The sequence below is a fragment of the Acidovorax sp. GW101-3H11 genome, assembly GCF_001633105.1.
Taxonomy (GTDB): Bacteria; Pseudomonadota; Gammaproteobacteria; order Burkholderiales; family Burkholderiaceae_C; genus Acidovorax.
In genome coordinates, this window is sequence record NZ_LUKZ01000011.1 from 1 (window position 1) to 56,146 (window position 56,146).

A 56,146-nucleotide genomic window follows, 5' to 3' on the forward strand; every position below is an offset into this window, starting at 1 on the left:
CGGGGTCAGCCCGGAGGGAAAGCCATCCAGGCCGCGCATTGCGTCGTTGCCCTTCGCTTGTGTAGCTGAGCTACACGGCACTCAGGGCGCCTAGCACTGCACGGCCTGGCTGGCTTTCGCGTGGGGGTATTGATTGATGACACGCCCTAGGCAAGCGGGCGCCAAGCACAGGCCAGCCCCGATGGCATGTAATTATTATCAAAACAGGGCCCAGCGCGCTACCAGCAAACCCCAACAGCTACCAAATATGTAGCAACCCGCACACACCCTATCGACAGGGCATGAGCGATCCGCACAATGGCCCACCGTTACAAACCCCACATTGCCCGCCCCTTCACCCATGAGCGACACCACGTTTGACACCATCATCATCGGCGGGGGCACGGCCGGTGCCCTGCTCGCCAACCGCCTGAGCGCCGACGGCCGCCACCGCGTGCTGCTGATCGAGGCGGGCCGCAAGGACGACTACCACTGGATCCACATCCCCGTGGGCTACCTGTACTGCATCGGCAACCCGCGCACCGACTGGCTCTACAACACCGAGCCCGACACAGGCCTGAACGGCCGCACCCTGCGCTACCCGCGCGGCAAGACGCTGGGCGGCTGCAGCAGCATCAACGGCATGATCTACATGCGCGGCCAGGCGCGCGACTACGACCAGTGGGCGGAGCTGACCGGCGATGCGGGCTGGCGCTGGGACAACGCCCTGCCCTACTTCCGCCGCCATGAGGACCACTGGCGCCTGGACCAGCCCGGCAGCGCGAACGAGAATTTCAAACGCCTGCACGGCAACAAGGCCACCGGCAGCACCGGCGAGTGGCGGGTGGAAAAACAACGCCTGCGCTGGGACGTGCTCGACGCCTTTGCCCACGCCGCCCAGCAGGCGGGCATCCCCGCCACCGACGACTTCAACGGCGGCAGCAACGAAGGTGTGGGCTACTTCGAGGTCAACCAGAAAAGCGGCTGGCGCTGGAACACCGCCAAGGCCTTTTTGCGGCCCACTTGCTATGGCCGCCCCAACTTCGAGATGTGGACCAGCGCGCAAGCCGCCAAGCTCGTGGTCGAAACCCAGCCCGATGGCAGCAAACGCTGCACGGGTGTGATGGTGTGGGACGGCCAGGAGATGGTGACGGCACAGGCCACGGGCGAGGTGATCCTGAGCGCGGGCGCGGTCAACTCGCCCCAGCTGCTGCAGCTGTCGGGCATCGGCCCGGCCGCGCTGCTGCGCCAGCATGGCATCGACGTGGCGGTGGACCTGCCTGGTGTGGGCGCCAACCTGCAGGACCATCTGCAGATCCGCGCCGTGTTCAAGGTGCAGGGCGTGCAGACGCTCAACACCATGGCCAACTCGCTGGTGGGCAAGGCCAAGATCGGGCTCGAATACGCGCTCAAGCGCAGCGGCCCCATGAGCATGGCGCCCTCGCAGCTGGGCGCTTTCACCCGCAGCAGCGCCGACCAGCCGTATCCGAACATCGAGTACCACGTGCAACCGCTGTCGCTCGATGCGTTTGGCGAGCCGCTGCACAGCTTTCCGGCCTTCACGGCCAGCGTGTGCAACCTCAACCCCACCAGCCGGGGCACGGTGAACATCAAGAGCGCCGACTTCAAGACCGCGCCCGCCATCGCCCCCAACTACCTCAGCACGCCCGAGGACCGCCAGGTAGCGGCCGACAGCTTGCGTGTGACGCGCCGCATCGTGGCCCAGCCTGCGCTGGCCAAATACCGGCCTGAGGAGTGGAAGCCAGGCGTGCAGTTTGAAAGCGACGAAGACCTGGCGCGCCTGGCGGGCGACATCGCCACCACCATCTTCCACCCCGTTGGCACGACCAAGATGGGGCTCGATGGTGACCCGATGGCCGTGCTGGATGCGCAGATGCGCGTGCGCGACGGGCGCGGCGGCGTGGTGGCCGGCCTGCGCGTGGTGGACGCGGGCGCCATGCCCACCATCACCAGCGGCAACACCAACTCGCCCACACTGATGATGGCGGAGAAGGCGGCCGAGTGGATCATCGCGGCGCGGCGGGCGTGACCTGACGCCCGTGCCGCCGCGCAGGCCCGCTCAGCGGATGCCCCCCACGTAGCGCGGCACTTCGGGCGGCGGTGGAGGCGGTGGTGGTGCCAGGCGCTGGCGCACCGCCTGTGTGGCCACATCCAGCAAGGGCTTGCGCGCTGCGGGCGTCGGCGCCTGGTGCACCGCCTGGTCCAGCCGGTCGGCCCACTCGGCCAGCTCGGGCGCGTTGTCCTCCTGCGCACGCAGGCGCGCAAAGCGCACGATCTCCAGCGCGTATTCGGCGTTGGCCGCCATCCACTCGGTGTCGGTCACGCGCCCCGTCTTGCGGCGCAGCAGCACGTGCAGATGGGCGGCAATGGCAAGCTTGTCGGAATCGGGCATGGTCGGCTCCTTACGGCATTTCAGTCATCCAGGGCGCGGTGGGTCAACCCCCTAAGTGCTCGCGGTGCTGGGCGATGTCGAGCCCAGTCTGCTCGCTCTGCTCGTCCACCCGCAGTCCCATTGCAAAGTTGACAAGCCACAGCAGCACGGCCGTCGCCACCAGGCTGTAGGCCATCACGGCCCCCACACCAATGGCCTGGGTGAGCAGGCTGCCCGGCACGCCACCCACCGTGCGGCTGGCCAGCACGCCCGTGAGCAGCGAGCCCACGATGCCGCCAATGCCATGCACACCGAACACATCGAGCGAGTCGTCCACCCGCAGCAGCCGCTTGAGCCCCGTGGCGCCCCAGTAGCAGGCCAGGCCTGCCACCAGGCCAATCACCACGGCCGAGCGCAGCGTGACAAACCCTGCCGCCGGGGTGATGGCCACCAGGCCTGCGACCAGGCCGGAACACAGCCCCAGCAACGATGGACGCCCGCGCACCACCCACTCGCCCAGCATCCACGCCAGCGCACCGGCCGCAGCGGCCAGGTGCGTCACCGCCATGGCCAACCCGGCGCGGCCATCGGCCGCCACGGCCGAGCCCGCATTGAAGCCAAACCAGCCCACCCACAACAGGCCCGCGCCCGCCATGGTGAGCCCCAGGTTGTAGGGTTCGAAGGGCTGGCGGCCATAGCCCGTGCGACGGCCCAGGAACCAGGCACACACCAGCCCGGCCACGCCCGCATTCACGTGCACCACCGAGCCGCCGGCAAAGTCGAGCGCCCCCATCTGGGCCAGCCAGCCGCCCGGCTCCCACACCCAGTGCGCCACCGGGGCATAGACCACCAGGGTCCACAGGCCGATGAAGACCAGCATGGCGGAAAACCGCATGCGCTCCACCAGCGCGCCCACCAGCAGTGCGGCGGTGATGATGGCAAAGGTGAGCTGGAACATCGCGTACACCGATTCGGGAATGTGGGGCGCCACATGGCTCACGGCCAGCTGGCCGCCCGCCAGGTCGAAGTCCAGCCCCGCAAAACCTGCGCGCTCCCAGCCGCCCAGCCAAGCATTGCCGGGCGTGAAGGCGAGGGAGTACCCTGCCGCAAACCACAGCAGGCTGACCAGCGCCGCAATCGCCACCACGCTGGCCATGGTGTTGAGCACGCTCTTCTTGCGCACCATGCCCGCATAGAACAGCGCAATGCCCGGCAGCGTCATGAGCAGCACCAGGGCGGTGGAGGTCATCATCCAGCCGGTGTGGGCCGCATTCACGGCGTCCTGCGCAACCAGGGATGGCCGCGTGAGCGCCACCGCCACCGCTGCCGCAGCCGGGGCCGCCCCACCGGCCACGGCCTCAGGCGGGCTCTGCGCCAGCACACTGGCACACAGCCCCAGACACAMCCCCACAACCGCCACGAACCGGTGCAAGACTCCCCGCATGAGGGCTCCCTTTCGCAATTTGTTACAGCGCATTGCACGAGCCATGCCAACCGTTCCCGCCCGATTCAGGGCCACAGCACGACCCGGCGCCCTACAAAGGGGGGGCGGGAAACCCCCAATGCACCAGTGGGGTGCGGCCGTTACAGTCACGGCACTCGAAAGCGCGCTTCGGTGTGCCAAGCGAGGGGCCCGAGGAGACACTTTCTACCAACAACCAAATTCAAAGCACCCAACGAGGTGCAACACTTTCCAGGCGCTGGCGATCCCAGCGCCTTTTTCTTGCCTGCTCGAAAAGTGATCCGAGCACCCAGCGCGCCCATTCAGTCCTGAATTGATAGCACTCCAGGTGCGAAAATAGCGCCATGGAATGGATTTTGATGACCCTGGCCTCGCTGCTCGCAGGCTTTGTGGATGCGATCGTGGGGGGCGGGGGCCTGGTGATGGTGCCCGCGCTGTTTGCAGCGTTTCCGGGGGCGCCGCCAGCCACCCTGCTGGGCACCAACAAGGCGGCCTCGGTGTGGGGCACGGCCATGGCCACCTGGCAGTACAGCCGCCGGGTGCAGATCCGCTGGCAGGCCATGTTGCCTGCTGCGGCGGCCGGTTTTGTAGGGTCGTTTGCGGGCGCCTGGGCTGTCACGGAGATCTCGGCCGATTTCCTGCGCAAGCTGCTGCCCCTGGTGCTGCTGGCTGTGCTGGTCTACACCCTGGCCAAAAAGGAGCTGGGGCGGCACCACACCCCGCGTTTTGCGGGCCGCACCGAGGTGCTGGTGGCCGGGCTGATCGGCGTGCTCATCGGTTTTTATGACGGCTTCTTCGGCCCGGGCACCGGCAGCTTTTTTGTGTTCCTGTTCGTGCGGCTGCTGGGCTACGACTTCCTCAACGCCTCGGCCTCGGCCAAGCTGCTCAACTGCGCCACCAACATCGCCGCCATCGTGCTGTTTGCGGCCAAGGGCCATGTGTGGTGGCACTTTGCCGTGACGCTGGCCGTGGCCAACGTGGTGGGCAGCCTGCTGGGCACGCACATGGCGCTCAAGCATGGCACGGGCTTTGTGCGCGGCATCTTCATCCTGGTGGTGAGCACGCTGATCCTCAAGACCGGCTATGACGCCTTCTTGCGCTGACACCGGGCCCGAAAACTGCTCCTGAAAGTTCGGGAGCCCCGTCTAAACCTGTTGTGAATAGGCACACAAGCGCCCGCTGGGGGTTGTCCGCAGTGTCAAGGAAAAAGTTCACAACTTTATAATCGTGTCCATTTGATGACGGCTGGCTTCGCCATCGGCGATGACCCCGTCCGCAATCCCCGAGCCTCCGGCCTGCTTACCCGCATGCCGGATTTTTTGTACCTGAAATACCCCGTACAGGACCCATCCCATGAAATTGTTCAAGGCTGTCGCCACCGCCCTCGCGCTTTGCGCCGCATTCGCCGCCCAGGCCCGGACGCTGGACGAGGTGAAGAAGGACGGCAAGATCCTCATCGCCACCGAAGGCCAGTTCGCCCCGTTCAATTTCTTCAACGGCACCACGCTGACCGGTTTCGAAGTGGAAGTGGCCGAACTCGTGGCCAAGAAGATGGGCCTGACCATCCAGTGGAAGACGCTGGGCTTCGACGCCCTGCTGACCGGCCTGCGCCAGGACCGCTGGGACCTGGTGATCGCCTCGCACGGCATCACCGAAGAGCGCGCCAAGGCCGTGACCTTCACCGAACCCCACTACTGCTCGGGCGGCATGATCATCGCCATGGACCCCGCCATCAAGAGCGCCAAGGACCTGGCCGGCAAGATCGTGGCGGTGCAGACCGGCACCAGCTACCTCGAAAACGTGCAGAAGGTCTCGTCCATCAAGGAAATGAAGAACTTCCCCACCGACGTGGACGCCCGCAGCGCCCTGAACTCGCGCCGCGTGGACGCCTGGGTGACCGACCGCTTTGTGGCCAAGGCCGTGGCCGAGAAGAACCCCGGCGCGGGCTTCAAGCTCGGCGACATGCTGTTCATCGAACGCATCGCCGCCGCCGTGGCCAAGGGCAACAGCTCGCTGGCCGGTGGCTGGAACAAGGCCCTCGCCGAAGTCATGGCCGATGGCAGCTACGCCGCACTGTCCAAGAAATATTTCAACGAAGACGTGCGCTGCCAGTAAGCGGCAGGCCCGGGATATTTCTTCATGCTCACTGCCTTTTGGCCACAGCGCTGGTCCCGCCAGCAGCGCAGCAACGCCACGCTCGTCTCCGCCGTCATCCTGATGGTGCTGGCGCTGGCGCTGCTGGGCCAGTTGCTCTCCTTCCTGCCCGAGCCCATTGGCTCCAACGCCCAGGCTTTTTCTGACGGCGCGCGCACCACGCTGTGGCTCACGCTGATCAGCGGCAGCGTCGGCCTGGTGCTGGGCACCGGCGCGGCCCTGGCCCGCACCGCACGCTGGGCGGTGGTGCGCTGGGCAGCCAGCTTCTACATCTGGGTCATCCGGGGCACGCCCCTCTTGGTGCAGATCCTGTTTGTGTACTTCGCACTGCCGGTGCTGGTGCCGGGGCTGAATTTGCCCGACTTTGCCGCCGCCGTGCTGGCCCTGGGCCTGAACGTGGGCGCCTACAACGCCGAGGCCATCCGCGCCGGGCTGCTGGCCGTGCCACGCGGCCAGACCGAGGCCGCCAAGGCCCTGGGGCTCGGGCGCATGCATGTCTTTTTTGACGTGGTGTTCCCCCAGGCATTCAAGATCTCGCTGCCGCCGCTGGTGAGCAACTTTGTGGCGCTGCTCAAGGACTCGTCGCTGGCCTACGCGATTGGCGTAGTGGAGCTGACCAACGTGGGCAACCGCATCCAGTCGGCCACCTTCCAGCCCATTGCCACGCTGTCCACCGTGGCCATCACCTACCTGCTGCTGACCACGCTGGTCACGCAGATCTCGAACGCGGTGGAATACCGCTTCGACGTGGAAGGCCGCAACAAATGACGACGGGCCAAGCCACTCCTTTCATCGTCGTGGACCGGGTCTGCAAGTCGTTCGGCGCCCACCAGGTGCTCAAGGACGTCTCGACCACCTTCAACACCGGCGAGGTCACCGTGATCATCGGTGCCTCGGGCTCGGGCAAGAGCACCTTGCTGCGCGCCATCAACCGGCTGGAGCCCCACGACAGCGGCACCATCACCATCGGCGGCGAGCCGGTGGGCGACGACCAGCACCTGCTGCAAAAACAGCGCAGCGAAGTCGGCATGGTGTTCCAGCAGTTCAACCTGTTCGGCCACATGAGCGTGCTGGACAACGTGACCCTGGCGCCGCGCCGCATCCGCCACACACCACGCACGCAGGCCAATGCGCAGGCCCTGGCCCTGCTCACCCGCGTGGGCATGCAGGACCATGCGCACAAGTACCCCTGGCAGCTGTCGGGTGGCCAGCAGCAGCGCGTGGCCATTGCACGCGCGCTGGCCATGCAACCCAAGGTGATGCTGTTTGACGAACCCACCTCGGCCCTCGACCCCGAAATGGTGCAGGAGGTGCTGGACGTGATGCGCGAACTGGCCCGTGGCGGCATGACCATGATCGTGGTGACCCACGAGATGGGTTTTGCGCGCGAGGTGTCCGACCGCGTGATGTTCTTCGACCAAGGCCGCATCGCGCACGACGCTCCCCCTGCCGAGTTCTTCAACAACCCCGCCAACGACCGCATCCGCGCCTTCATCGGCCGCATGGGGGCCTGAAGAAATGAAGCCCCCCCTGAGTCGCTTCGCGCCTTCCCCCTCGCTCGCTTCGCGGGAGGGGGACGCCCCCAGCGCATGCAAGCAACGCGCCGCATACGCGGCTTGGCGGCCCTTGCGCGGGGGCACTCGCCTCGGGCCGCGCCTACCTGATGCGCTCTGTGCCTCACCCCATGCCATTGGCACCTGAGATCCAGGTCCATGTGACATCCACAAAAACGCCAACAACCCCTACCGGAGTGACCATGAAACTGAACCACACGTTCCTCGCCCTGATGGCCGCCGGCCTGTGCAGCCTGCCACCCGCAGCCTTTGCCCAGACCGCCAAGGATTTCGAAGACATGCGCAATGAGCTGAAGGCCCTGCGCGCCGAGCTGAACGCGCTCAAGGCCCAGGCACCGGCCGCAGCGCCCGCCGCCTCGGCGTCGGCCTGGAACGACCGCATCGACGCCGTCGAACTCAAGCAGAAGGACGCCGTGGTGCTGGGCGACATCCCTGGCAGCTTCCGCCTCCCGGGCAGCGAAACCTCGATCCGCATCTATGGCTTTGCCGAAGCCAACATGGTCAAGGACTTCAAGGGCACAGCCCCTGGCGACACCTTCACCAACCTGATGGAGCAGCCCCTGGGCAGCTCCAAGAGCGGCAAGACCAGCCTGACCGCACAGACCTCGCGTTTTGGCTTCGAAACCTCCACGCCCACCGGCGTCGGCACCTTCAACACCAAGATCGAAGCCGACTTTTATGCCTACTGCGGCGCCGAGTGCAACCGCAACCGCCTGCGCCTGCGCCATGCCTACGGCGAATACGCAGGCTGGCTGATCGGCCAGACCTGGTCCACTTTCATGGACACGGACAACCTGCCCGAGACCGTGGACTTCAACGGCCCGCCCGGCGCCACGTTCCGCCGCCCCACGCAGATCCGCTACACCTACAACAACCCCAGCCTCGCCAAGTTCCAGTTCGCCGTGGAAGAGCCCACCGACGGCGCACGCAGCCCCAACCTGGTGGCCCGCGTGGACAAGGCCTACGACTGGGGCAACGTGAACGCCCGCCTGCTGTCGCACGAGCAGCGCGTGTCTGGCGTGTCCAAGCGCGGCACCGGCTTTGGCCTGGGCGCGGGCTACAAGATCACCGGCACCACCACGCTGATGGCGCAGTACACGCGCCTGGACGGCGATGGCGACGGCGCCTACCTGGTGGGCACCAACTACCCGGTGCTGGACGGCGGCACGGTGCGTCTGGACAAGTCGCACGGCCTGGTGCTGGGCCTGTCCAACGTGTTCAGCGAACAGCTGCGCGGCACGGTCTCGCTGGGCTTGGTGCGCTCGCGCAGCCACCTGGGCGACGCCTACGTGAACGCCTATGGCGCCGAAGGCAACCACAAGCTCTACCAGTGGCACGCCGGCATGTACTACCTGCCGATCAAGAACGTGGAACTGGGCGGCGAGCTGATCGGTGGCCGCCGCACCACGTTCGACGGCCAGCAGGGCGACATGCTGCGCCTGAACCTGCAGGCCCGTTATCTGTTCAACTAAGCCTTCGCCTCGTTGAAGCAGGCTGGCCGGGCAACCGGCCAGCCTTTTTTGTTTATTGCATTGCCTCTTTGCCTGTCGATGAAACCCGAACGTTTTGGCCTGATGGCCCTGCTGGCCGTGACCGTGGTGTGGGGCACCACCTTCCCGGCCATGAAGCTGTTGTCCACCCAGCTCGATGCGCTGCAGATCATCTGGCTGCGGTTTGTGATTGCGCTGGCGGTGCTGGCGCCGCTGTGGTGGGGCATGTGGCGCCATGAGCGCCTGTGGGGCTGCGCGCTGGGAGCGCTGCTGTTCCTGGCGTTCTGGCTGCAGATCGAGGGGCTGGCGCGCACCAGCAGCAACCGCAACGCGTTTGTGACCGGCCTCAATGTGCTGGTGGTGCCGCTGATCGCCATGGCCGCCATGGGCCGCCGCTACGGCTGGCGGCTGTGGGCAGCCTGCGGGATGGCCTTGCTGGGCATGACCCTGATGTTCCACGAGAACGAGCCCTGGAACCTGGGCGATACGCTGACGCTGGCCAGCACCGTGTTCTATGCGCTCTACATCCTGGCGCTGGAAGAATGCGCGCGCCGCACGGCCGCGCGCCCCCTGCGCGCCACGCGCATGGCGGCGGCGCAGGCCACGGTGATGGCAGTGGCCTCCACCCTGCTGCTGCTGGGCCGCGACGGGGGCATGGGCTGGCTGCAGGCCACCGCCCACCTGCCCACCGATGCCTGGGTCGCCCTGCTCTACCTGGGCCTGCTGGCCAGTGTGGTGGTGGTCACGCTGCAGGCCTGGGGCCAGCAACGCGTGGACGCCATGCGCAGCGCCATCGTGTTCGGGCTGGAGCCAGTGTTTGCCGCACTCACGGCCTGGGCACTGCTGGGCGAGCGGCTGGGCTGGGCGGGCCTGGCGGGCGCGGCGCTGATCGTGGCGGCGCTGGTGTTCAGCCAGATCCCGCCGTCGGCGCGGGCACAGCCTGCTTGAGCCAAAAATTCAAGGAAAAATGGGCTTCACCGCTCGACCAGCATACCTTTATAGCTATACAAATAATAGCAATACTGCCGCTCTGGTACGGATACAGGTCCGCATGCGACGCGGACAACGGGGCTAGACCTGCGTGACCAGCCCCACCATCTTCACCACCTCCAGGTCGCGCCCCTTGACCGAGGCCAGCTCGGCGCGCAAGCGGTCGTTGTTCCAGCGCGCATCGGGGGCGCCGCTGAGGAACCAGTCTGAGCCGTTGTCGGCCAGGAACATGCCGTAGGTCTTGAGCGCCGCCAGGATGGCCTGGGCCTCGGGGCTGAAGCTGGCGGGGATGGCGTAGGCCGCCTTCAGGCGCACGCGCATGCCCATGGGCGGCAGGTTGGGGTCGGTGTTGGACGACGCGTAGTGCGTGGCCGGTGGCACAAACGCGCGGCGTGTGCGCGCTGCCGTGAAGCGCAGCGCATGGCGGATGCCACCCGCACCCTGCGATGCCTCGTCGTACCGCACCAGCCCGGGGAAGATGGGCAACCCGGCGGCGTCGGCGCTGGTCCAGCCAGGCTTGGCGGTGGGCCGCACGGTGTTGTTGTCGAGGTGGAACATGGCGCCCACATCGGCCACCCAGCGGTCGCTGCGTGCAAAGGCGCGCCCCAGTTCGTACAGCCGCTGGTTGTCGCGGTCGATCACCAACACATGGCGGTCGCCGTTCTGCCCCGGCGCGCCTTCCACGGGCGCGTCCAGCGGGATGGGAAACGGGCCGGGGTCGCTTTCGTCCCCGTAGGCCTGGTACTCGATGGCCACCCGCGCCTGCTGGCCCGAAACCACCTGGTAGGGAATGCCGATGGGTGCGCCCTCCCACAGGCCGGAGCCGAAGTCGCGGTACAGGCCCTTGTCGGCGCCGATGCTGGCGATCAGGCGGTCGGAGGCCGGGTCCACTTCGGCGCCGCTGATGTCGGTGTTCCAGGGATTGTCGGCCGGGAAAGGAATGGCACCGTTGAGCGCCGCACCGGCCCCCAGACTGGCGCGCGCGAGGTTGCCATAGGCCACGCTGCCGGGCGGTGGTGGGGGCAGGGGCGACGGCGATGGGGCTGGCGCCGGAGACGGAGCGGGGGATGGCGCTGGAGCGGGGCTGGCCGGGGCATCGTCGCCACCACCGCCGCCTCCACACGCCGTGAGCAACAGAACAGGAAGGGCCCTGAGGGCCCGGCGGCGTTGGCGTTGCATGGTGCTTGTCTCCGGTGCGTGGCGATCGGGCGCGGCCCCGGGGCAGAGCCGGAATCTGGTTTCCTGTCATCCAGCGGGGGCGGGCGAATTCTGCCGCAGAAGCGGAGTACGGCCTGTTAGAAGATGTTCGCGTGGGGTGGGGCCAGACCTCCGCACGCGGGCCCGGCCATCAAGGCAGGGGCAGGGCCACCTCGGCTGCCTTGCGCGGCTTGCCGATGGGGGCTGCGGCCTGGCCCTTTTGCACGGCGGCGATGTCTTCCTCGCTGGGGTATTCGCCCTGCAGCCAGTAGTCGAACACGCGCCGCACGATGGGCGCGGCGTGGGCGGCGCCAAAACCGGCGTTTTCGACAATCGCGGCCACGGCGATGGTGGGGTTCTCGGCCGGGGCAAACGCGGCAAACAGCGAGTGGTCGCGCTGGTGCTCCTCCAGCGCCTTGGCGTTGTACTTCACGTTCTGGCCCAGGCTCACCGCCTGCGCCGTGCCGGTCTTGCCACCGGCGGTGTAGAGGGCCCCCGCAAACACGCGGGTGCCGGTGCCGCCCTTGTTCACGGCCACCATGGCGTTGCGCACGATCTCCACGTTCTTGGGGGCATAGCCCAGGTTCTCGCCGGGCGGCTGGACGATCTCGGTGATGGCCCCGGTGACCGAGTTCTTCACCGCCTTGGCCAGGTGCGGGCGGTAGCGGGTGCCCCCGTTGGCCATCGTGGCCTGGGCCAGCGCCAGCTGCAGCATGGTGAAGTTGTTGTAGCCCTGGCCAATGCCCAGCGACACGGTTTCGCCGGGGAACCAGCGCTTCATCTCGGGGCGCTTGTAGGCGTTGCGCTTCCACTCGGTACTGGGCAGGGTGCCGCGCACTTCGCCGTTGAGGTCGATGCCCGTGGACTGGCCAAAACCCAGCGGCTTCATGAAGTCATGGATGGCGTCCACACCCATGTCCACGGCCAGCGAATAGAAGTAGGTGTTGCTCGACTGCTGGATCGCGCGGTGCATGTCCACCCCGCCCAGCCCGCCCTCGTGGCTGCGGAAGGTGTGGCCGCCAAAGGTGTAGAACCCCGGGTCGTTGACCACCAGGCTGGGCGAGCGCTTGTTCAGCTGCAGCGCCGCCAGCGCCATGAAGGGCTTGTAGGTGGAGCCCGGCGGGTAGGTGCCGCGCAGGGCGCGGTTGAGCAGCGGCTTGTCGATGGATTCGTTGAGCGCAGCCCAGTTTTCGGCGTCGATGCCTTCGACGAACAGGTTGGGGTCGAAGGTGGGTTTGCTCACCAGCGCCAGGATCTCGCCGTTGCGCGGGTCGATGACCACCAGCGCGCCCCGGCGGCTGCCATACAGCTCTTCAATGAGCTTTTGCAGCTTGATGTCGATGGACAGCATCACGCTGTCGCCCGGCGTGGCCGCGTGGCTGGACAGCTTGCGCACGGCCCGCCCGCCCGCCGATGTCTCCATCTGCTCGAAGCCGGTCACGCCGTGCAGCGCCGCCTCGAAGCTCTGCTCCACCCCCAGCTTGCCGATGTATTCCGTGCCCCGGTAGTTGGCCTCGTCCTCCGAGTCCTGGATGCGCGCCTTCTCGGTCTGGTTGATGCGCCCGATGTAGCCGATGGCGTGCGCCCCCACATCGCCCAGCGGGTAGTTGCGGAACAGCCGCGCCTTGATGTCCACGCCCGGAAAGCGGTAGCGCTGGGCGGTGAAGCGCGCCACCTCCTGGTCAGTCAGGCGGGTGCGGATGGGCAGGGATTCAAAGTTGCGCGACTCGTCCATGAGCCGCTTGAAGCGCCGCCGGTCCCGCGCCTGGATGTCTACCACCTTGGACAGCGCGTCGATGGTTTCATCCAGCACCCCCGCGCGCGAGGGCGTGATCTCCAGCGTGTAGGCCGAGTAGTTGGTGGCCAGCACCACCCCGTTGCGGTCCAGGATCAGGCCCCGGTTGGGCACGATGGGCGCGACCGCCGTGCGGTTGCTCTCGGCCTGGGCCGCAAGGTCGTCGTGGCGCACCACCTGCAGAAAAATCAGCCGCGCCACCACCAGGCAGAACGCGGCAAACACCACCAGGCCCACCACCACGGCCCGCAGGCGGAAACGCGATGCGTCGGCTTCGCTGCTGCGCAGTTCGGTCATGGTTGCGCCCCCACAGGCACGGGCCAGAAGCTCGCGGCGTGTGCAACTGGCGCGGCCCAGGCCCGAGGACGCCGAGCCAGGGCCGCCCCGCCGCGAGGGCGTCGTCCCCCCTCCCGCAGTGCGCAGCACTGCGAGAGAAGGGGGAAGCGGCGCAGCCGCTCAGGGGGTTGCCTCATGTTCACAACGGGCGGTTCTGGTCACTGTCGGGCGGGCGGCGCTGGGGCGCCAGCAGCACCCAGCTGGCCAGGGGCCAGAGCAGCGCCTCGATCAACGGCGCCAGCAGGCTCCACAGCCCCGGAAAAATTCCGCCCGCCGCCATGCGCAGCAACAGCTCGACCGCGTGGGCCAGCGCAAACAGCGGGAACACCTGCAGCGCCTGCGACGGCACGCTGAACCACAGCAGGCGGCGGTGAATGGCAATGGCGCCAAACGACAGCACGGTATACGACAGCGCATGCTGGCCCAGCAGCGCCGACTGGCTCACGTCCATGCACAGGCCCAGCACAAAGGCCGCCCCCATGCCAATGCGCAGCGGCTGGTGCACGCCCCAAAAGACCAGCAGCACCATGAGCAGGTCGGGCGTCCAGACGATGCGGCCCAGCGGCAGCATGTTGATGGCCAGGCCCGCGACCAGGCTGAACCACATGAACACCGGGTTCACCGGCATCAGCAGGGGCTCACCACGCGGCATGATCATGGCGTGGGTCCTTTCGTCTGCATGCAGGGGAGGATGTTGGGGAAGATGCAGCGGCTCACTTGCGGCCTCCGCGCTTGTTCGATGGCACCGGGTGCGCCGGTTCGGGGCGCTGCAGTTCGTGCTCGGCCAGCGGCTTGAGCACCACCACGTGGCGCGCGCCCTGCACCTGGGCCAGGGGCGCGCAGTAGATGCGGGCAAACGCCGAGTCGGCCCGGCGCTCCACCCGCACCACCCGCGCCACGGGCAGGCCCGGGGGGTAGAGCCCGTCCACGCCGCTGGTGGTCAGCAGGTCGTCTTCGCGGATGTCGGCATTGGCGGGCATGAAGCGCAGCTCCATGCCACCGCCATGCCCCGCCACGGGGTCGCCGTATGCCACGCCCCGCACGCCGGTGCGGATATTCAGCACAGGGATCGCCTGGTCGCGGTCCACCAGCAGGGTGACCTCGCTCACCAGCGGGAACACGCGCGTGACCTGGCCCAGCACCCCGGCCTCGTCCATGACGGGCGCGCCCAGTTCCACGCCGCCCAGCTGGCCCCGGTCCAGCACCACGCGGCGGGTGTAGGGGTCGGCCGTGTCATAGATCACCTCGGCCGCCTGGGCCGGGGTCTGCAGCCGGTCGCGCAACTCCATCAGCTTGCGCAGGCGGCCGTTTTCCAGCGCCAGCTGATCGGCCTGGTTGGCGCGCTGGCCCATCTCGGTCATCTTCTTGCGGGCGGTGTCCAGGTCCTGCTGCGCGGTCTGCAGCGACTGGAAGTAGCCGGAGCCCTGGCTAGCAAACTCCACCGGCTTGAGCATGAGCCACTGCACCGGGTAGAGCACGGTGGCCACCACCTTGCGCAGCGGGTCTGTGATGTGAAAGCGCGCGTCGGCCACCATGAGGAACAGCGCCAGCGCACTGAACACGGCCAAACGCGACAGGGCCGAAGGGCCCTGTTTGAAGAAAGGGGGAGCGCTGCGCTCCAGGGTACCGAGTGGCATGGTGCGCAGCGGTCAGTCTCTGCCGCACGGAGCAAGCTCCATGGGCGGGTGCTCAGAAACAAGCATTGGAGCAGGTGCAGTCATGCAATTCAGAGCGCAAAAAAAGTGCCTGCCATGTACAGGCGCCCGCCAGTTACTCGCTCGTGAAGATGCTGCCCAGGCGGTCCATGCGCTCCAGCGCAATACCGCAGCCGCGCACCACACAGGTCAGCGGGTCTTCGGCCACCAGCACGGGCAGGCCGGTCTCTTCGGCCAGCAGGCGGTCCAGGTCGCGCAGCAGCGCGCCGCCGCCGGTCAGCATCATGCCCCGGTCGGCAATATCGGCGCCCAGCTCGGGGGGGGTTTGTTCCAGCGCGTTCTTCACGGCCGAGACGATCTGGTTGAGCGGGTCGGTCAGGGCTTCCAGCACTTCGTTGGAAGAAATGGTGAAGCTGCGTGGCACGCCTTCGGACAGGTTGCGGCCCTTGACTTCCATCTCGCGCACTTCGGAGCCGGGGAAGGCCGAGCCGATGTTCTTCTTGATGGATTCAGCGGTGGGTTCGCCGATCAACATGCCATAGTTGCGGCGGATGTAGCTGATGATGGCTTCGTCGAACTTGTCGCCACCGACGCGGACGCTGCCCTTGTAGACCATGCCGCCCAGCGAGATCACGCCGACCTCGGTGGTGCCACCGCCGATGTCCACCACCATGGAGCCCGAGGCTTCCGAGACGGGCAGACCGGCGCCGATACCGGCGGCCATGGGTTCTTCGATCAGGTACACCGCCGTAGCACCGGCAGCCTCGGCCGCGTCCTTGATGGCGCGGCGCTCGACCTGGGTGGAACCGCAGGGCACGCAGATGATGATGCGCGGGCTGGGGGTGAACAGCGTGCGCGGGTGCACCATCTTGATGAACTGCTTGATCATCTGCTCGGTGATCACGAAGTCGGCGATCACGCCGTCCTTCATGGGGCGGATGGCTTCGATGTTGCCGGGCACCTTGCCCAGCATGGCCTTGGCCTCGTGGCCTACGGCCTGGATGACTTTTTTGCCGTGCGGACCACCTTCATGGCGGATGGCGACCACGGAAGGTTCGTCGAGGACGATGCCTTTGTCGCGGGCGAAGATGAGGGTGTTGGCTGTGCCAAGGTCAATGGCAAGGTCGGTGGAGAAGTACCGACGGAAAGCTCCGAACATTCAAAAGTCCTCTCGGGCACGGCATGCGCGTCGGCCTGCCATCGCCAGGTATTTCAGGGGTGTTTATTGGCTTTTTTCACGCAATTGACTCCCATTCCGGGAGCTTTGCGGCAAAGCCGGGATAATACCCCATCCCCTGTGAATAACTCCCTCCGGCGCGGGCCGGATCACAGCTTTACGTCTGGTTTCTTTAGATTTTCCTCCCTATGGCACTGACCCCCCAGGACATCAGCCGCATTGCCAACTTGGCGCGGCTTGAGCTGACACCCTCCGAAAGTGAGCGCATGCTCACCCAGCTCAACGGCTTCTTTGACATCGTGGAACAGATGCGGGCTGTGGATACCTCGGGCGTCACGCCCCTGGCCCACCCCGTGGCGGCCATCCAGGACGTGCAGTTGCGCCTGCGCGAAGACTTGGCCAGCGAGCCCAACCAGCGCGAAGCCAATCAGCAAAGCGCCCCCGCTGTCGAACGAGGCCTGTTCCTCGTGCCCAAAGTGATCGAGTAAGTAAGAACTGACTTTCGCCGCATGACTTCCACCGCACTGCATGACCTGGGCGTGGCCCAGCTGGCCACCGAGCTGCGCGAACGCCGCGTTTCGGCTGTCGAGGCCGCCCAGCATTTTCTTGATCGCGCACAAGCCCACCAGAACCTGGGCGCCTACGTGGCCGTGAACCCCGAGATCACCCTGGCCCAGGCCCGCGCCCAGGACGCCGCCATCGCCGCAGGCACCGCTGGCCCGCTGGCGGGCGTGCCAATTGCGCACAAGGACATTTTTGTCACCAAGGGCTTCCCCAGCACCGCAGGCTCGAAGATGCTCGCGGGCTACCAGTCGCCGTTTGACGCCACCGTGGTCACCAAACTCGCCGACGCGGGCGCCGTGACCTTGGGCAAGCTCAACTGCGACGAGTTCGCCATGGGATCGGCCAACGAAAACTCTGCCGTCGCCCCCGTGGGCACCGACGCACCCGCCCCGGTGCGCAACCCCTGGGCCACCGACCGCATCCCTGGCGGCTCGTCCGGCGGCAGCGCCGTGGCCGTGGCCGCACGCCTGGCGCCTGCCGTCACCGGCACCGACACGGGCGGCTCCATCCGCCAGCCCGCCTCGTTCTGCGGCATCACGGGCATCAAGCCCACCTATGGCCGCGCCAGCCGCTACGGCATGATCGCGTTTGCCTCCAGCCTGGACCAGGCAGGGCCCATGGCCCGCTCGGCCGAAGACTGCGCGCTGCTGCTGTCCGCCATGTGCGGCCCCGACCCGGACCGCGACTCCACGTCGCTCGATGTGCCCGCCGAGAACTTCAGCGCCAAGTTGAATGATTCGATCGAAGGCTTGCGCATCGGCATCCCCGCCGAATTCTTTGGCGAAGGCCTGGCGCCCGACGTGCGCGCCGCCGTCGATGGCGCCCTCAAGGAATACGAAAAGCTCGGCGCCAAGCTCGTGCCCATCAGCCTGCCGCGCACGCAGCTGTCCATCCCGGTCTACTACATCATTGCCCCGGCCGAAGCATCGTCCAACCTCTCCCGCTTTGACGGCGTGAAGTTCGGCCACCGCGCCAAGGACTACTCCGACCTGGTGGACATGTACAAGAAGACCCGCGCCGAAGGTTTTGGCGACGAGGTCAAGCGCCGCATCATGATCGGCGCCTACGTGCTGAGCCACGGCTACTACGACGCCTACTACCTGCAGGCGCAGAAGATCCGCCGCATGATCGCCGACGACTTCCAGAATGCGTTCAAGAGCTGCGACCTGATCGCGGGCCCCGTGGCCCCCACCGTGGCCTGGAAGCTGGGCGACCATGGCAACGACCCGCTGGCCGACTACCTGGCCGACATCTTCACCCTGCCCGGCTCGCTGGCCGGCCTGCCCGGCATGAGCGTGCCCGCCGGTTTTGGCGAGGGCGGCATGCCCGTGGGCCTGCAGCTGCTGGGCAACTACTTCCAGGAAGCCCGCCTTCTGAACGCTGCGCACCGCCTGCAGCAAGCCACCGACTTCCACCTCCGCCGTCCGGAGGGCTTCTGACATGACTGCCAAACTGATCCATGGCTACGAAGTCGTCATCGGCTTCGAAACCCACACCCAGCTCGCTACCCAGAGCAAAATTTTCAGCCGCGCGCCCACCGCCTTTGGCGCCGAGCCCAACACACAAGCCTGCGCGGTGGACCTGGCCCTGCCCGGCACCCTGCCCGTGATGAACCGCGAGGCCGTGGCCTGCGCTATCAAATTAGGACTGGCACTCGGCTCCCACATTGCCGAGAAGAGCATTTTTGCGCGCAAAAATTACTTCTACCCTGACCTGCCCAAGGGCTACCAGATCAGCCAGTTCGAGATCCCGGTGGTGCAAGGCGGTGAGGTGTCGTTCTTTTTGGGCGACGAAAAGAAGACCGTGCGCCTGGTGCGCGCCCACCTCGAAGAAGACGCGGGCAAATCGCTGCACGAGGACTTCATCGGCCAGTCGGGCATCGACCTGAACCGTGCGGGCACGCCGCTCTTGGAGATCGTGACCGAGCCCGACATGAGTTCGTCCGACGAGGCCGTGGCCTACGCCAAGGAGCTGCACAAGATCGTGACCTGGATCGGCATCTGCGACGGCAACATGCAGGAAGGCAGCTTCCGCTGCGACGCCAACGTGTCGGTGCGCAAGCCCGGCCAGCCGCTGGGCACGCGCCGCGAGATCAAGAACCTGAACTCGTTCAAGTTCATGCAGCAGGCGATTGACTACGAAATCCGCTGGCAGATCGAGCAGATCGAAGACGGCCACGCGATCCAGCAGGCCACCGTGCTGTTCGACCCCGACACGGGCGAAACGCGCGCCATGCGCACCAAGGAAGACGCGGCGGACTACCGTTACTTTCCGGACCCCGATCTGCCTCCGCTACATATTTCAGAGCAATGGATCGAGGAGCAGCGCGCGCAGATGGCCGAATTGCCTCGTACCATGGCCACACGTTTTGTGGCGGACTACGGACTGCCCGAGTACGACGCGACCACGCTCACGCAGAGCAAGGCGATGGCCGCCTACTTCGAGGCCGTGGCCAAGGCCTGCGGCCAGGCCAAGCTGGCTAGCAACTGGATCATGGGCGAGGTGTCGCGCCGCCTGAACATGGCCGAGATCGGCATCGAGCAGGCGCCCGTGTCGTCGGCCCAGCTGGCCGCGCTGATCGCGCGCATTGCCGACGGCACCATCTCCAACAACGCGGCCAAGCAGGTGTTCGACGCGCTGTGGACCAGTGAAGGGCAGGACGTGGATGCCGTCATCGAGGCCAAGGGCCTCAAGCAGATGAACGACTCCGGCGCGCTCGAAAAGATCATCGACGAGGTGATTGCCGCCAACGCCGACAACGTGGCCCAGTTCCGCGCGGGCAAGGACAAGGCCTTCAACGCACTGGTCGGCCAGATCATGAAGGCCAGCAAAGGCAAGGCGAACCCCACGCAGGTGAACGAGCTGCTGCGCGCCAAGCTCGCAGGTTGATGGCTTGATGGCTTGATGGCTTGATGGCTTGATGGCTTGATGGCTTGATGGCTTGATGGCTTGATGGCCTGACAGGCTGAACACAGCAACGACCAAAACAAAGGGGCCTCGCGGCCCCTTTGTTTTTTTGCTTTTCAATGGCCCGCAGTTACCGGCTGGCAGCGGGCGTTTCTGCCGCCACACCAGCAGCGGGCAGGCGCTGGGATTCCCACAGCTTGCGCAGCTGGGCCAGCTCGGTGTCAAAGCGCTGGTGCACGCGCCGTTTTTCCTGGTCCTGCCCGGCGATGAAACGCTGCTGCTCGGCCATGCTGTCTTCGTTCTCGGCGATCTTGCGGCGCAGCGTCATGGGGGCCTTGTTGGGGTCGCGTTTGTAGAACTCCATCTCCACCTCAAACGCCTTGTGCTGCTGCTTGAGTTCGGCAATGCGTTTTTCTGCAGTGGCGGTGACCTCATCGACCATCTGGATGGCGGCGGCGCGCTCCACGTCGTGGGTGGCCTTGTCGGGATAGCGGGTGGTGAGCACGCGTTCGCGGCGGCGCTCCTCCACTTCGCGGGCGCGGGCCTCGGCCTCTCTGCGCTGCTGGGCCTCCTGGGCACTGCGCTCCTGTTCGGTGAGAGAGGGGCCGATTTGCCTGCGCACGGTGCCCGAAGGGCTCAGTTCGCGCTGCTCACGGTCCAGGCATTCGGGGATGGGGCGGTCTGCGGTCAGGCGTCGGCCATTGCGGTCCACACAGGTGTAGATGCCTCCCGCTGGCGCCTGCGCCCGCGCCAAATCGGCGGCCAGGGTGGCCAGCAGAACCCCGCCCATGATCCACGCCGATTTGCTGCTGCTCAAAGTTGTCTACCCCTCGTTGACGCCATACCGCTGGCGGTAGGCCAGCACTTTTTCATGGTGGGAGCGCATTGCATCCTCCCCGTTTTGCTCCAGATAGAGCAATAAGTCTGCCAGACGCGCGATAGCGCACACCTGCATGCCCAGCTGGTGGCGCACGTACTGCACGGCGCTGTGGTCTACGTCCTGGCCATTCTCTGTGGCTTTTTCCTGGCGGTCCAGCGCAATGGCCACCGCGTGCGGCGTGGCGCCTGCCGCCTTGATGATGGCGATGGACTCGCGGGCGGCGGTACCGGCCGACATCACATCGTCCACGATCAGCACCCGGCCCTTCAAGGGCGCGCCCACCAGGGTGCCACCTTCGCCATGGTCCTTGGCCTCCTTGCGGTTGTAGGCAAACGGCACGTTGCGGCCCAGGCGGGCCAGCTCCACGGCCACGGTGGCGGCCAGCGGGATGCCCTTGTACGCGGGGCCGAACACCATGTCGAATTCGATGCCGCTGGCCAGCAGGGCTTTTGCATAGAATTCCGCGAGGCGGCCGATCTTGCGGCCGTCGTCAAACAGACCGGCGTTGAAGAAATAGGGGCTCAGGCGCCCGGCCTTGGTCTTGAATTCACCAAACCGCAGCACGCCCGATTCAACGGCAAAACGGACAAAATCCTGCGCCAGCTGGCCCTGCTCTGAGGTTTGCGCGCCAACATCCACCATGGGGAAATCCTTGTTCAAATTAACCAGCCTCAATCTCAATGGCATCCGCTCGGCCACCAGCAAAGGCGTGGAAAGCTGGATGGCAGCCACGCGGCCGGATTGTATTTGTGTGCAGGAAGTGAAGGCCCAGGCGGCCGACATGGCCAACCGGTTCGAGCGCATGGCGGGCCTGCAGGGCCACTTCCACTTTGCCCAGAAAAAGGGCTATTCCGGTGTAGGGGTGTACACCCGGCACACGCCCTCCGACATAGTAGTTGGCTATGGATCTGAAGAGTTTGATGCAGAAGGCAGGTATGTGGAGCTGCGCTTTGACACGCCCGCGCGCAAGCTGTCCATCATCAGCGCCTACTTTCCGAGTGGCTCCTCGGGCGAAGAGCGCCAGCAGGCCAAGTTCCGCTTTCTGGCCGAGTTCCACCCGCATCTCATGCGCCTGAAAGCCGAACGCGAATTCATCCTGTGCGGTGACATCAACATTGCGCACCAGCAAATCGACCTCAAAAACTGGCGCAGCAACCAGAAAAACAGTGGTTTTTTGCCCGAAGAACGCGCCTGGATGACAAAGTTGTTGCACACAACTGATGAAGGCGGCGGCATCATCGACGTTTACCGCCAGTTACAACCGACCGCCACCGACACCGCCTACACCTGGTGGAGCAACCGCGGCCAGGCCTATGCCAACAACGTGGGATGGCGGCTGGACTACCACCTGGCCACCCCCACACTGGCGGCGCTGGCACGCACCGAATCCATCTACAAGGGCGAGAAGTTCTCCGACCACGCACCCATCACGGTGGACTACGAATTCCGTCTATGACCCGGCCCTGCTGACCCGATGACCGACGCCGCTGCCTCCGCACCCCCACCCGCCCACAGTTTTCGGCCGCCCAGTGCAGAGGCCTTGTGGAAGCAGATTTCCACCCCCCACCCCACAGTGGGGAAGGCGCGGCACCTGGGCGAGGCGCTGGTGCATGCCGGGCTGCTGGCCACGCCCGCGTTGTCCGAGGGCCTGCAGGCGCAGCAGACCGAGCGCAGCCAGGGCCAGCACCGCCCCATCGGCCAGATCCTGGTGGACCGGGGGGCCCTGACCCAGGAACAGCTGCGCAACGTGATTGCCACCTGGCTGGGTGAATACACGGTGCACCCCGGCGACATCACCCCCGAGGCCTCGGCCCTGGCCCTGATCCCCCGCGCCGTGGCCGAGCGCGAGTCCGTGCTGCCGCTGATTGCCCGCGAGGACGCGCTGGTGCTGCTCATGGCCGACCCCTGGGACCGGGTGCTGGTGGACGAGATGCGCTTTCTGACCCAGCGCCGACTGATCCCGCTGCAGGCCGCGCCGGGCACCCTGATGCCTGCCATCCACAAGGCCTACCGCACCACGCCCACAGCGCCGGGCAACGCCAGCGCAGGGGCCCGCGCCACCTCGCAAGAACTGCTGACCAACCTGAGCAGTGCCGCGCCAGACGCCGATGCCGAACAGGCCGACGTGATCAGCGAGTCGGACAACACCCTGGTGCGGCTCATCAACTCGGTGATCGACGAGGCCATCAACCACCGCGCCTCCGACATCCACATCGAGACCGAGCCCGCCCCGCGCAATGTGCGCGTGCGCCTGCGCATCGACGGCGATCTGGTGCCCTACCTGGAGCTGCCTGCGCGCTACCGCTTTGCGATGGTGGCGCGCATCAAGATCATGGCCAGCATGGACATCTCGGAGCACCGCAAGCCCCAGGACGGCAAGATCGACTTTGCCCGCTTTGGCGGCCCGCCGGTGGAGCTGCGCGTGGTCACCGTGCCCACCTCGCGCGGTCTGGAAGACGTGGTGCTGCGCCTGCTGGCAGGCGCCAAGCCCCTGCCGCTGGAAAACATTGGCCTGAGCCCCGCCAACCTGCAGGCCCTGCGGGCTGTGGTGCAAAAAAGCTACGGCCTGGTGCTGGTGTGTGGCCCCACGGGCTGCGGCAAGACGACCACGCTGCACTCGGTGGTGCGCGACATCAACACCGCAGGCCGCAAGATCTGGACGGCCGAAGACCCCATCGAGATCACCCAGGAGGGCCTGCGCCAGGTGCAGGTGAACCCGCGCATCGGCTGGACCTTTGCCGCCGCCATGCGCACCTTTTTGCGCGCCGACCCCGACGTGATCATGATCGGCGAGATGCGCGACGAGGAAACCGCGCGCATCGCCATCGAGGCCTCGCTCACCGGGCACCTGGTGCTGTCCACGCTGCACACCAACTCGGCGCCCGAGAGCATTGCGCGGCTGCTGGAGATTGGCCTGGACCCGTTCAACTTCTCCGATTCGCTGCTCGCCATCCTGGCCCAGCGCCTGGTGCGCCGCCTGTGCACCGCCTGCCGCGCGCCGCATGTGGCCGACCACGACACGCTGCTGGAGTTGGCTTCGCAGTACCTGGACAGCGGCACCAACAACTCCGCCGATGCCCGCGAGGCACAGATCGCGCGCTGGCGCCAGCAATACGGCGGGCCCCAGGGCGAGCTGCAGCTGTGGCGCCATGTGGGCTGCAAACAATGTGACAACCACGGCTACCACGGGCGGCTGGGCATCCACGAGCTGATGATGAGCGACGAAACCATCCGCCAGCACATCCGCCACCGGGCCCCGGCCTCGGACATCCGCCATTCGGCGCTGGCGGCTGGCATGCGCACCCTGCGCCAGGACGGCATCGACAAGGCACTGCAGGGCCTGACCGACATGGCCGAGGTGGTGGCCGCCACCAACCTGTAGCGCACTGCAGGCGCAGGCGTTTCACGGCGGACGGGGCCCGGTGTGCGGGTAAGCCGGGGTTGCACACCCCGGTGCCCGGTGGGAGCATGTAAGCAAGTGCAACCACCGCACCCCCACCGGGGTGCACGCGCCAAAAACACCGCAAGCAACGTCAACAATTGTCAAGACGCCCTATTTGTGGCGATTTTCCGTTTTGAACCTGTCGGATTTCGTGCTTTCCCCTGCATAGTCACCCTGTGCCCGCCCCCTGCCCCCAGGCCGGGGCTTCGATGAAAGACCCGCACCAGCCCCGGCTCCTTGCATCGGCGGAAACGGAAGACGTGAAAGTTGTGATGATGTTCAGAGCCACTGCCGTCCTGCCCCGCGCAGGCGCCGCCTTGATTTCCCTGATGGCCCTCTGGGGCCCACAGTGGGCACACGCGGGCCCGGTGTGCCCCGGCCCCGACAGCCGCCGTGTGCTGCAGCTGCACGCCCCACAGGGCAGCGCCCCCCAGGCCTGCGACCTCAAGGGCCTGGCCAGGCTGCCTGCCAAAGAGATTGTTGTCACGCTCCCTGCGGCACTCGGCCTGGCGGGTGAGCACCGCTGGCGGGGCGTCTCGCTGCGCCACCTGGTCGAGCAGCTGGGTGGAGGGGAACACAGCCAGATCCTGCTGACCGCGCTCAACGACTACGCCATCGAAATCCCCTGGAGCGACCTCGTGCGCTACGACCCCATCCTGGCGTACAGCCGCGACGGCGAGCGCATCAGCATCCGCGACAAGGGGCCGCTGATCCTGATCTACCCGTTTGGCACCCACCCCCAGCTGCAGGGCCAGGACTACATCAACCGATCCATCTGGCAGGTCCATGCAGTCACCCTCCGGTAAACCGCTGCCCCGCCGGGCGGCCAACGACATCCCCCCCGGCCAGCCCCGCCCGCACGCCACCTACTGGCTGCTGGCCATGGTGGCGGCCATGGCGCTGGCCACGGCCGCCACCCTGTGGTGGACGCTGCGCCAGACCCATGTGCTGGCGCAGCCCCACCAGCAGAACGACCTGTGGTACGTGTCCAGCGTGCACAACGAGCTGGCCCGGGTGAGCCTGCTGGCGCGCAAGGTGCGGGCCCGCGAGGCCAGCACACAAGACCTGCAGGAGCGGCTGGAAGTGCTGCTCGGCACACTCGACACCTCGGGCCGGGGGCCCCGCGTCAGCACCCAGCTGCGCGAGGCATTGCCCGAAGCCGCCCAGGACCTGGACAGCCTGCGCCCGCTGGTGGAGCGCTGGTCCACCCAGCTGGCCCCCCTCGCCACCCAGAACGGCAACGGCAAGGCTGCGGCCATCACCGCCGACATCGTGCGGCAGTCCGACACCCTGCTGGACCGCCTGCGCAAAGTGGTCGCCAACGTCCACCTCTTCAGCGCCCAGGAGGCCAACCAGGCGCGCCAACAGCTGTCCCAGCGCTTTCTGGTGCTCAGTGCCGTGCTGGGCGGGCTGCTGCTGGGCACGGCCCTGCTGATTGCCAAGCTGGTGCGCGACACCCGCCTGGCCCGCGCCGCATCGCAGCAGCTGGTGCAGGCCAACCGCCAGCTCGAAGTGCGGGTGGCCAGCCGCACCCGCAAGATCGAAGAAGGCCGCGCGCTGCTGAGCTTCATCCTGAACACCAGCCCCAGCGACGTGGTGCTGGCCGAGGTCGAAAGCGGCCGCGTGCACTTCATCAACCGCCAGCTCACCGAACGCCTGGGGCTCAAGGCCGCGCCCGAGACCCTGTTCCTGCCCGAGCTGCTGCACGACCCCGAAACCCGCGAACGCTTCACCCAGGCCCTGGACCGCTACGGCCAGGTCGATGCCATGGAAGCGATGATTGGCGAACAAGACCCCCGCTGGAGTTCGCTGTCGGCCCGCCTGATCGAGGTGGAAGGGCAGCTGGCGCACCTGCTGTGGGGCTTTGACATCAGCGCCCACAAGGCGCTGGAAGGCCAGCTGCGCGAGCTGGCCACCCGCGACGCGCTCAGCGGGCTGCTCAACCGGCGGGCGTTCCTGGAGCGCAGCACCGCCCTGTTCGACCACTGTCGCCGCCACGGCCAGCCCTGTGCCGTGCTGATGATCGACATCGACCACTTCAAGCGCATCAACGACCGGCACGGCCACCAGATGGGCGACGTGGCCATCCGCACCTGCGCCGAGGCCATTGGCCATGCCCTGCGCGACGCCGACCTGCTGGGCCGCCTGGGGGGCGAAGAATTTGCCGTACTGCTGCCCCACGCCACGGCCGACAGCGCCACGGTGGTGGCCGAACGCATCCGCAGCGCCATGGCCCAGATGAACCTCATGTCGCCCCAGGGCCAGCCGCTCTCCTTCACCATCTCGATCGGCGTGGCCGAAATGGCCGCACACCATGCGGGCATCGAACCCCTGCTGGTCGATGCCGACCAGGCGCTGTATCGCGCCAAGGCCACAGGCCGCAACAAAGTGCTTGCCTACGAAGCCGCTATCGGACAACCTTGACCCCACCGCCTGCCCTACACACCATGAGCCTGCGCCTAATGATCGTTGACGACAGCCGCATGTCGCGCCTCATCCTGCAGGGCCTGATCCTGCAGGCCCACCCCCAATGGACCATCGTGCATGCCAGCAGCGGCGAAGAAGCCCTGCAGCTGGTGCGCGAGAACCCCGTGGACCTCGTGTCCATGGACTTCAACATGGCCGGCATGAACGGCCTGGAGGCCGCCCTTGCGCTGCGCGAGATCCTGCCCGCCGTGCCGATTGCCATCCTCACGGCCAACGTGCAGACCGCCGTGCAGGGGCGCATCGAAGAAGCCGGCATGGTGTTCATCGCCAAGCCCATCACCGCCAGCGCAGCCACCCAGCTCGCGGCGCTGGCAGGAGCCTGACATGACGGTGCAGCTAGATACCGAACAAATCGACGCGCTCAGCGAGATCTTCAACATCGGCGTAGGCAAGGCCGCCGCCGCCATGGGCGCCCTCATGCACGACGAAGTGCTGCTGTCGGTGCCCCACGTGAGCATCTTCACCGTGAGCGAAGCCGCCCAGCAGCTGGGGGCCGCAGGCAGCACCATGTACGGCGTGCGCCAGCCGTTTCGCGGCACCTTCAACGGCGACGCCCTGCTGATCTTCCCTGGCCACAAGAGCCTGGAGATCGTGCGCATCGTCGCAGGCCAGAGCATGCCTGGCGAAGACCTCAGCGCCATCGAGCAGGACGCCATGACCGAGGTGGGCAACGTCATGCTCAACGCCTGCATCGCCGCGCTGTCCGACCTGCTGGGCAACGAATTCCAGCTCAGCCCCCCCAGCATCGACGTGGGCGACAGCCGCACCATCCTGGGCACCCGCATCCAGAACCACCTGGTGGTCTTCCTGCACATCCGCTTCGAGCTGCTCACCAGCCAGATTGAGGGGTTTGTGGTGTTTGTGCTCAACACCACATCGCTGGAAGGGCTGCGTGCGGCGGTAAACCGGCTGCTGGGGCGGCCGGCGGAGATGGACTGACGCCGAGGCCCGCGCGGTGCGCTGTGCGACACTCGCCACCCTTCGTTGCGCCACCCCATTGCGGCTGGCGCGCCCTGGACTCCACCTCCCGCCCCCATGCTCCGCTACCTCACCGTCCCCGTGACCGCGTTCCAACAGAACTGCTCCCTCGTCTGGTGCGATGCCACGCAGCAGGCCGCTGTGATCGACCCCGGGGGCGATCTGGATGTGCTGCTGGCTGAAATCCAGCGCCTGGGCCTCACGCTGTCGCAGATCTGGCTCACGCATGCGCACATCGACCATGCGGGGGGCACGGGCGAGCTGGCCACGCGTTTGGGGCTGCCCATCGTTGGGCCGCACCCGGGCGACCAGTTCTGGATTGATGGCCTGCCGCAGCAGAGCGCAATGTTCGGCTTTCCGCCCGCGCAGCATTTCACACCCACGCGTTGGCTGGCGGATGGCGACACGGTGCAGATTGGCGACGAGACGCTGGCCGTGCGCCACTGCCCCGGGCACACGCCCGGGCATGTGGTGTTCCATGCGCCGCAGATCGACCGGGCCTTTGTGGGCGATGTGCTGTTTGCGGGCAGCATCGGCCGCACGGATTTCCCGATGGGCAACCACCAGGATCTGATCGACAGCATCACCCAGCGCCTGTGGCCCATGGGCGACCAGACGGTGTTCATCCCCGGGCATGGACCGGAGAGCACCTTTGGCCGCGAGCGCAAGAGCAACCCCTACGTGGGCGGCACCTGAGGCGGTGCGCCCGCGCGCTGAAATTTATGCTTTTTTGGCCGTTACCGCGCACTGGATAAGCAGTAATAGCTATCAATTTTGAAGCAATAGACTCCCTACCCTGAAGCCCGGCGCGCCCACCAGGTCGCACGCCGGTCTCCATGGCAAGGGCCTCTCTCCACCTTAGAAGTCAAACGCGGCCGACAGGCGCACGGCACGCGGCGCGCCCACGTTCACCCGGCCTGCACCCCAGATGCTGTCGAAGTACGCGCGGTTGGCCAGGTTGGTGACCGTGGCGCGCAGCACCACGGGCTGTGCGCCAAAGCGCGTGGCGTAGCGTGCGCCCACGTCCAGCGTGGTCCAGGCGGGCAGCTTGACGCTGTTGTCGCCCGTGAGCCACTGGGCGCCCGTGTGGTTCACCCGGCCGTTGACCGACAGGCCCTGCACGCCGGGGATGGCCCAGTCGGCGCCCAGGTTGAGCGTGAGCTTGGGCACGCCGAACTGCGCACGGCCCTGGTTCACGCCCTTGGTGGTTTGGGTCTGCTCGGCCTCGGTGTAGGCCACGCCGCCCAGCAGGCTGAGCGCCGGGGTCAGCTGGCCGAACAGGTTCCATTCCACGCCCCGGTTGCGCTGCTCGCCATCGAGCACCTGGCGGTTGCCCGCCTCGATGAGCGCAGGCTTGCTGATCTGGAACAGGCTCACCGTTTGCGTAAGGCTGCCGCTCACCCACTTCACGCCCACCTCCATCTGCTTGCTTTTGTAGGGTTTGAAGGTTTCGCCCTCGTTGGCATAGGGTGCCTTCACGGTGGTGCCCGCGCTCAGGCCTTCCACGTAGTTGCCGTAGAGCGAGACGTTCTCGCCCCAGGGCTTGGCGACCACACCCACCAGCGGGGTCACGGCGCTTTCCTTGTACTTGTTGAGCTTCTGGTTCACCTGCTGCGCGCGCAAGCCCAGGGTGAGCTGCAGCTTGTCATCGGCAAACGCCAGGGTGTCCACCACGCTCAGCGCCGTCATCACGTCGTCGTTGAGCGTGTTGTAGGTGGATGCGGCACCACCGGCCGGCATGGTGATGGGCCGGGGGTGGTAGATGTTGCTGTTGATGGCGGCCGTGCCGTTGGCGCGGCTGCCGCCTTGGTAGTTCAACACATTGGCGGCCAGGGTGAGCTTGTGGGCCACGGCGCCGGTGCTGAACTGGCCGCGCAGGCCCAGCTCGGCCGTGGTGGTGTCGTACTCGCCCCAGGAGTTGTAGGCCGTGCCCGTGGCATTGCCGGTGGCGGCATTGGCCGGGGTCCACACGGGCCGGGTGCCGAAGATAAAGCCGTCGTAGGCATGCTCGGCCTTGCCCGCCGATGCAAACGCCGTCCAGCCCGCGCTGATCCGGGCCTGGCCGCGCACGAGGAGGCCCTGCGTCTGCGTGTTGCTGTACACGCCTTCGCCATAGAAAAAGTTGGTGGAGCCGTCGGGCGCCTTGGGCACCGTGGTCCAGCCGGTGAGGATGGGCTGCATGGGCGAGCCCTTGCGCACCTTGTTTGTCAGCGAATAGGCATCGGCCTCGATGTTCCAGCCCTCGCCCTGGTAGTCGAACGCCAGGTGGCCAATCTCGCGCGCCTTGGTCTGGTGGTCCAGCCAGGTTTCGCCGCCCGACAGCACGCCGTTGACGCGCACGCCCAGGCGCTGGTCCGCGCCAAAGCGGCGCGACACGTCGGCATGCACGCCCACGTTGGATTGGGTCGAATAGGTGGTGGTGACGCGCGTCAGCGGCTCCTTGCCCGCGCGCTTGGGCACGAGGTTGATGGCGCCGCCCACATCACCTGCAGGTGGCAGCCCCATCATCATGGCGCCGGGGCCCTTGAGCACTTCCACGCGCTCGAAGATCTCGGTGGGTGTGTTCTGCTCCGGCGCCAAGCCGTATGCGCCGTTGATGGCCAGGGAACCTGCGCCCACGCCAAAGCCCCGGATGATGAAGTTCTCGACGATATGGCCCTCGTTGGTGGTGGTGCGCACCGAGGGGTCGTTCTTGAGCACCGCGCCCACCGTCTGCGCCTGCTGGTCGGCAATGCCTTCGGCGGTGTAGCCCGTCATGTTGAAGGGCGTGTCCATCACGCCCACATTGCCCAGCACCCCCAGGCGCGTGCCCCGGGCCACCTTGCCGCCGGGCGCTGCGGCGGGCAGGCTCTCGGGCGCTTCGGCCGCCGCGTTCACGGTCACCTCCTTCAGCGCCACCGGGGCGGCCGGGCTTTGCGCCAGTGCCGCGCCTGCCCCGGCCAGCAAGGTCCACGCACAGGCCTGGGCGATCTGGCGCAGGGCAAAAGGATGGGCCGGGGAGGCACCCCGGGATGGGTGGCGAGTCTGCATAGAGGAAGTCCTGAATCAAAAACGGGAGGAAAGAAAGGGAAGAGCCGCCCCGGCAACGGATTGCAAACAAGAATGAGTGCGATTTCATGCAGAGCGCAAACCAACTCCTTGACGGAGCTGCGCAAAAGCGGTGCCCAGAATGCGCTGCGAGGCGTGCCGACGCGTTGCATCCGGCATGCAGCGATGGTTCCACGCGGCCCCTGGGCCTGTGTTTGCACGGCCAACAAAGATGTTTGCAGCACCCGCGCCGCCCGCAAAGAGCAAACGGCCAAGCCACGTTGGAGGCGCCTTCCCTGGAGAAACGCGCTGCAAAGGAATCAGGAGCCTCCAACCTCCCCACGCGCTCGCAATGGGCACGCCCCCGCCAGTGCCACCGTGGAGCTGGCTTTGCCAGGCCACGGGTGGCGTCCCCCTGGGGGGGAAGCCGCGAAGCGGCTCAGGGGGGCGTCAGATCCTCCCGCGGGCCAGCTTCGGCGGCATGCCGAACCGCTTGCGGTACGCCGTCGCAAAGTTGGCGGCGCTGTTGTAGCCCGCCACCAGCGCCGCCTGCCCCACCGTCAGCCCGTCCTGCTCCAGCGCGTGGCGCGCACGCTGCAGGCGGTGCTCGCGCACAAAGTCGAACACCGTGGTGCCGTACACGGCGCGGAAGTGGCGCTGCAGCGTGTTGGCATTGGTGCCCGCCTGGCGCGCCAGGGCGTCCAGGGACATGTCCATGGCGCCATCGGTCTGCAAAAAGGCGTGCAGCGCGCGCATGCGCTGGTGTTCATGGGGCAGCAGGCGCAGCGCGGCGGCAGCGGGGGCCGGTGCCGGGGCGGGCGCCGGTGCAGGCCCGGGGGCGTGCTGCGACAGGCTGGCCAGCGCCTCGCCCACCAGCTCCAGCGCGCGGCTTTCCAGGTACAGGTGCAGCAGCAGCGGGCTCAGGTCGGGCGCGCGGGTGATCTGCTCGGCCACGGCCGCAATGCGGGCCGAGGGCTGCCAGTGGTGCATGGCCAGGTGCTGGCGGCGAAAGGCTTCGATGGCATCTGACGCCGACGGGCCCGCCACCTGCTCCAGCCATTCGCCGCCCAGGCCCACGCTCACCCGGCGCGCATAGGCGCCCCGGCGGCCGCGCCGCTCAAACCGTTCGGGCTCGGCCACCGACACCAGCAGCGCACGCGGCAGGCCAGGCCCACGCGCAGGCTGGCTGGTGGCGCCGGACGACAAGGCCACGCGGCGCGGGCCATAGCTCACGTCCACCGAGCCCTCCAGCAGCAGCACGATGCGCAGGCCCGCCTCCATCTCGCCGCTGGCGGTGAAGTCCTGCACGTCGGCCGTGTCGTCGGCATGCAGGTGCAGCCCGGGACGCAGCACCCGCACGCGCTGCAAGTGGCGCTGCAGCGACGCCTGCATGCCTTCCGACGGCGGCGCCGAGGGCTGGACATGCAAGGGGCTGACAACGGACATGGGCAGGCGGGCTTTCCGGCAGGTGAAGGGACGGGACGGTGTGGCTCCGATAGCGGCAGAAGATGGGGCACGGGAAGGCCCTGGTCGCATCGGGCGCTGGCGCAAAGGTTTTTCTCCACCCCGCAAACACGGCGGGCACCGGGCCATGGGATGCTAGCAACTTGCGATAATAAATGCAAATGATTCTCAATAGTGATTTTTATCCGGTCCACCATCGGGCTGGCCTGCAAGCACCCTGCCATCCATGACCTTGACCCTTTCCCGCTGGCGGCCCGCCCAGGCGGCCCGCTACGTTTTGGCCACGTTCCTGTGCGCCCTGGCCGCTGCGGCCACCGCCCCCGCGCAAGCGCAAACCACCACCCACACCGTGACCGACCTGGCCGGTCGCAGCGTGACCCTGCCCGCCCAGGTGGACCGCATCCTGCTCGGCGAAGGCCGCCTGCTGCCCGCGCTGGGCGTGTTCGAGCGCCAGGATGTGGCCCGCCGCCTGGTGGGCATGATGGGCGACTACGAAACCCTGGACGCCGCTGGCTACGCCCAATGGCGCAACCGCTTCCCGCAGCTGGACAAGGTGCCGCGCGTGGGCCGCAACAACGCGGGCAGCTTCAGCGACGAGCAGGCGATTGCGCTGCGCCCGCAGCTGGCCATCCTGGGCCTGGCGGGCGGCCATGGCCCGAGCAAGAACGACCGCGAAACCCTGGCCCGCCTGGAAGCGGCCGGTGTGGCCGTGGTGTTTGTGGATTTCCGCCACGACCCGCTCAAGAACACCACCCGCAGCATGGAGCTGCTGGGCGCCGTGCTGGGCAAGCGCCAAGAGGCCCAGGCCTTCAACAGTTTTTGGCGCGCGCAGCTGGAGCGCGTCGAGTCGCGCCTGCGCAGCCTGCCTGCGGGCACCCGCCACCCGGCCGTGTTCCTGGAAAACCGCGTGGGCCTGGCCGACGAATGCTGCGCCACCATGGTGGGCCTGGTGGGCGTGCTGCTGGATGCCGCAGGCGCCGACAATGTGGCGCGCGGCCGCATCCCGGGCGAACACGGCACGCTGAACCCCGAGTTTCTGATTGCCACACAGCCCCGGCTGTACATCGGCACCGGCATCGGCAGCATGGCCACGGCCGAGAAGTCGCCGCTGCGCATCGTGCTGGGGGCCGACGCCACGCCCGAGGCGGCCCGCGCTTCGCTGCTGCGCGCCACGCAGCGCCGGGGCATCGCCCAGCTGCAGGCCGTGCAGCAGCCGGGCCGCGCGCACGCCATCTGGCACCACTACTACAACTCGCCCTTCAACGTGGTGGCCGTGCAGGTGTTCGCCAAATGGCTGCACCCCGAGCTGTTTGCCGACCTGGACCCACGCGCCACGCTGCAGACGATGTTCACCCAATTCCAGCCCATCCCGCTGACCGGCGTGTACTGGACCAGCCTCTGATGCCCGTGCCCTACCCCGCGCCAGGCAACACGCGCCGCGCGCTGCTGGCCGCCGGTGCTGGCGCCAGCCTGGGCCTGCTGGGTGGCTGCGCCAGCGGTGGCCCGGCGGCGCCCGCACAGTTGCTGCAGGCCCCCGCCGCCACACTGCCAGGCACCCACCAGCAGGACCTGCGCGACCCGGCCAGCGGCCACACCTGGCGCATCTGGGTGCAGCGCCCCGCAGGCCCCGCGCCCGCCACGGGCCACCCGGTGCTGTATGTGCTGGACGGCAACGCCGCCTTTGCGCTGGCCGCGCAGCTGGCCCGCAACGACGCCGCGCGCCCGCCCGAGCTGCGGCCCGACGCGGCCATCGTGGTGGGCATTGGGCACCCCGGCGACGCGGTGATCCACCCCGCCGAGCGCCAGCGCGACTACACCCCACCGCCGCCGGGCGGCAGCGCCACACCCCAGGCGGGCGGCGCCGACCGGCTGCTCGGCTTCATCGCCCGCGAACTGCAGCCGCGCATCACGCAGGCCTTTGCCATCGATGCGCAGCGCCAGACGATCACCGGCCACTCCTTTGGCGGCCTGTTCGTGCTGCATGCGCTGTTCACGCGCCCGGCGCAGTTCACCCGCTACGCGGCCACCAGCCCGTCGGTGTGGTGGAACCAGGGCCAGGTGCTGCAGACGGCAGCGCAGTTCATGCAGGCGCATGCCACAGCGCCCCGCGCCTTCAGCGCCCGGCTGCAGCTGCGCGTGGGCAGCCTGGAGCATGCGCAAGCGGCCGCCACGCCCGCGCGCGCCGCCGTGCAGGCCGAGCGCCGCCTGCTGGAGCGCACCGAGGCGCTGGCGCAGCAGCTCACGGCCCTGCAATGGCCCGCGCTGCATGTGCAGATGGCCGTGTTGCCCGGCCTGGACCATGGCAGCGTGATGCTGCCCGGCCTGGTCGATGCATTGGCGCTGGCGCAGCAGGCGCGCTGAGCCTTTCACCCCCCTTTTGCAATGTCTGCCGTGCCTGATTCCGCAACCGCCTTGGCCTCCGCTGCCACCTCCCCCACCCCACCGCCCGCTGGCGCGCTCGCGCAGCGCTACCGGCATTTCGTGCGCCGCCGCCTGCTGCTGCTGGCCGCACTGCTGGCCGTGCTGTGCGCCAGCGTGGTGGCCGACATTGCGCTGGGGCCCTCCACTTTCGCGTTTGCCGATGTGCTGCGCGGCCTGTTCACGCCCGGCGCGCTGCCCCAGGCGCAGCAGGTCATCCTGTGGGAGGTGCGCCTGCCTTATGCGGTGATGGCCGTGCTGGTGGGCGCCAGCCTGGGCCTGGCCGGGGCCGAGATGCAGACCGCGCTGAACAACCCGCTGGCCAGCCCGTTCACGCTGGGCGTGTCGGCCGCCGCCGCCGTGGGCGCCTCGGCCGCCGTGGTCAGCGGCTTCACGCTGCTGGCCTGGGGCGAGAACCTAGCCGTGCCGCTGTGCGCCTTTGTGGGCGCGGCCTGCGCCACGGCGCTGATCCAGCTGCTGGCCTGGCGCCAGGGCGCGACGGTGGACACGGTGGTGCTGTTCGGCATTGCGCTGCTGCTCAGCTTCGAGGCGCTGCTGTGGTTGTTGCAGTTCATCGCCGACAGCAATGCGCTGCAGCAGATCGTGTTCTGGACCATGGGCAGCCTGAGCCGCGCCACCTGGACCAAGATCGGCATCGTGGGCACGGTGCTGTCGCTGTGCCTGCTGTGGTCGGCGCGCCAGGCCTGGGCGCTCACGGCGCTGCGCGCGGGCGAGGACCAGGCGCGCAGCTTTGGCATCGCGGTGGAGCGGCTGCGCCTGGTGACGCTGCTGCGCGTGAGCCTGCTGGCGGCCACGGCGCTGTCGTTCGTGGGCACGATCGGCTTTGTGGGCCTGGTGGGGCCGCACATCGCGCGCATGCTGCTGGGCGAAGACCACCGCTACTACCTGCCGGGCAGCGCGCTGGCCGGGGCGCTGATGCTGTCGCTCGCGTCCATCCTGAGCAAGGCGCTGGTGCCGGGCGTGGTGCTGCCGATTGGCATCATCACCGCGCTGGTGGGCGTGCCGCTGTTCATGACCCTGGTGCTGCGCCAACGGAGGGTGGCATGAAGGACGGCCTGCAGATCGACCAGCTCACCGCCGGGTACCCCGGCCGCCCCGTGCTGCAGGGCGTGACACTGCCGGGCGTGCCCGCAGGCACGCTGGTGGCCGTGGTGGGCCCCAATGCCGTGGGCAAGTCCACGCTGCTCAAGGCCGTGGCCGGGTTGCGGCCTGCGCAGGGCCGCGTGTGGCTGGAGGGCACCGACCTGGCCACGCTGGCGCCGCGCGAGCGCCTGCGCCGCGTGGGCTACCTGCCGCAGGCACTACCGCAGAGCACCTCGCTCGTGGCCTACGAAACCTGGCAGAGCGCGCTGCGCGCCAGCCGCAGCGAATGGAGCACCGCCCAGCGCGAGGCGGCCATCGAGTCGGTGGTGGCCACGCTGGGCCTGCAGGCGCTGGCGCTGCGGCGACTGGACGAACTCTCAGGCGGGCAGCGCCAGATGGTGGGCCTGGCCCAGGTCATCGTGCGTGCGCCGCGCCTCTTGCTGCTGGACGAGCCCACCAGCGCGCTCGACCTGCGCTGGCAATTGCAGGTGCTGCAGGCCGTGCGCGCCCTGGTGCTCCAGCAGGGTGCGATCGGCCTGGTGGCCGTGCACGACCTGAACCTGGCCCTGCGTTTTTGCCAGCATGTGCTGGTGCTGGGCGGCGGCAGCGTGCTGGCGGCGGGCGCCCCGGCCACCGTGCTCACCCCCGCGCTGCTGCAGCGCGCCTATGGCGTACTGGCCCGCGTGGAGCGCTGCTCCGAGGGCCACCTGCTGGTGCTGGCCGACGCGGCGCTGCCGCAATAGCCCCTTCACTTTCCGCACAACAACGACACCCACCCATGATGCGACGCGAGGGCCATGTGCCCACCCCCGAGGCCAGCCGCTATCTGCAGCGCCTGTGCTACCACTTCACGCGCAAGATCCGCGTGGACTACGACGAGCACCGGGGCGAGGCCCACTTCCCCTGGGGCCTGTGTGTGCTGCGCGCCGACAGCGAAGCGCTGCACTTTGACTGCAGCGCCGAGGACGACGCCAGCCTGGCGCGGGTGCAGTTCGCCATCGACTCGCATGTGGAGCTGTTCTCGCGCAAGAGCCCCGTGGCCGTGAGCTGGCAGCCCGTCCAGACCGGGTAAGCATGCGCCGGGCCTTCGGGTCCAAAGGGCGACCTGCGGCGGCCTGGGGCGGCCCGATACCGCAAATGGCAGGCATTGACCTGCCAGATCGGAAGATGGCCCACCCGCCAGCTTTCTAGGATGTGACATTTTGTTAAGAACCCGCGTGCAGAAGGAGCGCACCGGGCCCCGTCACGCCATGGCATCCTCTGCAAGCACCCCCTCCCCCAGCGCCCGTCCGCCCCGCCCCTTTGCCGTTCCGCAGCGTGGCTCCAGCGTGGCTGGCAAGGCCTACTGGGCCATGGCGCAAAGGGTGGCCTTGACGGCAGCAGCCATCGACTGCGGGTACATCGCACTTTTCCTCTGGCTGGGATCGCTGCCGCTGGCGCTGGTCAACGTGGGCAGCATCGCGATGTACCTGGTCGCGTATGCGCTCATCCAGCGGCGGCACAACACGGCGGGCATCCTGCTGATCTGGCTGGAGGTGGTTGCCCACTCGGCGCTGGGTTCGCTGCTGGTGGGCTGGGACAGCGGTTTTCACTACTACCTGCTGCTGTTCATCCCGGCCGTCGTGATTGCCAATTCAGGCCGGTACGCCACGCCGATCGTGCTGGCGTTGCTGGCCTATTACCTGGGCCTGCGCTGGGCCTGCGACCACTGGGGCGCCCTGGCGCCGCTGGCGGGCAAGGGGCAGCAGATCGTCAACGCCATCCACGTCTGCGTGGTGTTTGGCATGTTTGCGGCGCTGGCCGCGTTCTACCGCCGCACCATCCTCATCGCTGAAAACCGGCTGCTCAAACAGGCCACGCTGGATGCCCTGACCGGGCTGAACAACCGTGCCCATTTCTACACCCTGGCAGGGCATACGCTGGCGCGCATCCAGCGCACGGGCGAGCCGGTGGCGCTGCTGCTGTGCGACATCGACCACTTCAAGCAGGTCAACGACCGCCATGGCCATGCCACGGGCGACCAGGTGCTGGTGACGGTGGCGGGGGTGCTCTCCCGCAACCTGCGCGAGAGCGATGTGATCGCCCGCTGGGGCGGCGAGGAGTTTCTGGCGCTGATGCCTGCCAGCCCCCTGGCCTCTGCGCTGGAGGTGGCAGAGCGCATCCGGGTGGCCATCGAACAGACCACCGTGTACCACCAGAACAACCCGGTGCCGCTGACCATGTCTTTCGGGGTGGTGCAGGTGGCCAGCGGTGACGACCTGCAGGCCGCCATTGCACGGGCCGACAAGGCGCTGTACCAAAGCAAACACGGCGGCCGCAACCGCGTCACGGCGGGCTGACGCCCGGTGGCGGGCAATGCGTGCCGGCCCGCGCCTGCGGAGCAGCCGATCCTGGGTCAGCCGTTCCGGCGAGCCGCTTCGTACAGCCCCTGCACCTTGGGCACGTTCTGCTCCAGCTCCTTGATGCGCGCGGGCCCCGAGGGGTGGGTGGACAAAAACGCCAGCCCGCCCTGCTTGCCGCCCGTGGCGTTGCCCATCTTCTGCCACAGGCTCACGGCGGCGGAGGGCTGGTAGCCGCCGCGCGCGGCCAGCTCCAGGCCCACCAGGTCGGCATCACTTTCGTCCGAGCGGCTGAACTGCAGCGTGAGCAGTTGCCCGCCCAGCCCGGCCGCCGCCTGGCCCAGGTCGCCCAGGCCCAGCAGCTGCGAGCCCAGGCGCAGCGCCAGGTTGGTGCCCTGCGTCTTGGCAATGCGCTCGCGCGCGTGTTCGCGCAGCGCGTGGGCCATTTCGTGGCCCATGATCATCGCGGCCTCGTCGTCGGTGAGCTTGAGCTGGTCAAGGATGCCGGTATAGAACGCGATCTTGCCGCCGGGCATGCAAAACGCGTTGATCTGCTGGCTGCCGATGAGGTTGACCTCCCAGCGCCATTGCTTGGCGCGGTCGTTCCACGGCGTGGTGAACGGGATCAGCCGCTTGGCAATGGCGTGCAAGCGCTGCAGCTGGGGGTGGTTGTCGGGGGCCAGCGCGCGTTTGGCGCGGGCTTGCTCCAGCATCTGGCGGTATTGCTGGGCGGCGGAGTTTTCGAGCGTCTCGGCGGGCACCAGCTTGCGCAGGCTGGAGGACGAGCCCACGTCCACCTGCGCCAGCACCGGCGTGGCTGCGGCAGCACCCGCTGCCAGCAAAAAAAAGGCCCGGCGCGCAGACCAGGGGGACGAGGGTGCGGCGGAAGGGGTGGGGCAAAAGAGGCACATACCAGAATCACCTGAAGGAAAAATGACTTACGCAAAACAGGCCTCAGGCACACGGATCCAGCCACGCCAAGGTGGCTGTTGCATCCCGATTTGCGTAAGTCCTGGGAATAATAGGCGGCGCTGACCGACCCTGTGGTTTGCAGCAGCGTCTGCCACCCAGATGGAGGCAGCGGGGCTGGACGACAAGGGTGTCGGCGATGATAGACAAAACCCCCGCCCGCCCATGTCAGACACCTCCACGTCCTCCTCCCCCAGCATTTCGCCCGAAAAACCCGCCCGCACCCCCTGGCTGCAGACCCTGCGCGTGTACCTGGAGCCCGCCAGCCTGCGCATGCTCACGCTCGGGTTCTCGGCCGGGCTGCCGCTGCTGCTGGTGCTGGGCACGCTCTCGTTTCGCCTGCGCGAGGCGGGCATCGACCGCAGCACCATCGGCTACCTCAGTTGGGTGGGCCTGGCCTATGGCTTCAAGTGGGTGTGGGCGCCGCTGGTGGACCGCATGCCGATCCCACTGCTCACCCCGGCGCTGGGGCGCCGCCGCAGCTGGCTGCTGCTGTCGCAGGCGCTGATCGTGGCCGGGCTGGTGGGCATGGCGCTGGCCGACCCGCGCCACACGCTCGGGCCCATCGTGTGGTGCGCGCTGGCGGTGGCGTTTGGCTCGGCCACACAGGACATTGCGCTCGACGCGTTCCGCATCGAGTCGGCCGATGCCAACCACCAGGCGGCGCTGGCGGCCTCGTACCAGACGGGCTACCGGCTGGCGATGATCTGGGCCGGGGCGGGCGTGCTGTGGATTGCGGCCCGCGCCGAGGTGGCGCCCGCCGTGGGCCAGGCCGTGCTGCAGGGCGTTGTACAGGGCGCGGCACAAGGCACCGTGGCGTACCAGAACGGTGCCTGGCAAACGGCCTATCTGGTGATGGCGGCGTCCATGGCCGTGGGCGTGGTCACCGTGCTGTTCTCGCGCGAGCCCGCGCCGGTGGCGCTGCCCCCGGCCAAGAACGCCGCCGAGTGGATCCAGGGCGCGCTGGTGGCGCCATTTGCCGATTTTCTGCGCCGCTACGGCTGGCATGCGGCACTGATCCTCGCACTCATCGCCGTCTACCGCATCAGCGATGTGGTCATGGGCATCATGGCCAACCCGTTTTACGTTGACATGGGCTTCACCAAGGACGAGGTGGCCGCCGTGACCAAGGTGTATGGCGTGGTGATGACGCTGCTGGGCGCCTTTGTGGGCGGCGTGTTGTCGATGCGCTTTGGCGTGATGCGCATCCTGATGCTGGGCGCGATCCTGAGCGCGGCCAGCAACCTGCTGTTTGCCTGGCTCGCGGGCCACGGGCACGACGTGACGGCGCTGATTGCCGTGGTCTCGGCCGACAACCTGGCCAGCGGCATCGCCTCGGCCGCGTTCATCGCCTACCTGTCGAGCCTGACCAACGTGAGCTACTCGGCCACGCAGTACGCGCTGTTCAGCTCGATGATGCTGCTGCTGCCGAAGTTTGTGGCGGGCTTCTCGGGCGACTATGTGGATGCGTTTGGCTATGCGCACTTCTTCACATCGACGGCGCTGCTGGGGCTGCCGGTGCTGGTGCTGGTGTGGCTGGCGTCCCGGGTGCAGGCAACGCGATCTGGACACAAGTCCCCTGACCCGGTGCAGCCGTGATCTCCAGGAGGGCGCCGATGGCCTGCGCTCTTGCCCGCATGTTGGACAGTCCCTGGCCCCTTGTCTGGACCGTGCTGTCCATGCCGATCCCGTTGTCAGCAATCTCCAGCACCAGGCGCGGCGACTGGTGCAGCATCTCCGGCTGGTAGCGGGCACACACCCGCACACTGGTCGCCTGGGCATGCCGCAGCACATTGGTGAAGGCTTCCAGCAGGATGCGCTGGATCTGCAGCACCATGTGCGGCGTCAGGCCGTCCAGGGTAGGCAACTCCTCCACCTGCCAGTCCACCTGAATTCCTGTGGCTGCCAGGCGCGGCTGCAGCCGGTATCGCAGCGTGGCCAACACAGTGGCCAGGTCACCATCCACCGGCTGCATGGCGTCCACGGCCATGCGCAGTTCATCCAGCGCGGCGTTCGCATGCTCACGCAGCTCGGCGCGACTGGCGCGACCCTTGCCGATGAGGCTGAGCAAGCCCACCAATTGCGAGCCCACGCCATCGTGGATGTCGCGCATGATGCGCTGGCGCTCCAGCAACGCGGCATGCTGGGCGTGCTCCTGCTGCAGCAGCGCATAGCTGACCTGCAGCTCCTGCTCTCGCTGGCGCACTTTCTCGTCCAGCGAATTGCGCAGTCCTTGGTATGCGCGCACCTGCCGCGCGTAACGGTTCAGGATGAGCCAGCCCATGAGCAATGCAAACAGCATCGTGGCCAGGGGCAGATAAGAAGAGCGGCCCACACTTTCGGTGGACACCCGAATTTCCAGGAAGTCGTAAAGACCAGCGCCAAGAGGAATGAAGCAGGCAAGACACAACGCTACGGCCTCTGTCTGCCTCGCCACCAAGGCATCACGGGCCGCCATGGCATAGGTCCAGACAGAAGGCACGAACAGCAGCGCCAGGCCCGCTGTCCAGCACCAAGGCTTGCCCAAGCCGTAGGCGCACCACACCAGCACGGCTTCGGCCACCAGCAAGGCCCAAAAGCCACGCCGGACGCCCATGCCGTCGCGGCCCAGCAAAGCCAGCGAGAACCGCACCAGCAGCAGCATATGCACCGTCAATGAGAAGGCCACGATCCCGCCCCACAGAGGCCAGCCCAGGGGGGGCACCTCCCACAGCCGGTCGCCATATCGCAGCATGCCAAAAGGTGCGCACAGCGCGAAGTAGCCATACACGGGTTCAGGGTTGAGGTACCAGAGCCCCCCGGCAATCACCCCCGTGAGTGCCAGCACAAACACCACAGCAACGGCCCCCCACTGCCGCCAGACGTAGCGCTCGCGGTACTGCGGCAGCAAACTGGCTTCGGTGCCAAAGCGTGGCGCCGCCAACCCACCCCAGCGCACCGGTTGCACCGCTATGCGCACCTCCAGCACCGTGGGTGTGGTGGCGGAAAGCAGGCTCGCCGGCACGGGCACCCACAGCGGCGCCTTGGTCGCGTCGTGGCGGCTGTCGCCCAGAACGCCGCGATGCGCAATCAAATCGCCCCCCACAAAAATTTCCACCTGATTGCCGACCCGAGAGAAGAAGAGCCCCCGCAGCACACCATCTGCCGGAACCGGCGGCAGCTCCAGCCGATAGCGCGCACGCCCCGCGCGACCCGGGTAGGCTTTGTCCCAGAGGTGCGGAAGTGTCACCAGACCGGCCCAGGCCGCCGCACCCTCAGGCTCCAGGTAGGCCTGCGCGAAGTCAAGGGTGATTGGCTCCTCCTGCGCAAAGGCCCCGCCACACAGCAACAAGGACAACGCGCCACCCCAGAAAAACCGGAGAAACACGTGCCTACAAAAGCCCCAGCTGCCGTGCTTCATAGATCGCTTCGGTCTTTGAATGGACAGCCAGCTTGCTGTAGATGTTCTTGACATGCGACTGGACCGTAGACGCTGCGATACCCAGAATCTCGGCGGTTTCCGAATAGGTGTAGCCCCGCGCGAGCTTGGCCAGGATGTCTCGCTCTCGCGCGGTCAGCGCTTCGGCGGCGGGCAGTGCGCCTTGCCGCAGCGGCGCGGGGGACAGACGGGCCAGCAGCTGCCGCGCGATGATGGGGGTCATCGGGGACCCCCCCGCATTCAGGCTCAGCACATGTTCAGCCAGATCGTCTTCCGTTCCGTCCTTCAGCAAGTAGCCGCGCGCGCCCGCCTCGAAGGCGCGCATCATGTTGGCCTCATCCCCGAACATGGTGATCACCATGATCTCGGTCCCTCGCGACAGCTTCTGGCACTCGCGGATCACCTCCAGACCCGACCCATCCGGCAAGCCCAGGTCCACCAGAAGGACATCGACGCTGTTCTGGCGCAGCCAAGCCACCATTTCGACCACCGTGGCACCCGCGTAGGCCAGACACAGCCGTTCCGCGCGTGCAAGCGCCTGCACAAGGCGCTCGCGCGTGCGCGGGTCGTCCTCGACCAAAGCGACCGAAACCACGGGTTCCTGCGGGGCAGTGCGGAGCCTTGAAGGCATCATGCGGGCCCCGGAATGTCGGCCTTGGAGCGTATGGTTCCGTTCGTTCCCGCGCTCAATGGAGCCTGGACAGCGCGCAGGCACCCGGCACACCAAACCCCCGCCCCATCTTTCAGGGCACGGTTCTCGTCTGTGGGTGTGGTGAAAGCAGTTTGCATAGCTCCGAGCGTAGAGGCAAAGCACAGGGCACACAAGGAGCGAGACATCCCCAATTCAGGGGATGCACACCCCCCGTTTTCTAGATGGCAGACCACGCGCCGTCCGCCCGGACCACAGCGTCGATGCCCTGGCAGCAGGCGCACCCAAGCCATTACCCGACGCCCGGTGTACCTGCGCCGAAAAAGCAAGCCCCAACCTACGGCTGGAGGACTTGGCCATGGTGTGTCCGCAGTTCTCCTCCACAAGTCTGTCGAGGTTTGGGGCGAACATCGAGAAAAATCAGGCCCTATCGCCTGATGGCAAAGCACATATAGCTATTATTTTTATAGCATCCCGAACCCTCAGACAAGAACCGGTTTACGGCAACTTTACGGAGGCTTCAACACGGAGAGACGCCTGCCCACGAGCATGGAGCCCTGTCTGGCACCTTAGACCCTGTTCTCACTACACTGCCCCCATGAGTTCCCAACTGCTGATGATCGAAGACGATGCCCGCCTCGCGCAGATGGTGGGCGAGTACCTGGGCCAGTCGGGCCTGCAGGTCACGCACCGTGCCGATGGCAAAAGTGGCCTGGCGCAGCTGCAGGGGCCGGACGCGGGGCCGCTGCCCGATCTGGTGATCCTGGACCTGATGCTGCCCGACATGGACGGGCTGGAGGTGTGCCGCCGCATCCGCTCGCTGCAGGGCCACGCGGCCCAGGTGCCGGTGCTCATGCTCACCGCCAAGGGCGACCCCATGGACCGCATCATTGGCCTGGAACTGGGCGCCGACGACTACCTGCCCAAGCCTTTTGAACCGCGCGAACTGCTGGCCCGCATCCGCGCCATCCTGCGCCGCCGCACCGATGGCGGCAACGCGGCAGCCGCCACCCAGGTGCTGCGCTTCGGCACGCTGGAGATCGACCGCGACGCGCGCACCGTGACCGTGGGCGGCGAGCTGGCCGACCTCACCTCGTACCAGTTCGACCTGCTGGTGGCCCTGGCCGAGCGCGCGGGCCGCGTGCTCACGCGCGACCAGATCATGGAGGCCGTGCGCGGCCGCGAGCTGGAGGCGTTTGACCGCAGCATCGACGTGCACATGGGCCGCATCCGTGCCGCCATTGAGCAGGACGCCAAGAACCCGCGCCGCATCCTCACGGTGCGGGGTGTGGGCTATGTCTTTGCAAAACAACAAGACTGACGGACCTCGGCAAAGGATGTCCCTGTCCACCCCCTTCTCCCGCCGCCTGTACCTGCGCATCTGGCTGGCCGTGGTCGCGGGCATCGCCGTGCTGACCCTGACCGTGGGCTGGGCCTGGCGCATGGCCGAGGAGCAGAAGGCACAGACCAACCAGCCTTTTGTGCCACCTTCGCGCGAGATGGCGCTGCGCGACCCCTCGGGCCAGCTGCTGCTGCGCGGCATGGCCACGCGCCAGCCTGCCGAGCCCGGCGAGGGCGTGGAATTCCGCATCGAAACCGACACCGGCCAGACCTTCACCCTGCAGATGGCGCCCCGCCAGCCACGCGGCGAGTGGGCGGGCGGGCGACCCGGTGGCGGCGGGCCCAACCAGGGCTGGGCCGCGTTCTGGACGCGCCCGCCGTTTGGTTTCTTGTGGCTGTTGGGCATCGTGAGCCTGGCGGTGGCCGTGGGGGTGTACCCCATCATCCGGCGCCTTACGCAGCGGCTCGAAGCCCTGCAGCGCAGCGTGCAGAAGTTTGGCGAAGGCGACCTGTCGGTGCGGGTGCCCGAGCAGGGGCAGGACGAGGTGGCCGACCTGGCGCGCCAGTTCAACGCGGCCGCCGAGCGGGTGGAAACACTCGTCAAATCGCACAAGTCGCTGCTGGCCAATGCCTCGCACGAGCTGCGCTCGCCGCTCACCCGCATCCGCATGGGGCTGGAGCTGATGGGCGGGCAGCAGCCCTCGCCCGCATTCCGCGCCGAGATTTTGCGCAACATCGCCGAGCTGGACCAGCTGGTGGACGAGATCCTGCTGGCCAGCCGCCTGGATGCGCGCGAGGCCGATGTGGGCACGGTGGAGCTGGTGGACCTGATTGGCCTGGCTGCCGAGGAATGCGCCCGGGTGGACGCAGACTTGGACGTGAGCGCCAGCCCCGATTCGCTGGAGGTGCGCGGCGTGGCCAAGCTGCTGCGCCGGGCCCTGCGCAACCTGCTGGAAAACGCGCGCCGCTACAGCACCGGCGAGATCACGGTGGTGGTGCACCGCCGCCAGGGCCGCGCCGAGGTGCATGTGTGCGACCACGGCCCGGGCGTGCCGCCCAGCCAGCGCGAGCGCATCTTCGAGCCCTTCTACCGCCTGCCGGGCGCCAGCGAGCGTGCGGGTGGCGTGGGACTGGGGCTGTCATTGGTGCGCTCGATCGCCGGGCGCCACCAGGGCACCGTGCACTGCCAGGACCGGCTCGATGGCGAGCACGGCGCCTGTTTTGTGCTGACCCTGCCGCTGGCGCCGGTGGCAGCCACCACCAGCACGGCGGTCCACTGACCCGGGCGCCCTGCGCGCCTTGAACGTTCAGCGGCTGCTGACCAGCGGCCAGCGCCAAGCCATGGCCGCGTACACCACTGCGCCCACCCCCAGCGCCGCCGCCGCCACGGCCAGCCCATACACAAACCCCTGGCCCTGCGTCGCCGCGTGGTGCAGCATCCAGGCCACCATGGGCGGGCCCACGATCTGGCCGATGCCATAGGCGGCGGTGAGCAGGCCCGGAAAGCTGTCGCCCGCTGCGGGCCACACCCGCCGCGCCTCTTGCAAGGCATAGAAGGTGATGGCGGTGAACGGCAGGCCCAGCAACAAGCTGCCCAGCGCAAAACCCAGCGGCCCCGGCCACACCAGGCTGAGCGCGATGGCCCCGGCCTGCACCCAGTAAGCCACCATCAGCAGCCAGCGCCGGTCCCACGCGGCCGGTGTGCGCGTGGACAGCAGCGCCCCCAGCGCCACGCCCGCGCCAAACAGCGGCCAGAACAGGTCGGGCCAGGGCGAGCCCGCAGGCAGCGCGGCACGCGCGATCACGGGCAGGAAGGTGGCCGTGACGATGTAGCCCAGCCCCGCCAGTCCATAAGCCAGTGTGAGCCCCGTGCGCGCCAGCGGCCCCTGACCCGGCAGGGCAAGGCCCGGTGTGTGCGCCGCCGCCGCCGGGGCAGGCAAGGCCAGGCCTTGCAGCACGGGCCAGATGGTGGCGCACAGGCCCACGCTCAGCACACCAAACACCGCCCACCCGGCGGCGGCGGGCCAGCCCAGGGCCACCATGGCACTGGCCGACAAGCCCGTGAGCACAATGCCCAACCCGGGCCCGCAAAAGATCAGCCCGCCCAGTGCGGCATGGCCCAGCGCCACCAGCCGCACCATGCACCACACCGAGACATTGAGGAACACCAGCGCACTGGCCACGCCCGCCGCAAAGCGCAGCGCGGGCCAGGCACCCGGCAACGGCAGTGCCATGCCCAGCGTGAGCAGCACCGTGGCCGCCAGCCCCCAGCGCGCCAGGCGCACCGCATGCCACCGCTGCCGTGCACGCGGCGCCACCCAGGGCAGGGCCATGCAGGCCAGCGCGCCGATCAGGTAGCCCAGGTAGTTGGCCGTGGCCAGCCAGCTGCCGCCTGCGAGCGTCACCACACCGTCGTGCAGCATCATGGGCAACAGTGGCGTGAACGCGAACCGCCCGATGCCCATGGCCACGGCCAGCGCGGCCATGCCCGCCAGTGCCACGGCCAAGGGGCGCTGCGACAGGGGCAAAGCGGTGGGAGGTTCCAGGCGGTCGGGTTCGGGCATATGATTCTTTTTTGAGATATATTTTCCATAAATCATCTCACAAAGAGAATATCCATGGACCTTGCCGCACTGGAGATTTTCCGCGCCGTGGCGCAGGAAGGCAGCGTGACCCGCGCCGCCGAGCGGCTGGGCCGCGTGCAGTCCAACGTGACCACGCGCGTGCAGCAGCTCGAAGAACAACTCGGCGCCACACTGTTCCTGCGCGAGGGCAAGCGCATGGTGCCCACGCCTGCCGGCGAATCGCTGCGCGGTTATGCCGACCGCCTGCTGGCGCTGGCCGAGGAGGCCCGCCAGTCGGTGCACCCCCACGAGCCCGGCGGCCGCCTGCGCCTGGGCGCCATGGAGAGCACGGCCGCCGCGCGCCTGCCCCAGCCGCTGGCGCAGCTGCACGCGCAGTGGCCAGGGCTGGTGCTGGAGCTGTCCACCGCGCCCTCGCGCCAGCTGGTGGAGCAGGTGCTGGCCCACCAGATCGACTGTGCGCTGGTGGCCTGGCCGCCGCCGGGCATCGACGCCGACGCGCCCGTGGAACACACCGCCATGTTCACCGAACCCCTGCTGCTGGCCCTGCCCGCCGACCACCCGCCCGTGCACACGCCGCAGGATCTGCAACTGGACACCCTGGCCGCGTTCAGCAGCGGCTGCACCTACCGCCGCATGGGCGAGGCCTTCTTGCAGCAAAAGAACGGCAGCCCGCCGCGCGTGCTGGAGCTGGCCTCGTACCACGCCATCCTGGCCTGCGTGGCCGCCGGGCGCTGCGCGGGCGTGCTGCCGCAGGCCGTGATCGACCTGATGCGCGAGCCCCCGGCCCTGCGGTGGGTGCCGCTGGGCAGCTGCGACACGGTGCTGGTCACGCGGCGCAGCTACCAGTCGCCCGCGCTGCAGGCCCTGCGGGCAGCCCTGTTGGCCAGCGCGCCCCGCCCGGCCCCTTCCATCGCCTGATCCACCTCACCAGGAGTTGCCCATGCCTTCGTCCCCCTTCACCACCCGCCTGGGCCTTGCGCTGCCCATCGTCCAGGGCCCCATGACGGGCTCCGACACACCCGCGCTCGCGGCCGCCGTGTCCCAGGCGGGTGGACTGGGCATGCTGGGCTGCGGCATGCGCTCGCCCGCCGCCATGGCCGAAGCCGCCGCCGAGGTGCGCCGCCGCACCGACCGGCCCTTTGGCATGAACCTGTTCGTGCAGGCCACGCCCACGCCCGACGAGGCCACGGTGCTGGCCGCGCTGCAGCGCCTGGCGCCGTTCTATGCCGAATTCGGCCTGGTGCCCGAGCGGCCCGCGCAGTGGTGCGAGGACTTCGGCGCGCAGTTCGACGCCCTGGTGGCCGCGCGCCCGGCCGTGGCCAGCTTCACCTTCGGCATCCTCTCGGCGGCGCAGGTGGCGCGGCTGCAGGCCGTGGGCAGCACCGTGATCGGCACCGCCACCACCGTGGCCGAGGCCCGTGCCTGGGCCGCTGTGGGGGCGGATGCGGTCTGCGCCTCGGGCATGGAATCGGGCGGGCACCGGGGCACCTTCCTGTCGCCCGGCCACGAGGCGCCGCCCGTGGCCGGGCCGTCGGTGGACGACTTCGAGGCCAGCATGCTGGGCACGCTGACGCTGGTGCGCCAGTGTGCGGACGCGCTGCCGTCCACGCCCATCATCGCGGCAGGCGGCATCATGGACGGGCGCGCCATTGCGGGCGCGCTGGCCCTGGGCGCCCAGGCGGTGCAGATGGGCACGGCGTTCCTGACCTGCCCCGAGTCGGCCATCGGCCCCGCCTACCGCCAGGCGCTGACGCAGGCCGGGCCCACCGACACCCGCACCACGCGCATCTTTTCGGGCCGCCCGGCGCGGGGCATCGTCAACACCATGATGGATGCCCTGCGGGCCGACGAGCGCAGCGTGCCGCCCTACCCCGTGCAGAACGCGCTCACGGGCGCGCTGCGCCGCGTGGCGGCCCAGGCGGGCCGGGCCGACCATCTGTCGCTGTGGGCAGGCCAGGGCGTGGCCCAGGTGCGCCCCATGCCTGCGGCCGCGCTGGTGGCGGTGCTGGCGCAGGAGCTGCAGGCGGCCAGCGCCTGAGGTCTGCTATATGTTTGATAGCTGCTTGCGCTTATCCATCGCGCGCAAACGGCCATTTTGACCACAATTTTGGGCCCTGCCCTGTCAGTTTTTCCAGGGCAGCTCGCGCGCCGGGCCTTGGATGACCGGCGCCTGCGCATTCAGGGTTTCGCCCGCCAGTACGCGCTCATACATGCGCAGGTAGTTGCGCGCCATGCGCTCGGCGCCAAAGTGCTCCACCACATGCTGGTGGCAGGCGCGGGCATCAAAGCGGTTGTTACGCACCGCTTCGGCCAGCACGGCGGCTTCGGCCGACAGCACGCCGCAGTGCAGGGGCACCAGCTCGGGCAGCGCGCCGTAGGGCGTGGAAAACACCGGGCAGCCAAAGTACAGGCTCTCGATCACCGCCAGCCCAAAAGGCTCGTGCCACCGCACCGGAAAGATCAGCCCGCGCGAGGCGTTGAGCAGGCCCGTCTTCTGCGTGCCGCCCACCATGCCGTGGAAGTGGATCTTGCGCGACAGCGTCCAGCGGAAACCGCGCTTGAAGTTGATGCGGTCACCGCCCAGCACGTCCAGCTCCACGCCCGCGAGCTTGGCCACCTTGATGGCACCGCGCACGTTCTTCACGCCCCAGGCCGCCTTGCCCAGGAAGTGGTAGCGCGGGCGCGGCAGGCTGAAATCGACCGGGCCGTAGCCCGACCAGTCCAGCCCGTTGTAGACAAACTCGCTGGAGCCATACCGCGCCGCATGGTCGCGCGAGAGGAACACCGTGTTGCGCGGCAGCGGCTTGGGCTTGCGCGCGTTGCCATGTTCGGTCACCAGGTAGGGCTTGGCCAGCTCGGTGCGCGGGTTGAACTGGAAATGTGTGATGTCCACGTCGGCCGGAATCTGGCCCTCCCAGGGCGCGTCGGGCCGGATCGGGAGCACCTGGCCAAAGTCGCAGGTCGAGCCCTCGGGCACCAGGTAGCTCACGCGGTGACCCTGCTGCACCAGGGTCTTGCCCAGGTCCCAGATCACGCGCTCGGTGCCCCCGTAGCCATAGACGGGGATGGGGGAGTTGTTGACCAGCAGGATGTGCATCGGAAGTACCTGTCGTCAGAGGGGGCGAGGGCAACCCAGGCGCGCGCGGCGCTGGTGCAGCGCGGCCAGCACCAGCGGGCACATGAACAGGTAGAACATGTTGCCGCTGTTGTGGGCCAGAAACACCTGCGTGAGGCCAAAGCCGATGTACGACAGCGGCAGCAGCACGCCCACCAGGCACAGTGACAGCGATTCGCGGTCCATCTTGCCCTGGGCGTCGCGGATGCGCTGCGCCGTGGGCCAGAACATGGCCAGCGGTATGCCATAGAAGGCCAGCAGCAGCAGCACCCCGGGCAGGCCGCGCTTGGCAAACAGGTCCAGGATTTCGTTGTGTGCGTGGCCAAATTCGAGCACCACGGGGTGCGCTTGCCCGGCCGCCACGCGCCGGGCCTTCTCTTCGGCATAACCCGCGCGGCCCCAGCCGGTGAGCGGGCGGTCCCAGCCCATCTGCCAGGCCAGGCCCCAGTGCGCCAGGCGCTGGCCCACCGAGCTGCGACCGTCGCCGTGCTGCTGGTAGGTCTGCACTTCCTGACGGGCTTCGTCCACCCGCAGCTCCACAGCCGGCACCTGCGACAGGGCCGCAGCCGCCACCACCAGCGCAGACAGGCCCCAGTACACGCGCCGCTGCCCGGTGGTGCGCACCAGCAGCCAGGCACACACCGGCAGCAACAGCACCAGCGCCAGCCAGCCGCCGCGCGACTGCGACAGCACCGACCCCGCCACGCCCAGCGCCACGGCGCTGGCCAGCAGCAGCCGCTGCCACAGCACCCAGCGCCGCCACTGCGCCACCAGCAGCAGGCCGCTCATCACGGCCAGCAGCATGCTCAGGTTGCCATACTGAATGGCGTTGGTGAAGCCATTGGCACGCGGCAGGCCCATGCCGTAGGTCTGGTAGAGCCCCACGAGCCCGCTGCCCACAGCCCCCACCGCAATGCCCATCCACAGCCACGAGGCGCGGGGCTGGAAGGTCATCAGGTAAAAGATGCAGGGCAGGGCCAGCAGGTACTTGACCGGGCGGTCCATGCTGCCCCAGCCCCAGGCAGCGCCCACATCCAGCAGCCACAGCGCGGCCATGCAGGAAAACGCGGCCGTCAGCCACCAGGCGGCGCGTGGCGCGGGGCGGCGCCACCACACCGGGGCACTGGTCAGCGCGGCCAGCAGCAACAAGGCCGCGCCATAGGAGTACCCCGAGGGCACGCACAGCGCCAGCCCAGGAACCAAGAAGGCGCCGATGCTCGCGCTGCGCCTCCACCAGCGTTGTGCGGTCATCAACGGATCACCTTGTCGGTCAGGCAGTCACGGTCATAGTGCAGGGCGGCATAGCGAAAGAAGCCCTCCAGCGCCACAAACAGGCAGTACAGAAACCCCGCCCCGCCACACAAGAAACCCAGGCGGAACACATACAGGCGCAGGAACATGGAGAGCCCCGACGCCAGGCCGCGCAGCACGCCGCCGCGCTGGCCTTTTTCGGCGCGCTTGGCGGCGCCCAGCATCACGTACTGCGTGAGCTTTTCCAGGCTGCCCCGGACCGTGGTGCGCGAATAGTGCAGAAGGCGGGCTCGGATGAGCCGGCGCGGCACCGCCCCGCCGTCGGGCAGGGCATGCAGTTCGGCCTGCTCGTGCACCACCCCGGTGAACTCCTTGACCAGCGCGCGCACAAACAGGCGCTCGATCTGCGACTGCGAGCGGAAGTACTTCAGTTCGTGCCCGTAGGCCACCATGCGCCAGCGGATGCGCCACACGGCCTGCTCACCCGACCGCACGATGGCCTGCAGCTCTTGCGCAAACGCAGGCGTCATCACCTCGTCGGCGTCGAGAAAAAACACATAGTCGCCGCGCGAATGCGCGAGCAGCCGATTGCGCTGCACGGCAAAACCCTGCCAGTCGGGGTGGCTGTGGACTTCCGCGCCCAGGCCCTGGGCGATGGCCACGGTGTTGTCCGTGCTGCCGCTGTCCACCACCAGGAGCTGGTCGGCAAACGCGGCGCTTTTCAGGCAGGCCTCAATGCGGTGCGCCTCGTTGTGGGTCAGCACCGCCACGGTCAACGTGGGCGGCGCCGATGCGCCGCCGGTTCCTACGGGCATCAATCAATGACCGTGGAAATGCTCGCCCGCCTTCAGGCGATAGACGGTTCCGCAATAAGGGCACTTGGCCTCGCCCGCGCGGGCCACGTCCAGATACACCTTGGGGTGGCTGTTCCACAGCTTCATGTCGGCCTTGGGGCTGGGGCAGAAAACACCGCCCTGAGCGTTCAGGTCTTTGGCCAGGAGTTCAACGGGAGCTTGCGACATGTTCTTCAGACCTTGGTGAGCCAGTGGGCGTAGTTGGAATTGCGGCCGTTCACGATGTCGAAGAAGGCGCTCTGGATTTTTTCGGTGATCGGGCCGCGCGAACCGCTGCCCAACTCGATGCGGTCGAGTTCGCGAATGGGCGTGACTTCAGCGGCCGTGCCGGTGAAGAAGGCCTCGTCGGCGATGTAGACCTCGTCGCGCGTGATGCGCTTTTGCACGATCTCCAGGCCCAGGTCCTTGGCGATGTGGAACACGGTGTTGCGGGTGATGCCGTTCAGGGCCCCGGCCGACAGGTCGGGCGTGTAGATCACGCCGTTCTTGATCACGAAGATGTTCTCGCCCGCGCCCTCGGACACGAAGCCGGAGCTGTCGAGCAGCAGGGCTTCGTCGTAGCCGTCGTCCAGCGCTTCCATGTTGGCCAGGATGGAGTTGGTGTAGTTGCTCACCGCCTTGGCCTGCGTCATCGTGATGTTGACGTGGTGGCGGGTGTAGCTGCTGGTCTTGACGCGGATGCCGCGCTTGAGACCCTCTTCGCCCAGGTAGGCACCCCAGGCCCAGGCAGCGACCATCAGGTGGATCTGGTTGCCCTTGGGCGAAACACCCAGCTTTTGCGAGCCGATCCAGGTCAATGGGCGCAGATAGCAGGATTCGAGCTTGTTTTCGCGCACCACGGCCTTCTGGGCCTCGTTCACTTCTTCCTTGGTGAACGGGATCTTCATGCGCAGGATCTTGGCGCTGTTGAACAGGCGGTCGGTGTGCTCTTCGAGGCGGAAAATGGCCGTGCCGTTGGCCGTGTTGTAGGCGCGCACGCCTTCGAAGGCGCCGCAGCCGTAGTGCAGGGTGTGGGTCAGCACATGGATCTTGGCGTCGCGCCAATCGACCATCTGGCCGTCCATCCAGATCTTGCCGTCACGGTCGGCCATCGAGGGAACTACGGGGCTCATGGGAATCCTTTGGTTGCTGTGGGTCGCAAAACCGGGATTTTACGGGCCCCCAGCCCACCGGGAACCGCCGCCCGAGGGTGCAGTGCAGCAAACCCGCAGGTTCAGGGCCGGGATGTCATCCCGCCGGAGGCGGGGTGTCGGCATCCGCCTCGGGCCGCTCCAGCGTCCACGTCACCAGCTTGCCCTTGCGGAACTCGCAGGTCACGTGCGAGCGCGTGCCATCGGTCCAGCGGTAGATCTCCGGATCCGCGCCTTCGGCAGACCGCAGCTCGCCCAGCGCCTGCGTCATGGCCACCACGTGCATCAGGTTCACGCCCTCGGCCAGCCGTGCATTGAGCATCACGGCGCTGCCCACATAGCCAATCGGCCGCTTGGCGGCCTTCTTCATCACATTCACCAGCCGCGTGAAGTGCAGCAGGGCCCACATGACCAGCCCGCCCACCACCGCCGCCACACCGGCCCAGCCGTAGGCGGTAAAACCAAACCCGACCAGGGCCACCGCCCCCAGGGGCACCAGGATATTGCGCAGATTCATAGGCTGGGATTGTCTTACGGCCTCAACCGTGTGGGGCTGTGGGCATTGCTTACAAGCCCCGCACCACGTCCATCGCCTCCTCCACCCGCTCCACCGCGTGGATGGTGAGGCCCTCGATGGGCTTCTTGGGCGCATTGGCCTTGGGCACCACGGCCACGCTGAAGCCCAGCTTGGCGGCTTCCTTCAGGCGCTCCTGGCCGCGCGGTGCGGGCCGCACCTCGCCAGCCAGCCCCACCTCGCCAAAAGCGATGAAGCCCTTGGGCAGTGGCTTGCCACGCAGGCTGGACGTAATGGACAGCATGACGGCCAGGTCGGCCGCAGGCTCGCTGATGCGCACGCCGCCCACGGCGTTCACAAACACATCCTGGTCCATGCAGGCCACGCCCGCGTGGCGGTGCAGCACGGCCAGCAGCATGGCCAGGCGGTCCTTGTCCAGGCCCACGGACAGGCGCCGGGGGCTGGGGCCGCCGCTGTCCACCAGCGCCTGGATCTCGACCAGCATGGGGCGCGTGCCCTCCAGGGTGACCATCACACAGCTGCCGGGCACGGGCTCGGAGTGCTGGCTCAAGAAGATGGCGCTCGGGTTGCTCACGCCCTTGAGGCCCTTTTCGGTCATGGCGAACACGCCGATCTCATTCACCGCGCCAAAACGGTTCTTGATGGCGCGCACCAGGCGGAACTGGCTGTGGGTGTCGCCTTCGAAGTACAGCACCGTGTCCACCATGTGCTCCAGCACACGCGGGCCCGCCAGCGCGCCCTCCTTGGTCACATGGCCCACCAGAATCACGGCGATGCCTGTGCCCTTGGCCATGCGCGTGAGGTGCGCCGCACATTCGCGCACCTGGGCGACCGAGCCCGGTGCGCTGGTGAGCTGGTCGGAATAGGTGGTCTGGATGGAGTCGATCACGACCACGGCCGGTTGGGTGGCCTCCACCGTCGCCAGAATTTTTTCAAGCTGGATCTCGGCCAGCAGCTTCACCTGGCTGCCCTCGATGCCCAGGCGCCGCGAGCGCAGCGCCACCTGGGCACCACTTTCCTCGCCCGTCACATACAGCGTGGGCAGGCCCGCGCGCTGCAGTGCGTCCATGGCCTGCAGCAGCAGGGTCGATTTGCCAATGCCCGGGTCGCCCCCGATGAGCACCACGCCCCCTTCCACAATGCCGCCGCCCAGCACGCGGTCCAGCTCGTCGATGCTGCTGGGTGTGCGGGCCACGTCCTGGGCTTCGATGGCGGCCAGCGGCATCACGGGCTGCGCATGGGCCAGGCCCGCGTACCCTTGCGGTGCGCTCAGGCGGTTCTTGCCCGGCCCGGCCTCGGCCACCTGCTCGATCAGCGTGTTCCAGGCGCCGCAGGCCGGGCATTTGCCCAGCCAGCGCGGGCTGGTGCCGCCACATTCGGTGCAGGTGAAGATGGTTTTGTCTTTGGCCATGAAAGGAGAATGGTCGGTGGGCACAGGCGCGGGTGGCCGACTATAGCGGCGCAGGCCCGGTGCCCGGCCATCGGCCCCCACCCTACCAAGCACCTATAGACCCCAGGCGCCGCGCCCCTACGATGGCCATCCATCCACTTGCTTCTCCGGCATCGGCAAGAATGCACGCCATGCACACACCCACCAATTCCTTCAAGCAGGCCCTGGCCCAGGGCGAGGCACAGATCGGCCTGTGGCTGGGCCTGGCCGATGCCTACACCGCAGAGATCCTCGCAGGCACCGGCTACGACTGGCTGCTGGTCGATGGCGAACATGCGCCCAACGACCTGCGCTCCATCCTGCACCAGCTGCAGGCCATCGCCAGCGCCAGCAGCGCCCTGCCACCGGGGGCGCGCGCGTCCCACGCCGTTGCGCGGGTGCCGGTGGGCGACACGGCCCTCATCAAGCAGTACCTCGACATCGGCGCACAAACCCTGCTGGTGCCCATGGTGGACACGCCCGAGCAGGCCCAGCAGCTGGTGCGCGCCACGCGCTATGCGCCCGAAGGCGTGCGCGGCATGGGCAGCGCGCTGGCGCGCTCGTCGCGCTGGCAGGCTTACCCCCGCTATGTGCACGAGGCCAACCAGCAGATCTGCCTGCTGGTGCAGGCCGAGACGGTGGAAGCCATGGCCCACCTGGATGCGATTGCTGCCACGCCCGGTGTGGACGGCGTGTTCATCGGCCCGGCCGACCTGTCGGCCTCGATGGGCCACCCGGGCAACCCGGGGCACCCCGATGTGCAGGCCGCCATCCACGATGGCATTGCACGCATCCTGCGCGCGGGCAAGGCACCGGGCATCCTGGCCACCAACGAGGCCCAGGCGCGCCAGTGGCTGGCGGCCGGTGCGCTGTTTGTGGCCGTGGGCGTGGACACCATGCTGCTGACCAGCGCTGCGCAGAATCTGCTGGCGCGCTTTCGCACCGGCCCGGATGCCGCTGCCGCACCACGGCCCGCAGGCTACTAGCCCTTCTCTTCTTCTCTTCCCGACAACATACAGAACAAGCAAGGATCGACAAGCATGAAAGCATGTATCTACG

General features: G+C 67.8%; 52 protein-coding genes (1 of these 52 cut by a window edge). 30 read left to right on the forward strand and 22 right to left on the reverse strand.

Annotation, left to right across the window (positions count from 1 at the left end; translation table 11 throughout):
• Positions 1–340 precede the first annotated feature (340 nt).
• On the forward strand, positions 341–2,029 hold the full coding sequence (locus A1D30_RS12020) for a GMC family oxidoreductase N-terminal domain-containing protein (RefSeq protein WP_063460964.1): 1,689 nt from the start codon (positions 341–343) through the stop codon (positions 2,027–2,029).
• Between the two features lie 30 nt (positions 2,030–2,059).
• Here the strand turns inward: A1D30_RS12020 and A1D30_RS12025 are convergent, their stop codons facing one another.
• Together A1D30_RS12025 and A1D30_RS12030 are read right to left on the reverse strand one after the other, a co-directional pair.
• Entirely contained in the window at positions 2,060–2,392 is a 333-nt protein-coding gene (locus A1D30_RS12025) for a hypothetical protein (RefSeq protein ID WP_063460965.1), read from the reverse strand.
• 43 nt (positions 2,393–2,435) lie between these two features.
• Positions 2,436–3,815, reverse strand: coding sequence for an ammonium transporter (locus A1D30_RS12030; RefSeq protein WP_109790945.1), 1,380 nt, complete (start codon positions 3,813–3,815; stop codon positions 2,436–2,438).
• Positions 3,816–4,177: 362 nt separating this feature from the next.
• Here A1D30_RS12030 and A1D30_RS12035 point away from each other — a divergent pair, with 362 nt between their 5' ends.
• From A1D30_RS12035 to A1D30_RS12060, 6 genes are all read left to right on the forward strand, one after another.
• Entirely contained in the window at positions 4,178–4,936 is a 759-nt protein-coding gene (locus tag A1D30_RS12035; protein ID WP_063460966.1) for a TSUP family transporter, read from the forward strand.
• Between the two features lie 250 nt (positions 4,937–5,186).
• Positions 5,187–5,948, forward strand: coding sequence for an ABC transporter substrate-binding protein (locus A1D30_RS12040; protein ID WP_063460967.1), 762 nt, complete (start codon positions 5,187–5,189; stop codon positions 5,946–5,948).
• Positions 5,949–5,972: 24 nt separating this feature from the next.
• Positions 5,973–6,755, forward strand: a complete 783-nt coding sequence (locus tag A1D30_RS12045) for an amino acid ABC transporter permease (RefSeq protein ID WP_063460968.1) — start codon at positions 5,973–5,975, stop codon at positions 6,753–6,755.
• Complete coding sequence (locus A1D30_RS12050) at positions 6,752–7,501, forward strand: amino acid ABC transporter ATP-binding protein (RefSeq protein ID WP_063460969.1); 750 nt, start codon at positions 6,752–6,754, stop codon at positions 7,499–7,501. The genes A1D30_RS12045 and A1D30_RS12050 overlap by 4 nt, the downstream gene beginning before the upstream one ends.
• Positions 7,502–7,743: 242 nt before the next feature.
• Positions 7,744–9,033: a DcaP family trimeric outer membrane transporter gene (locus A1D30_RS12055; protein ID WP_063460970.1), complete on the forward strand. Its 1,290-nt coding sequence runs from the start codon at positions 7,744–7,746 to the stop codon at positions 9,031–9,033.
• 78 nt (positions 9,034–9,111) lie between these two features.
• A complete protein-coding gene (locus A1D30_RS12060; protein ID WP_063460971.1) occupies positions 9,112–9,999 on the forward strand; it encodes a DMT family transporter in 888 nt (295 codons plus the stop codon).
• A 123-nt stretch (positions 10,000–10,122) separates the two neighbouring features.
• Here the strand turns inward: A1D30_RS12060 and A1D30_RS26425 are convergent, their stop codons facing one another.
• The 5 genes from A1D30_RS26425 to A1D30_RS12085 all read right to left on the reverse strand — a co-directional run bounded on the left by A1D30_RS26425 (position 10,123) and on the right by A1D30_RS12085 (position 16,183).
• On the reverse strand, positions 10,123–11,220 hold the full coding sequence (locus tag A1D30_RS26425; RefSeq protein WP_109790946.1) for a hypothetical protein: 1,098 nt from the start codon (positions 11,218–11,220) through the stop codon (positions 10,123–10,125).
• A gap of 169 nt (positions 11,221–11,389) precedes the next feature.
• Positions 11,390–13,330: a penicillin-binding protein 2 gene (gene mrdA, locus A1D30_RS12070; RefSeq protein ID WP_063460973.1), complete on the reverse strand. Its 1,941-nt coding sequence runs from the start codon at positions 13,328–13,330 to the stop codon at positions 11,390–11,392.
• Between the two features lie 178 nt (positions 13,331–13,508).
• Entirely contained in the window at positions 13,509–14,027 is a 519-nt protein-coding gene (gene mreD / locus A1D30_RS12075) for a rod shape-determining protein MreD (RefSeq protein ID WP_063460974.1), read from the reverse strand.
• Between the two features lie 55 nt (positions 14,028–14,082).
• A complete protein-coding gene (mreC, locus tag A1D30_RS12080) occupies positions 14,083–15,006 on the reverse strand; it encodes a rod shape-determining protein MreC (RefSeq protein WP_063460975.1) in 924 nt (307 codons plus the stop codon).
• 133 nt (positions 15,007–15,139) lie between these two features.
• A complete protein-coding gene (locus tag A1D30_RS12085; RefSeq protein ID WP_063460976.1) occupies positions 15,140–16,183 on the reverse strand; it encodes a rod shape-determining protein in 1,044 nt (347 codons plus the stop codon).
• 206 nt (positions 16,184–16,389) lie between these two features.
• On the opposite strand from A1D30_RS12085, the gene gatC reads away from it, so the two are divergent.
• The 3 genes from gatC to gatB are packed head-to-tail and all read left to right on the forward strand — an operon-like array spanning position 16,390 to position 19,654.
• Positions 16,390–16,689: an Asp-tRNA(Asn)/Glu-tRNA(Gln) amidotransferase subunit GatC gene (gatC, locus tag A1D30_RS12090; RefSeq protein ID WP_063460977.1), complete on the forward strand. Its 300-nt coding sequence runs from the start codon at positions 16,390–16,392 to the stop codon at positions 16,687–16,689.
• A 21-nt stretch (positions 16,690–16,710) separates the two neighbouring features.
• On the forward strand, positions 16,711–18,204 hold the full coding sequence (gene gatA / locus A1D30_RS12095) for an Asp-tRNA(Asn)/Glu-tRNA(Gln) amidotransferase subunit GatA (RefSeq protein ID WP_063460978.1): 1,494 nt from the start codon (positions 16,711–16,713) through the stop codon (positions 18,202–18,204).
• 1 nt (position 18,205) lies between these two features.
• On the forward strand, positions 18,206–19,654 hold the full coding sequence (gene gatB / locus A1D30_RS12100; RefSeq protein ID WP_063460979.1) for an Asp-tRNA(Asn)/Glu-tRNA(Gln) amidotransferase subunit GatB: 1,449 nt from the start codon (positions 18,206–18,208) through the stop codon (positions 19,652–19,654).
• Positions 19,655–19,802: 148 nt separating this feature from the next.
• On the opposite strand, the gene A1D30_RS12105 is transcribed toward gatB, so the two are convergent.
• Both A1D30_RS12105 and pyrE read right to left on the reverse strand, forming a co-directional pair.
• Complete coding sequence (locus tag A1D30_RS12105) at positions 19,803–20,462, reverse strand: DUF4124 domain-containing protein (protein ID WP_063460980.1); 660 nt, start codon at positions 20,460–20,462, stop codon at positions 19,803–19,805.
• A 33-nt stretch (positions 20,463–20,495) separates the two neighbouring features.
• Positions 20,496–21,194, reverse strand: a complete 699-nt coding sequence (gene pyrE, locus A1D30_RS12110) for an orotate phosphoribosyltransferase (RefSeq protein WP_063460981.1) — start codon at positions 21,192–21,194, stop codon at positions 20,496–20,498.
• 10 nt (positions 21,195–21,204) lie between these two features.
• Here pyrE and A1D30_RS12115 point away from each other — a divergent pair, with 10 nt between their 5' ends.
• The 7 genes from A1D30_RS12115 to A1D30_RS12145 all read left to right on the forward strand — a co-directional run bounded on the left by A1D30_RS12115 (position 21,205) and on the right by A1D30_RS12145 (position 28,155).
• Positions 21,205–22,008: an exodeoxyribonuclease III gene (locus tag A1D30_RS12115; protein ID WP_063461068.1), complete on the forward strand. Its 804-nt coding sequence runs from the start codon at positions 21,205–21,207 to the stop codon at positions 22,006–22,008.
• A gap of 18 nt (positions 22,009–22,026) precedes the next feature.
• Entirely contained in the window at positions 22,027–23,934 is a 1,908-nt protein-coding gene (locus tag A1D30_RS12120; RefSeq protein WP_063460982.1) for a GspE/PulE family protein, read from the forward strand.
• A gap of 389 nt (positions 23,935–24,323) precedes the next feature.
• Complete coding sequence (locus tag A1D30_RS12125) at positions 24,324–24,800, forward strand: molybdopterin-dependent oxidoreductase (RefSeq protein WP_157891329.1); 477 nt, start codon at positions 24,324–24,326, stop codon at positions 24,798–24,800.
• A complete protein-coding gene (locus tag A1D30_RS12130; protein ID WP_082836429.1) occupies positions 24,781–26,418 on the forward strand; it encodes a GGDEF domain-containing protein in 1,638 nt (545 codons plus the stop codon). The genes A1D30_RS12125 and A1D30_RS12130 overlap by 20 nt, the downstream gene beginning before the upstream one ends.
• Before the next feature lie 23 nt (positions 26,419–26,441).
• Positions 26,442–26,804: a response regulator gene (locus tag A1D30_RS12135; protein WP_063460984.1), complete on the forward strand. Its 363-nt coding sequence runs from the start codon at positions 26,442–26,444 to the stop codon at positions 26,802–26,804.
• 1 nt (position 26,805) lies between these two features.
• Positions 26,806–27,420 carry a hypothetical protein gene (locus A1D30_RS12140; RefSeq protein WP_063460985.1) on the forward strand — a complete coding sequence of 205 codons (615 nt, stop codon included), beginning with the start codon at positions 26,806–26,808 and terminating at the stop codon, positions 27,418–27,420.
• Between the two features lie 96 nt (positions 27,421–27,516).
• The gene (locus A1D30_RS12145; protein ID WP_063460986.1) at positions 27,517–28,155 is read left to right on the forward strand and encodes an MBL fold metallo-hydrolase; all 639 of its coding nucleotides are present in this window, start codon (positions 27,517–27,519) and stop codon (positions 28,153–28,155) included.
• Positions 28,156–28,317: 162 nt separating this feature from the next.
• On the opposite strand, the gene A1D30_RS12150 is transcribed toward A1D30_RS12145, so the two are convergent.
• On the reverse strand, positions 28,318–30,489 hold the full coding sequence (locus A1D30_RS12150) for a TonB-dependent siderophore receptor (protein ID WP_063460987.1): 2,172 nt from the start codon (positions 30,487–30,489) through the stop codon (positions 28,318–28,320).
• Between the two features lie 447 nt (positions 30,490–30,936).
• Positions 30,937–31,932 (reverse strand): helix-turn-helix transcriptional regulator, encoded by a 996-nt coding sequence (locus A1D30_RS12155; RefSeq protein ID WP_242421876.1) that lies wholly within the window; start codon positions 31,930–31,932, stop codon positions 30,937–30,939.
• 244 nt (positions 31,933–32,176) lie between these two features.
• On the opposite strand from A1D30_RS12155, the gene A1D30_RS12160 reads away from it, so the two are divergent.
• The 6 genes from A1D30_RS12160 to A1D30_RS12185 all read left to right on the forward strand — a co-directional run bounded on the left by A1D30_RS12160 (position 32,177) and on the right by A1D30_RS12185 (position 37,811).
• The gene (locus A1D30_RS12160; RefSeq protein ID WP_063460989.1) at positions 32,177–33,352 is read left to right on the forward strand and encodes an ABC transporter substrate-binding protein; all 1,176 of its coding nucleotides are present in this window, start codon (positions 32,177–32,179) and stop codon (positions 33,350–33,352) included.
• Entirely contained in the window at positions 33,352–34,311 is a 960-nt protein-coding gene (locus tag A1D30_RS12165; RefSeq protein ID WP_063460990.1) for an alpha/beta hydrolase-fold protein, read from the forward strand. The genes A1D30_RS12160 and A1D30_RS12165 overlap by 1 nt, the downstream gene beginning before the upstream one ends.
• 21 nt (positions 34,312–34,332) lie before the next feature.
• The gene (locus tag A1D30_RS12170) at positions 34,333–35,436 is read left to right on the forward strand and encodes an iron ABC transporter permease (protein ID WP_063460991.1); all 1,104 of its coding nucleotides are present in this window, start codon (positions 34,333–34,335) and stop codon (positions 35,434–35,436) included.
• A complete protein-coding gene (locus A1D30_RS12175; protein ID WP_063460992.1) occupies positions 35,433–36,215 on the forward strand; it encodes an ABC transporter ATP-binding protein in 783 nt (260 codons plus the stop codon). Before A1D30_RS12170 ends, A1D30_RS12175 begins: the two co-directional genes overlap by 4 nt.
• A 35-nt stretch (positions 36,216–36,250) precedes the next feature.
• The gene (locus A1D30_RS12180; protein WP_063460993.1) at positions 36,251–36,544 is read left to right on the forward strand and encodes a DUF2218 domain-containing protein; all 294 of its coding nucleotides are present in this window, start codon (positions 36,251–36,253) and stop codon (positions 36,542–36,544) included.
• Between the two features lie 178 nt (positions 36,545–36,722).
• Positions 36,723–37,811 (forward strand): diguanylate cyclase, encoded by a 1,089-nt coding sequence (locus A1D30_RS12185; protein WP_082836433.1) that lies wholly within the window; start codon positions 36,723–36,725, stop codon positions 37,809–37,811.
• Between the two features lie 56 nt (positions 37,812–37,867).
• Here A1D30_RS12185 and A1D30_RS12190 read toward each other — a convergent pair whose 3' ends face one another.
• On the reverse strand, positions 37,868–38,722 hold the full coding sequence (locus tag A1D30_RS12190; protein ID WP_063460995.1) for a M48 family metallopeptidase: 855 nt from the start codon (positions 38,720–38,722) through the stop codon (positions 37,868–37,870).
• 223 nt (positions 38,723–38,945) lie between these two features.
• On the opposite strand from A1D30_RS12190, the gene A1D30_RS12195 reads away from it, so the two are divergent.
• Positions 38,946–40,379 carry an MFS transporter gene (locus tag A1D30_RS12195; protein WP_063461070.1) on the forward strand — a complete coding sequence of 478 codons (1,434 nt, stop codon included), beginning with the start codon at positions 38,946–38,948 and terminating at the stop codon, positions 40,377–40,379.
• Here A1D30_RS12195 and A1D30_RS12200 read toward each other — a convergent pair.
• Positions 40,270–42,117, reverse strand: a complete 1,848-nt coding sequence (locus tag A1D30_RS12200) for an ATP-binding protein (protein ID WP_131798454.1) — start codon at positions 42,115–42,117, stop codon at positions 40,270–40,272. The two genes, A1D30_RS12195 and A1D30_RS12200, sit on opposite strands and share 110 nt — an antisense overlap.
• Positions 42,118–42,151: 34 nt before the next feature.
• Entirely contained in the window at positions 42,152–42,829 is a 678-nt protein-coding gene (locus A1D30_RS12205) for a response regulator transcription factor (protein WP_109790950.1), read from the reverse strand.
• 616 nt (positions 42,830–43,445) lie between these two features.
• Between A1D30_RS12205 and A1D30_RS12210 the strand changes: the two genes are divergently transcribed.
• Entirely contained in the window at positions 43,446–44,168 is a 723-nt protein-coding gene (locus tag A1D30_RS12210; protein WP_063460998.1) for a response regulator transcription factor, read from the forward strand.
• Positions 44,169–44,184: 16 nt separating this feature from the next.
• A complete protein-coding gene (locus A1D30_RS12215; protein ID WP_063460999.1) occupies positions 44,185–45,468 on the forward strand; it encodes a HAMP domain-containing sensor histidine kinase in 1,284 nt (427 codons plus the stop codon).
• 27 nt (positions 45,469–45,495) lie between these two features.
• Here the strand turns inward: A1D30_RS12215 and A1D30_RS12220 are convergent, their stop codons facing one another.
• Positions 45,496–46,752, reverse strand: coding sequence for a YbfB/YjiJ family MFS transporter (locus A1D30_RS12220; protein ID WP_063461000.1), 1,257 nt, complete (start codon positions 46,750–46,752; stop codon positions 45,496–45,498).
• A gap of 54 nt (positions 46,753–46,806) precedes the next feature.
• On the opposite strand from A1D30_RS12220, the gene A1D30_RS12225 reads away from it, so the two are divergent.
• Positions 46,807–47,691, forward strand: coding sequence for a LysR family transcriptional regulator (locus A1D30_RS12225; protein WP_063461001.1), 885 nt, complete (start codon positions 46,807–46,809; stop codon positions 47,689–47,691).
• A gap of 22 nt (positions 47,692–47,713) precedes the next feature.
• Positions 47,714–48,811 (forward strand): nitronate monooxygenase family protein, encoded by a 1,098-nt coding sequence (locus A1D30_RS12230; RefSeq protein WP_063461002.1) that lies wholly within the window; start codon positions 47,714–47,716, stop codon positions 48,809–48,811.
• 84 nt (positions 48,812–48,895) lie between these two features.
• Here A1D30_RS12230 and A1D30_RS12235 read toward each other — a convergent pair whose 3' ends face one another.
• From A1D30_RS12235 to radA, 7 genes are all read right to left on the reverse strand, one after another.
• The gene (locus tag A1D30_RS12235; protein ID WP_063461003.1) at positions 48,896–49,870 is read right to left on the reverse strand and encodes a glycosyltransferase; all 975 of its coding nucleotides are present in this window, start codon (positions 49,868–49,870) and stop codon (positions 48,896–48,898) included.
• A 15-nt stretch (positions 49,871–49,885) separates the two neighbouring features.
• A complete protein-coding gene (locus A1D30_RS12240) occupies positions 49,886–51,139 on the reverse strand; it encodes an O-antigen ligase (protein WP_063461004.1) in 1,254 nt (417 codons plus the stop codon).
• On the reverse strand, positions 51,139–51,954 hold the full coding sequence (locus A1D30_RS12245) for a glycosyltransferase family 2 protein (RefSeq protein ID WP_063461005.1): 816 nt from the start codon (positions 51,952–51,954) through the stop codon (positions 51,139–51,141). Before A1D30_RS12245 ends, A1D30_RS12240 begins: the two co-directional genes overlap by 1 nt.
• A gap of 3 nt (positions 51,955–51,957) precedes the next feature.
• On the reverse strand, positions 51,958–52,161 hold the full coding sequence (locus A1D30_RS12250) for a zinc-finger domain-containing protein (protein ID WP_063461006.1): 204 nt from the start codon (positions 52,159–52,161) through the stop codon (positions 51,958–51,960).
• 5 nt (positions 52,162–52,166) lie between these two features.
• Positions 52,167–53,105 carry a branched-chain amino acid transaminase gene (locus tag A1D30_RS12255; protein ID WP_063461007.1) on the reverse strand — a complete coding sequence of 313 codons (939 nt, stop codon included), beginning with the start codon at positions 53,103–53,105 and terminating at the stop codon, positions 52,167–52,169.
• Positions 53,106–53,220: 115 nt separating this feature from the next.
• Positions 53,221–53,640 carry a hypothetical protein gene (locus A1D30_RS12260; protein WP_063461008.1) on the reverse strand — a complete coding sequence of 140 codons (420 nt, stop codon included), beginning with the start codon at positions 53,638–53,640 and terminating at the stop codon, positions 53,221–53,223.
• A gap of 49 nt (positions 53,641–53,689) precedes the next feature.
• The gene (radA, locus tag A1D30_RS12265) at positions 53,690–55,069 is read right to left on the reverse strand and encodes a DNA repair protein RadA (protein WP_063461009.1); all 1,380 of its coding nucleotides are present in this window, start codon (positions 55,067–55,069) and stop codon (positions 53,690–53,692) included.
• Between the two features lie 170 nt (positions 55,070–55,239).
• On the opposite strand from radA, the gene A1D30_RS12270 reads away from it, so the two are divergent.
• Both A1D30_RS12270 and A1D30_RS12275 read left to right on the forward strand, forming a co-directional pair.
• Entirely contained in the window at positions 55,240–56,073 is an 834-nt protein-coding gene (locus tag A1D30_RS12270; protein WP_063461071.1) for an HpcH/HpaI aldolase/citrate lyase family protein, read from the forward strand.
• Positions 56,074–56,127: 54 nt separating this feature from the next.
• Positions 56,128–56,146: the beginning of a 2-dehydropantoate 2-reductase gene (locus A1D30_RS12275; RefSeq protein WP_063461010.1), read on the forward strand. The gene runs 959 nt beyond the window's last position; only the first 19 of its 978 coding nucleotides appear in the window; its start codon is at positions 56,128–56,130; its stop codon lies beyond the right edge, outside the window.

Excerpts from the sequence above, each read along its gene's own strand:
- mreC (WP_063460975.1), bottom strand. The coding sequence starts at position 15,006 with ATGCCACTCGGTACCCTGGAGCGCAGCGCTCCCCCTTTCTTCAAACAG.
- A1D30_RS12125 (WP_157891329.1), top strand. The coding sequence starts at position 24,324 with ATGGCCCTCTGGGGCCCACAGTGGGCACACGCGGGCCCGGTGTGCCCC.
- A1D30_RS12050 (WP_063460969.1), top strand. The coding sequence starts at position 6,752 with ATGACGACGGGCCAAGCCACTCCTTTCATCGTCGTGGACCGGGTCTGC.
- radA (WP_063461009.1), bottom strand. The coding sequence starts at position 55,069 with ATGGCCAAAGACAAAACCATCTTCACCTGCACCGAATGTGGCGGCACC.
- mreD (WP_063460974.1), bottom strand. The coding sequence starts at position 14,027 with ATGATCATGCCGCGTGGTGAGCCCCTGCTGATGCCGGTGAACCCGGTG.
- A1D30_RS12175 (WP_063460992.1), top strand. The coding sequence starts at position 35,433 with ATGAAGGACGGCCTGCAGATCGACCAGCTCACCGCCGGGTACCCCGGC.
- A1D30_RS12185 (WP_082836433.1), top strand. The coding sequence starts at position 36,723 with ATGGCATCCTCTGCAAGCACCCCCTCCCCCAGCGCCCGTCCGCCCCGC.
- A1D30_RS12170 (WP_063460991.1), top strand. The coding sequence starts at position 34,333 with ATGTCTGCCGTGCCTGATTCCGCAACCGCCTTGGCCTCCGCTGCCACC.
- A1D30_RS12060 (WP_063460971.1), top strand. The coding sequence starts at position 9,112 with ATGAAACCCGAACGTTTTGGCCTGATGGCCCTGCTGGCCGTGACCGTG.
- A1D30_RS12165 (WP_063460990.1), top strand. The coding sequence starts at position 33,352 with ATGCCCGTGCCCTACCCCGCGCCAGGCAACACGCGCCGCGCGCTGCTG.
- A1D30_RS12255 (WP_063461007.1), bottom strand. The coding sequence starts at position 53,105 with ATGAGCCCCGTAGTTCCCTCGATGGCCGACCGTGACGGCAAGATCTGG.
- A1D30_RS12210 (WP_063460998.1), top strand. The coding sequence starts at position 43,446 with ATGAGTTCCCAACTGCTGATGATCGAAGACGATGCCCGCCTCGCGCAG.
- A1D30_RS12145 (WP_063460986.1), top strand. The coding sequence starts at position 27,517 with ATGCTCCGCTACCTCACCGTCCCCGTGACCGCGTTCCAACAGAACTGC.
- A1D30_RS12055 (WP_063460970.1), top strand. The coding sequence starts at position 7,744 with ATGAAACTGAACCACACGTTCCTCGCCCTGATGGCCGCCGGCCTGTGC.
- gatC (WP_063460977.1), top strand. The coding sequence starts at position 16,390 with ATGGCACTGACCCCCCAGGACATCAGCCGCATTGCCAACTTGGCGCGG.
- A1D30_RS12250 (WP_063461006.1), bottom strand. The coding sequence starts at position 52,161 with ATGTCGCAAGCTCCCGTTGAACTCCTGGCCAAAGACCTGAACGCTCAG.
- A1D30_RS12260 (WP_063461008.1), bottom strand. The coding sequence starts at position 53,640 with ATGAATCTGCGCAATATCCTGGTGCCCCTGGGGGCGGTGGCCCTGGTC.
- A1D30_RS12130 (WP_082836429.1), top strand. The coding sequence starts at position 24,781 with ATGCAGTCACCCTCCGGTAAACCGCTGCCCCGCCGGGCGGCCAACGAC.
- A1D30_RS12215 (WP_063460999.1), top strand. The coding sequence starts at position 44,185 with ATGTCCCTGTCCACCCCCTTCTCCCGCCGCCTGTACCTGCGCATCTGG.
- A1D30_RS12045 (WP_063460968.1), top strand. The coding sequence starts at position 5,973 with ATGCTCACTGCCTTTTGGCCACAGCGCTGGTCCCGCCAGCAGCGCAGC.
- A1D30_RS12270 (WP_063461071.1), top strand. The coding sequence starts at position 55,240 with ATGCACACACCCACCAATTCCTTCAAGCAGGCCCTGGCCCAGGGCGAG.
- A1D30_RS12245 (WP_063461005.1), bottom strand. The coding sequence starts at position 51,954 with ATGCCCGTAGGAACCGGCGGCGCATCGGCGCCGCCCACGTTGACCGTG.
- A1D30_RS12025 (WP_063460965.1), bottom strand. The coding sequence starts at position 2,392 with ATGCCCGATTCCGACAAGCTTGCCATTGCCGCCCATCTGCACGTGCTG.
- A1D30_RS12140 (WP_063460985.1), top strand. The coding sequence starts at position 26,806 with ATGACGGTGCAGCTAGATACCGAACAAATCGACGCGCTCAGCGAGATC.
- A1D30_RS12150 (WP_063460987.1), bottom strand. The coding sequence starts at position 30,489 with ATGCAGACTCGCCACCCATCCCGGGGTGCCTCCCCGGCCCATCCTTTT.
- A1D30_RS12155 (WP_242421876.1), bottom strand. The coding sequence starts at position 31,932 with ATGTCCGTTGTCAGCCCCTTGCATGTCCAGCCCTCGGCGCCGCCGTCG.
- A1D30_RS12180 (WP_063460993.1), top strand. The coding sequence starts at position 36,251 with ATGATGCGACGCGAGGGCCATGTGCCCACCCCCGAGGCCAGCCGCTAT.
- A1D30_RS12085 (WP_063460976.1), bottom strand. The coding sequence starts at position 16,183 with ATGTTCGGAGCTTTCCGTCGGTACTTCTCCACCGACCTTGCCATTGAC.
- A1D30_RS26425 (WP_109790946.1), bottom strand. The coding sequence starts at position 11,220 with ATGCAACGCCAACGCCGCCGGGCCCTCAGGGCCCTTCCTGTTCTGTTG.
- A1D30_RS12195 (WP_063461070.1), top strand. The coding sequence starts at position 38,946 with ATGTCAGACACCTCCACGTCCTCCTCCCCCAGCATTTCGCCCGAAAAA.
- A1D30_RS12120 (WP_063460982.1), top strand. The coding sequence starts at position 22,027 with ATGACCGACGCCGCTGCCTCCGCACCCCCACCCGCCCACAGTTTTCGG.
- pyrE (WP_063460981.1), bottom strand. The coding sequence starts at position 21,194 with ATGGTGGATGTTGGCGCGCAAACCTCAGAGCAGGGCCAGCTGGCGCAG.
- A1D30_RS12220 (WP_063461000.1), bottom strand. The coding sequence starts at position 46,752 with ATGCCCGAACCCGACCGCCTGGAACCTCCCACCGCTTTGCCCCTGTCG.
- gatA (WP_063460978.1), top strand. The coding sequence starts at position 16,711 with ATGACTTCCACCGCACTGCATGACCTGGGCGTGGCCCAGCTGGCCACC.
- A1D30_RS12235 (WP_063461003.1), bottom strand. The coding sequence starts at position 49,870 with ATGCACATCCTGCTGGTCAACAACTCCCCCATCCCCGTCTATGGCTAC.
- A1D30_RS12135 (WP_063460984.1), top strand. The coding sequence starts at position 26,442 with ATGAGCCTGCGCCTAATGATCGTTGACGACAGCCGCATGTCGCGCCTC.
- A1D30_RS12240 (WP_063461004.1), bottom strand. The coding sequence starts at position 51,139 with ATGACCGCACAACGCTGGTGGAGGCGCAGCGCGAGCATCGGCGCCTTC.
- A1D30_RS12105 (WP_063460980.1), bottom strand. The coding sequence starts at position 20,462 with ATGGGCGGGGTTCTGCTGGCCACCCTGGCCGCCGATTTGGCGCGGGCG.
- A1D30_RS12225 (WP_063461001.1), top strand. The coding sequence starts at position 46,807 with ATGGACCTTGCCGCACTGGAGATTTTCCGCGCCGTGGCGCAGGAAGGC.
- A1D30_RS12190 (WP_063460995.1), bottom strand. The coding sequence starts at position 38,722 with ATGTGCCTCTTTTGCCCCACCCCTTCCGCCGCACCCTCGTCCCCCTGG.
- A1D30_RS12160 (WP_063460989.1), top strand. The coding sequence starts at position 32,177 with ATGACCTTGACCCTTTCCCGCTGGCGGCCCGCCCAGGCGGCCCGCTAC.
- A1D30_RS12040 (WP_063460967.1), top strand. The coding sequence starts at position 5,187 with ATGAAATTGTTCAAGGCTGTCGCCACCGCCCTCGCGCTTTGCGCCGCA.
- A1D30_RS12035 (WP_063460966.1), top strand. The coding sequence starts at position 4,178 with ATGGAATGGATTTTGATGACCCTGGCCTCGCTGCTCGCAGGCTTTGTG.
- A1D30_RS12020 (WP_063460964.1), top strand. The coding sequence starts at position 341 with ATGAGCGACACCACGTTTGACACCATCATCATCGGCGGGGGCACGGCC.
- gatB (WP_063460979.1), top strand. The coding sequence starts at position 18,206 with ATGACTGCCAAACTGATCCATGGCTACGAAGTCGTCATCGGCTTCGAA.
- A1D30_RS12205 (WP_109790950.1), bottom strand. The coding sequence starts at position 42,829 with ATGCCTTCAAGGCTCCGCACTGCCCCGCAGGAACCCGTGGTTTCGGTC.
- mrdA (WP_063460973.1), bottom strand. The coding sequence starts at position 13,330 with ATGACCGAACTGCGCAGCAGCGAAGCCGACGCATCGCGTTTCCGCCTG.
- A1D30_RS12230 (WP_063461002.1), top strand. The coding sequence starts at position 47,714 with ATGCCTTCGTCCCCCTTCACCACCCGCCTGGGCCTTGCGCTGCCCATC.